Consider the following 44,847-nt stretch of genomic DNA (forward strand, 5'->3'; position numbering starts at 1 on the left):
ATATGCTGATTTGAATTTTCCTTTGCAAAAAACGGTTCCACAAGATTGCCAGCTTTTTCGTCTTAGGTAGGAAAACTAGCTGTATATGTAGAAGTACTTGGCAAGATAATAACCTTATATAAGGAGGGTTCACTATGGCTGTTCTTAATATTGTTGTGCTCAACCCACTGGCTGACCGGCATAAAGAAGTCATTAAGGCTGCTGAGCCTAATATAAATATAATTGTAAGTGATGAAAAAACAGTCCCCGAACATATGCCGGAGTGTCATATCCTAGTAACCTGGGGCTGGGCTGAAACCCAGCATCTGTATCAAGCTGCCCCTCACTTAGAATGGATTCATGCGTTAAGTGCCGGAGTTGAGAAACTGCTGTTTCCAGAAATTCAGGCCGCCGACACCATACTCACGAATTCCAAGGGCATCCATAGTATTCCTGTCTCTGAACATCTGTTAGCCATGATGCTGGCTTTTAGCCGGGGACTTACCTTAAGCATTCGTCAGCAAAATGCAAGAATATGGGAGAGAGTGCCAACAGACGAATTACACGAACATACTCTTGCCATCATCGGCCTTGGTGCTATTGGGCGAGAGATTGCCAAAAAGGCCAAGGCGTTAGGTATGACAGTCCTTGCCAGTAAACAGGAAATGACTACTGAATTGTTTGTAGACAAGCTGTATCTGCCAGATAGTGATAGTCTTCAGGAAATGCTGGCTCAGGCCGACTATGTCGTTGTTGCTTTACCGCTGACGGAAAACACCAAAAATCTGATTGGGCTGAAGCAGTTTACTATTATGAAGCCTTCAGCCTATTTCTTCAACATTGCCAGAGGTGGAATTGTGAATGAGGCCGATTTGGTCACAGCCTTAGAGCAAAAACTAATTCGCGGCGCCGGCCTGGACGTGTTTACTCATGAACCCTTGCCGGAATCCAGTCCGCTGTGGACTATGCCTAATGTTATTATCACACCCCATGTTGCCGCATTATCACCGGCTTACCTTGACCGGGCCATCAAGTTATTTGCTGATAATCTTACCCGGTTTATCCAGGGCCGGGATATGATAAACCTTGTTGATAAAGGTAAAGGCTATTAGTTTAGACTGTCGGCCTTTTTAAGCAGCGTAAGCTCCGGTGGTTCACCAACCGCCGGAGCCTCATGATGTCTTGCAACAAGCATGGTTAGCTCTGGGGACAAACCGGCTGCACTCAGCATAGCCGCCCCGCGTTCGGCATGATGATAATAGATATAGACAGCATGACGGAGATTGTCTATTTTGCTGCCCCGCCCCATTTTTCCCCAAGCTTTTGCCCACAGCGGCGCAAACCTGTCAAAAATAACAGTAATAATTTTATCGGCAGTACTAACATCACCTTTAACCTTGCCGACATCATGTAAAAGCGCACATTGTATAAGTAGTTCTTGATTAACAGCCGCTTGACCGGCAGCAAGCTCCAGCGCTGTATACGCTACATTCAAGGCATGCCGTTGGTCAGGCAGATTCATTTGCCAAAACAGGGCGGCCTGCGCCTTATTTAGGTATTTGTCGATAAAAACCTTATCAACTTCGTTAATCCGGGCGGTAAGCGCTGCAATGACCTGCTTAACGCGTTTATTCAATATATATCAGTTCTTCATAGCCTTGTTCATTAGCAGCCTTTTCAGCAACCGTCTTTGAACAACCAGCCAGCGCTAATTCTGTTCGGCGGCCTGCTTTACGGTATCCCTTGGCCGCTTCAATAGCCTCAGCCAGTTTACCTTCTGCCCAGGCAATATATACATCTTTACCGCGTACACTAACGTCAATCCCCTGGCGTTCCAGTGCCAGCAGCATCCGTTCGATACCAAGCGCAAAACCGGTGGCCGGATTAGGAACACCCAAAGAAGCCAGCATGGTATCATAACGGCCACCACCGCATAACGGAAAGCCCAGGCCAGGTGTATAGGCCTCAAAAACCATGCCTGTATAATAATCAAAATCGCGAATGATGCCCAGATCAAAATTGACATACCGTTCAACGCCATAACCTGCTAAGAGCTTATGGATATCGGCCAGATTATCCAGTGCGGCGCGGCTTTGTTCGTTAGTAACAAGCCGGTAAGCTGCCCTGAGCATATCCTCCCGTCCATGTAAGAGCGGAACTTGCTGAAATATCTCCCTGGCAGCCTGACTAAGGTCGCTTTGGGCCAAAACCTCACCCAAACCCACCAAATCGCGAGTAACCATAGCATATTTTACTTTTTGCTGATCCCGCTGAGTTAAGCCACTCTCTGCCATCAGACCGTTAATAAATGCAACTTGACCTAAACCGATCTGGAAATTAGTTAAGCCTGCCTCCAGCATGGCTTCGACCGCCAACGCGATAATCTCAGCATCAGCAGCTGGTCCCGGAGCCCCTAACAGTTCAATCCCAGCCTGGTAAAATTCACACTGTCTTCCAGCCTGCGCCTGCTCATGCCGAAATACATTAGTAAGATAAAACAATCTCAGCGGCAGCGGCCGTTCTTTAAATCTTGTCGCAGCTACCCGTGCAATCGGTGTTGTCATATCAGGGCGCAGTGCTAACGTACGATTATTCTTGTCAAAAAACTTAAACATATGCTCTTGGATCGCATTGCCTGTACCCAGCGTTATCGTTTCCATATATTCAAAAGTTGGCGTTACTACTTCATCATAACCCCAACGGGAAAACAACTCGGCCAGAGCTCCCTCTACAATGCGCTTTTGTTTTGCCTCTCGTGGCAGCAGATCACGTGTTCCATAGGGAATTTGCGGCACAAAATTATTTCTGTTCATTGTGTACACTCCATTCTAGTCAGCTGTTTTCTATTTTATCTAATACTGTCTTATAGCCATCGGCACCATAATACAGACAGCGTTTAACCCTGCTGATAGTCGCTGTACTGGCACCGGTAGCAGCAACAATATCGTCATAAATAACGCCTGCCTTTAACAATCGCGCCACTTCCAGGCGCTGAGCCATCGCTTTAAGTTCACCAATTGTGCATACGTCTTCAAAAAATTGATAACATTCCTCTTCACTGCTTAGCGATAAAATTCCTCTAAACAGCTGATCGGTAAGCCTATCTTTCAATTTAGGATTTGTAGGCATACTTCTAGCCTCCCTGTAAATACTTGCTATTGTATATTTATTCGCCATTTACCCAGATTTTCCTTCTTTAATACTTTTCATCTTTATTCAGGTAAAACCTCTTCTATAAAATCCCCGTTTTTTTACACAAAATACCACTTCTTTTTGTTGACAGCTCTCCTTATGCATGCTAATATAAAATTTATAAATTCAAATATTGTTCATCAAGAGCTGGTTGAGGGAATGGCCCGATGACGCCGCGGCAACCATCGCATCTGCGAACGGTGCCAATTCCACAGGATTACCTCCTGGCAGATGAAGAACTGGACAACAAGTCTCTTCGGACTGCCGAAGAGGCTTACTTTTTTTCGAAAGGAGGATTTTGGCTTCTAGTTATTTGAAATGAATAGTAGGAGGAATCATTTTATGAAGAAGTTTACCCTGTTAGTAATAATTGCAGTATTAGCCTTGTCTGCCTTTATCACTGGTTGCGGCAAAAGCACCCCTGCACCGTCAGCTGCTGATAAGAAAACAATTAAAGTTGGCGCGACCGCCGTGCCGCATGCTGAGATTCTCAATGTTGTCAAACCAATACTTGAAAAAGAAGGCATCAACCTGGTTATTGTCGAGATGAGCGATTATGTCCGTCCCAACATGGCTGTGGCGGAAAAAGAACTGGACGCCAATTTTTTTCAGCACATCCCTTATCTGACCAAGTTTAGCGCCGAACGCAACCTTGATCTGACTTACACTGCTGCTGTACATATCGAACCAATGGGTATTTACTCCAAAAAAGTCAAAAACCTGAATGATCTGGAAAACGGTGCATCAATCGGCATCCCCAATGACCCCACCAACGGCGGCCGCGCACTAGCCCTGCTAGCCAAAGCCGGCATTATTAAACTTAAAGATGGCGCCGGTGTTACTGCTACGATTAGCGACATCACTGATAACCCCAAAAGCGTAAAAATCCGCGAGCTTGAAGCTGCGCAACTACCGCGTTCGCTTGATGACCTTACTTTAGCCGTCATTAACACTAACTATGCACTGGAAGCCAAGCTTGTCCCCAGCAAAGATGCTCTGTTTACTGAACAAAAAGACTCACCCTATGTTAATATCCTCACTGTTCGCAAAGGCGATGAAAACCGTCCTGAAATTCAAAAATTGACCAAAGCCCTAACTTCCGAAGAAGTTAAGAAGTTTATTAATGAAAAATATCAAGGCGCCATTGTACCCGCATTTTAAGTTTAAAAAAGTGAGTCAGGGAAATCCCCTGACTCACTTTTTTAACGTAGCAACACCATAAAGGAAAATATCGGTGATACCGTTGGCTGCCGTATCAATGGATTCACTACTATCATCAACAAAACCCTGAAATACCATCATAACAATGACGCTGAACAAACCATGAGCAGCTTTATGTATATCACAATTACGGATAGTACCCTGTTCTATCCCCTCTTGCAAGATAGCTTGCAATATCCCGATGGTATGCACAAATCTTTCGCGATATTTTTCGCGCTGCGCCTCGGTGAAGTTTGATGGTTCTTCATGACCTAAGCCTCGCATCTCATGCATGAGCACCCGCCACAAATCAGCATTAGCAACATAAAATTCCAAAAATATCTTGATAGCCTTTTTCACTTTGTTCAAAGCTGGTTCAGTAAGAGCTGCAATTTCCTTAAGTTCTGCCTCAAAATTGGCACTTCGTTCTTTTATAAGGGTATAAAAGAGCTGTTCTTTATTGACAAAATACTTATATACTGTACCCTTACCGGTGTCAGCCAGCGCAATAATTTCATCCACTGTAGCACGATGATACCCTTTGCGGGAGAAAATAGTATAAGCGGCTTCCAGTATTTGCTGACGTTTCATCGTACTTCCTCCTGTCACCACGTTAGCTGGGAGATTAAAAACACCACCATCCCGATGGCTACAGCTAACTTAAAGATTAAACCCAATGCCTGACCAATGACAATACTTTTGGCTACCCTGGTTGCCCTTTCCTGGTTTCCAGTAGACGCATACTCCGCTAAATATCCGGCAGCAAAGGAGGCACCGATCGCCCCGGCAATGGAACCAAGTCCGGGCATAAATCCTGTACCGATTATACCGCCGGCAATACCGCCAATAAAAGCTGCTGCAATGGCTGCACGCGAGGCATTTTCCCTTTTAGCTCCCAGTGATCCGGCAACAAATTCGGCCAGTTCTCCTGTTAACAGCGCGCCAAAAAGCAGCAGCAGCACAGTAGTATTCATATGGGTAAAGCTTTCCAAATATCCATAGCCCAAAGCAGCAAAAAATATCAACCAATTGCCAGGCAGGCCGATAGCCGTCAGACCAATACCAACAACTGTAACCACAATAACCAGTAAATTGCTGGCTATTAAACCTGCATCCAAAGCGTACACCTCTTCAACGCTCTCATCTGTCGCTCCGATTAAACGCCCTATGAGCAATGTCTTTACGGTACTGCATACCATCAAATTTTATCACTGGTACAGCCTGATAAACCTTATCTACCGCTTCCCGGAGATTAGCGGCTACCGCCGTTACACCAAGTACCCGGCCACCGTGGGTCACGATCTGGCCGCTAACCGTGCCTGTTCCAGCATGAAATACCATTGCCCCTTGTGATTCAGCTTGATCAAGACCGGTGATTTTATCCCCTTTATTATAACTCCCAGGATACCCACCCGCTGCCAGCACAACACATACAGCGGCCTTGTCTTCCCATTCGATGGTTATATCAGCCAATCTTCCATCCGCACAGGCTTCCATGATATCCACCAAATCACTGGCTAAAAGCGGTAGCACGACCTGGGTCTCGGGATCTCCAAAACGAGCATTGAATTCAATAACCTTTGGCCCCTGAGCCGTAATCATCAACCCAGCATACAGACAACCCTGATAAACGATACCTTCCTGCCGCATAGCATCGACAACTGGCTGCAAGACCTCACGCCGTACTTGTTCCCGCACAGCCGGAGTAACAACCGGGGCCGGAGCATATGTTCCCATCCCACCGGTGTTGGGCCCCTGATCATTGTCAAATACCCGCTTATGATCCTGAGCTGCAACCATCGGTACAACCGTAATACCATCGGTAAAGGCCAGCAGGGAGGCTTCTTCTCCTGCCAGATATTCCTCAATAACCACCAAATTGCCAGCATTACCAAAAGCCTTATCTCTCATCATCATGGTAACGGCATCAACAGCTTCTTCAATTGTCATGGCAACAACGACACCTTTACCGGCAGCCAGTCCGTCAGCTTTAACCACAATCGGCGCACCTTGCTCCTTTATATAGGCCAGTGCATCGTCAATGTCAGTAAAGGCAGCCGAGGCGGCCGTGGGAATATGATATTTATGCATAATCTCTTTGGCAAAAACTTTAGAACCCTCTAGTTGCGCTGCCTTTTGGGATGGACCAAATACTTTCAGATTAAGCGCAGCAAAATGATCGGCAAGACCGTTGGTTAGCGGTAACTCCGGGCCAACAACAGTTAAGCCGATGTTGTGTTCAAGCGCAAATTTACCCAAAGCCTCATTATCTGTTATATCAATAGCCACACATTCAGCCACAGCCGCAATTCCGGGATTTCCCGGAACACAGTATATTTTTTCTACCCGGGGGCTTTGCGCCAATTTCCAAGCCAATGCATGCTCACGCCCACCGCCACCGATAAGTAAAATTTTCAAATTACCACTCCTTCATGTATACAGTTACATTAAAACCAACGTATAGCCAGCAGCCCAAGATATTCTTTAATAACTAGCTGACTGTTATAGAAAGCGTCAGCCCGAGGCCACAATTGATTCCATTCAAAGATAAAGCGAGTATTTGTTTGATAGTCGGTAGGATAGGGCAATACGGTCATATTATATTTGGTAAACTGCCCCACTGAGCGCTCCATGTGAAAAGCCGAAGTAACCAGAATGGGATTTGTAAAAGCCCGTTCCGCTAAAATCTGCCTGGTGAATTTAGCATTGTCAGTAGTATTAAGGCTCTGCCCTTCCACAATGATCTTCTCATTAGGAATACCTATTCCCAACAGGATATGGCGTGCGATTTCTGCCTCCTTGCCGGTATTGGCAAATACCTGTCCCCCGGAAATGATGATTGGTGCACCAGTACTATGGTATAGCTGCGCTGCTGTCAGTAAGCGGTTGGCAGCCGAGCCCATCAAATGCCCTTTGCCATGCACATTAGGTGTGTCTGCTGTTGCTCCGCCTCCCAGCACGACAATAACATCACCACTAACGGTTGACGGTGGCTGGTAACGGCTCTCTAAAGATCGCAGTAACCAATCCCCCACCAACGGAATGGAAATGAGATACAAGAGCGCCGTTATCACTGCCAGCGCTCCTACTCCCCGTTGTTTGTGCCTATGCAGCCATACACAACATACAGTTAACGCAGCAATAAATAAGCCTGGCGGCAACAAAAAGGTTATGTATAAAAATTTTATCAAAACCAACACTTACCAATACCCCGTCTCTCAAATGTTACAGAAAGACTTTTGTCAACATTCCTGCAGACAAAAGTCTTTTCCACTGCTATTTTTTCTCTTGCTTGGCCCAGGAATCCTTCAGCGACACAATGCGGTTAAATACCGGCATTTGCGATGTGGATTCACGATCAAGGGAAAAATAGCCGTTCCGCATGAACTGAAACCGATTACCCACTTGGGCTGTTTTGATACTGGGCTCAATTAAACAATTAGCCAGCACTTCCAGCGAGTTCGGGTTTAGTGAATCTACAAAATCCTTAGCCGTCCCTTCTGCTTCTTCGTGGTCTTGATTATCAAGTAACAGATAATCATAGAGACGCACCTCGGCTTTCACTGCCTGGGCAGCTGATACCCAGTGCAGCACACCCTTAACCTTACGATTGGCAGTACCGCTGCCGCTCTTGGTATCCGGATCATAGGAGCAGTGTAGTTCTACGATCTCGCCAGTTTGTTCGTCCTTGACTACTTGCTCACATTTGATTATGTAGGCCTGTTTCAATCGAACTTCCTTGCCTGGAGCCAAGCGGAAGAATTTTTTCGGCGGATCTTCCATAAAATCATCTTGCTCAATATATATTTCCCGGGAAAATGGCATTGTCCGTGAACCCATTGCGGGATTTTCCGGATTATTTTCTGCTACTAATTCTTCTACCTGGTCCGCAGGATAGTTGTCAATGATCACTTTTAAGGGTTTAAGCACTCCCATCACGCGCGGTGCTTTTGTGTTAAGGTCTTCTCTGATACAGTGTTCCAGCATGGCAACATCCACAAGGCTGTTACTTTTAGCCACACCAATGCGATCACAAAAATCGCGGATAGATTCAGGGGTAAACCCTCGCCTCCGCAGGCCAGAGATCGTCGGCATCCGGGGATCATCCCAGCCGCTGACATAGCCTTCTTCTACCAGTCGGCGCAGGTAACGCTTACTCATAATAGTATTCGTTATATTCAGCCTGGCAAACTCAATCTGCCGGCTTTGATAAATGCCTAATGTAGCCAGCGTCCAGTCATACAGCGGCCGATGGTCTTCGAATTCAAGCGTGCAAATGGAATGAGTTATATTCTCAATCGAATCAGAAATCGGATGAGCATAATCATACATGGGATAGATACACCAGGTATCGCCGGTGCGATGGTGCTTTGTGTATACAATACGATACAAAACAGGGTCCCGCATATTCAGATTAGGTGAAGCCATATCAATTTTTGCTCGCAGTACCCGACTACCTTCTGGAAATTCGCCAGCACGCATTTTTTCAAAAAGTGCCAGGTTTTCTTCCACTGTACGACTCCTATATGGGCTTTCTTTTCCCGGTTCTGTCAGTGTACCACGATATTGCCGGGTCTCTTCGGCAGTCAAATCACAGACATAGGCCTTGCCCTTTTTAATAAGCTCAATAGTCAACTCATATATTTTTCCAAAATAATCTGAGGCATAATATTTACGGTCATCCCAATCAAACCCCAGCCAGTTTACATCTTCCTGGATTGAGTCTACATACTCAACATCCTCTTTAGTAGGATTAGTGTCATCAAAACGCAGGTTGCATTTGCCGCCATATTTAATCGCCAAGCCAAAGTTTAGACAAATTGACTTAGCATGACCAATATGCAAATAGCCATTGGGCTCTGGTGGAAATCGTGTATGTACCCGGTCGCCATATTTCCCTGTCTTTATATCTTCATTAATGCTAACCTCGATAAAATTAGCAGGCATAGCAGGATTAGCGCCAGGCTCTTTTTCAATTGCTTCAATTTCGGTACTCATGCAAATCCTCCTTAAGATTGTCCACTTTATATCATTACATTATACAACATTCCTATCCTTTCCAGCAAGTAAGAGTATTTTAGGTATTTTTTTATCCTGATACGTTATGTGATTTATGTATATATTCACTCAAAGCCCTTTTCCTTTTCTTACTCTTTATATCATTTTTATCATCATTTTTATCTCTGGAGACTGTACTGAGTACTCGCAGCAGATCTGCGGGGAAATTACCCGCAGAGATTAAAAATAACAGCCCCCTACCAATGAGAGGGCTGCTGTGAAACACTGCTTATGATTGTGGTTTGATTTTATCTTAGTACGCGAGTCAAGGCTTCCGCCTCTACAGGCGGCGTTAATTCAGGTGGAGTAGACTCTCAACTGAATCCCCAATGTTTCAGCTATGCTGAAACGAGTTCACTCATGATGGCCACTATGGTCGCTGGAAGGATTACCTGGAGATTGCTCTACCTGCTGAGCGGTGCTGTGATCGCTGTCCATATCCACAGAATTAACTAAATCAGACATCATCTGATGAAAGCTCATATCCTGCTGGAGCATTTGTTTCATACTGGCTTGCATCTCCGGAGTTTTCATGACATCTTTCATCGCTTTTTGCATTTCGGGGCTTTTCATCATTTCAATGCACTGTTTGTACATTTCAGGACTTGTCATCATCTGGGCCATCGCCTTAGCATCCATTTTCTCCATCATAGCTCCCATCTGATCTGTTTGTGTTTCACATGTCTGAGAATTTTTTTCAGCCGCGCTAGTTATCGTTGGACTAACACCTAAACCAAATACAGACGCTGTTATGAGACCACCAACAACCCAAATTGCCATTTTTTTATTCATTACAATCCCTCCATAAATGTGTTATTTTTATTCACGATTCTTTGTTAACCTACAGCACTCGCTTTGCTCCATAATAACGCTGGACAAAATAATTATCCCTCATATCCCCAATGGCCACAATACCTTGGGAAAAAGAGGTGTGAATGAACTTATTGCCGCCAATATAAATACCCACATGGGATGCACCCGGCTCATAAGTGGTGAAATACACCAAATCACCCGGCTGCAGCGCTGCCGGCGAAACTGTCCGCCCGACTAGAAACTGCAGGTCGGCAGTACGGGGCAGATGTATACCAGCCTGCCGGTATACATACTGCACTAACCCAGAGCAGTCAAAGCCTTGGGCCGGAGAAGCCCCACCCCATACCACTGGCTGACCAAGCAAATTCCTGGCTATTGCTAGAATTTGCGCATTCTGCCCGCTGGATAAGTAGGAACTACGGACAACCATTTCCTGTTCATCTGCGATCGGCATAACGGCCCCGGCTAGAATGGAGTCAAGCGACTGGACAAACTGGTTATACCCGGAAGCGGGAGCGGCCTCAACTGCTCCCGCTCCGCTTAGCAACGTGCCAGTCAGTACGGCAATCAGTACCCATCTGTTCATCGGTCGCTCCTCCTTTCCGAACCACTTAATGACTCATGCTTTGCAGGTGGGTGGTCGTCTGCTTCATAAGGTCCTGCATAGCCTTTACTTTGCCCTCTAAGGCACTGGGGTCTGTTTTACCTGAATTTACACTGTCTTTAATCTCAACTGCTGCCTTGCGCAGGTTATCTTTTAAACCAGCATCCATCATATGCGGCATAACCTTATCAGTGGTGCTCACAAGTTGCGCGGCGCTCTTTTGCGCATCCATGGTTTGGCCAGCTTTCACTTGCTTGACCACGTCTTGCAACGATTTATCCAGCTCTTTCATCATGGGCATCGGGTCTTCCTTCGGCATTGCCGCACTATGCCCTTGATGACCCGTTGCAGCTTGCTCTTGACTGGCCGGTGCCTGGACCGCCGGTTTTTCGCTAGAGCCGCAACCGGCTAGTAGAGACATAACTGCAGTAATAGCTAAAATACCTAGTACTACTTTACTTTTTTTCATAATTGAACCTCCCATTGATTTTATTAAGATGTTGGCGTTCACGCCATTGGTTCCAGACCAGATAGATGCATGGCAGCACAATCAGAGTCAAAATTGTAGAGGTAACCAAACCACCTACAACCACCGTGGCCATTGGCCGCTGCACCTCAGCGCCGGTACCCGTAGCAAAGAGTAATGGAAACAAGCCCAAACTAGCGACCAAGGCAGTAATCATAACCGGCCGCAAGCGAGTGAACGCACCTTCAATAATGGCCTCTTCTAATGTTTTGTGGTCCCGCAGGTGTTTAATGTAGGTCACCATGATGACTCCGTTTTGCACCGCAATCCCAAAGAGAGCGATGAAGCCAACAGCAGCTGCTACTGTCATATAGGCGCCGGCAACATACATAGCCACAATGCCACCCACTAACGAAAATGGAATGTTCATCAGGATGAGGAAAGCATCGCTGGCAGACTTAAAGGTCATATAGAGTAAGAAAAAGGTGAGCACGATGGCTGCAGGCACTACCAGTGACAGCCTGTCTTTCGCCCGTTGCTGATTTTCATACTGACCGGTCCATTTTAGAGAATATCCAGGAGGTAAATCAACCTTTTCTTTGATAACCTTGTTGGCTTCATCAACAAAACTGACCACATCCCGCCCCCGGGTGTTCATCTGCACGATCATCCGGTAGACGCCGTTTTCGCTGCTGATCATCGACGGACCGTCCACAACCTGGAACTGAGCTACTTCGCCTAACGGCACATAGGCACCAGTAGCCGGCCCAGCCACTGCAGCAGTTGCAGCACCACCCATGCCGCCCATCCCGCCACCACCACTTTTCACCGCGGTTCCGCCACCGGTTACCGGAATGAGGATACTTTGCATAGCGTCTATGGTTTCTCGATTTTCTCGGTTATAGCGCACTAAGACGTTAAATCGTCTGCGGCCTTCGATGGTCGTAGTAGCGGTTTTTCCACCTACCGCTAATTCAACGGCATCTTCAACATCGGCAATGTTGAGCCCATACCGAGCTGCCTTTTCCCGATTGACTTGAATCTCCAAGTAGGAAGCGCCAAAGACCCGTTCAGCCAACAAATCGCTGACTCCCGGCACAGTTGCCAGTGCCTTTTCAATGTCAAAGGCTTTTTGCTGCAGCACCTTGAGGTCTTCCCCATAGAGTTTGATGCCGAGTTCGGTACGAACCCCAGTAGTCAGCATGGATAGTCGGCCGGCAATCGGCTGGGTAAAGGCCATGTTAAGGCCCGGGATATTGGCTAGTTTGACCATCATTTCCTGTTCAATCGTCTCTTTGGTCATTCCAGACCGCCATTGGTCTTTTGGTTTTAGTGTGACAATGGTTTCTATCATACTAATCGGCGCTGGGTCCATGGCCGACTCGGCACGTCCTACTTTCCCCACAGACATGTCGATTTCCGGAATATCCATAATGACTTTATCCATGGTTTTAGCAGCTTCTAGTGCTTCTGTAAGTGAAACACTGGGCAGCATGGTCGGCATGACTAAGAAGGTTCCTTCATCTAATGCCGGCATAAAGGTGGTGCCAATAAACGGTAACAGGGAGAACCCGGCGATCATCACGACAACAGCAATCACAATGGTGGTTTTATGGTACTTCAGCACGGTTTTTAGGAGCGGTACATACAATTGATGCATTTTAGCAACAATCCAGGTGTCCTTTTCCTGGATTTTACCTTTGAGCAACAAGGTGCACAGCACCGGTACCAAGGTGAACGCCAGCAGTAGTGACCCGCTCATGGCAAAGGATTTAGCCCAGGCCATCGGGGTATACATTTTACCTTCGGTGCCAGTCATGGTAAATACGGGCAAGAAAGTGACAATAATAATAGTAATAGAAAAGAAAATTGGTGCGGCTACTTCCTTAGCTGCTTCCAGCGTTACATCAACAATGTTGCGTCGCCCGCCGTCCTCCGCCAAATGCCTAAAAATGTTTTCTACCATAACAATGGCTGCGTCGGTCATGACGCCGATACCGATGGCAATACCGCCAAGCGACATTAAATTGGCCGAGAGGTGGATCTGTTTCATCGCAATCAGCGCTATCAGGATACCGATAGGAATAGCACTGGTCACAATCAAGCTGGACCGGACATTCCCTAAAAAGAGAATTACAATAAGCGAAACTAAGATGAATTCTTCAACCAATGCCCGTGTCAATGTATTGACCGCTTTTTTCACCAGGTCGGTCTGGTCGTAAAAAGGTACAATCCTCATGCCTTCCGGTAAGGTTGGTTGAATTTCAGCGATCTTCGCTTTTACTTGGTCAATGACATTTAGCGTGTTCTCGCCCATACGCTGAATGACAATACCACCGGCCGCTTCATAACCGGATTTGGTCAGTACGCCCCGGCGAAAGTCCGGACCGGCGGTCACATTGGCTACATCTTTGATATAAATAGGCACATTATTGTTTTGGGCAATTACTATATTTTTTATATCGTCAGGTGACTGGATTAGTCCCAGCCCGCGGATGATAAATTCCTGACCGTTTTGTTCAACTACTTTGGCACCAATGTTAGCGTTATTAGCACCGAGCGCCCCATATACCTGGTTGAAGGTAACCCGGTAGTTTTGCAGAAGGTGCGGATCAAGATTGATCTGGTACTGCATTACGTAACCGCCGATGCTGGCGACCTCAGCTACGCCCGGCACTGCACTCAATTGCTGCTTGATCGTGAAATCCTCAATAGTTCGCAAATCTGCCAGGTTGTGTCGGTCGCTTTCCACGGTATACATAAAGACTTGTCCCATGGGTGTGCTTACTGGGCCCAGGGCTGGCTGCACGCCACGTGGTAATTGGGGAATGGCTTGCTGTACTTTTTCGTTCACAACTTGGCGGGCAAAGTATGGTTCGACCCCATCTTCAAAAATTACGGTAATGAGCGACATCCCAAAGGAAGAAGCTGACCGTACTTCTTTAACGTTTGGCAGCCCTCGCAAGGCAGTCTCTAGTGGATAGGTGACTTGGTCCTGAATTTCCTGCGGACCCCGGCCCATCCAATCGGCCGAAACAAGTACCTGGTTTTCACTAAGGTCGGGAAAAGCGTCAATGGGGGTATCACGTACGATAAAGACTCCCCAGACAATAAGCAGCGCAGCTAATACCAGGATAATCACGCGGTTTTTCAAGGAAAACTCGATTAATTTATTGAGCATGCTGATCCTCCTTAATGACCGCTATGGCCGCTGTGTTCGTCCCCAGCAGCCGGTGGCGCATTCAAAGCTGGTGGTGCCTGTGCCGGAGCAACTGCTCCGCTGGTTTGAGCGCCTGTAGCAGCAGATGTACTAGCGGCTCCCCCGCCGCCATGACCGGCGTGGCTGCCAAAGCCGCCTAATTTAGTCTGGGAGTCAATAAGGAAGGTAGCAGCTGTCACCACAGTTTCACCTGGCTGCAGTCCGGACAAGATTTGGACATAACCATCGGCATATTGTCCTGTGACTACATCACGCTTGACGAAAGTATCTTCGCTTTGAGCGACAAAGACGATTTTACGGCTGCCGGTATCCAGGATACTGGACTCTGGGATGACCAGGCTGTCTCCCAGCGGTATTTGAACATTGGCATTGACAAACATATTGGGTTTTAATTTGCCGCTAGAATTTTCCATTGACACCCGTACTTTGACCGTCCGGGTGGCATCATCAAGCACCGGGTTGATAAAGGTCACTTGCCCAGTAAAGGTTTCCCCCGGGTAGGCTCCACTATTTACCAGGACCGGCTGACCTGGTTTAATACCGGCTATGTCTTTTTCGTAAATATCGGCATACAGCCAGACAGTCGATAAATCCGACAGACTGTACAGTTTGTCGCCAGGCATAATGAAGGCTCCTGGCAGTACTTGTTTTTCCAAGACGGTTCCTCCGAATTGGGCATAGATGGTCATATGATCATTGATCTGTCTGGTATGCTCCAGATGAGTGATATCGCTGTCAGGCACATTTAAGAGTTGCAATTTTCGCCGGGATGCCGTTAGCAGGCTTTTGTTGAGCTGGACTATGTCTTTGCCGGCGTTTTTCAGTTTCTGCACATTCTCCAGCGTTAACAGATATTCTTCCTGAGCGGCAATATAAGTTGGACTGTATACCGCGGCGATAGCTTGTCCGGGAGCAATCGTTTCCCCATCGGCGGTTACGTAGAGTTCATCCACCCGTCCCTCAACCCGGGAAGTGATATAGGTCCGGCCGCTTTCATTCATGGCAATCTTGCCGGTGGTCTTGATTTCTTTTGCCAGCGGCTTAACAATGGCTTGCGCGGTTTGCACCCCGGCCAATTGCCGGGCCTTAGCGTCCAGGGTAACAGTATCACCCATGGCCATCACCGGGGCATTGGCTTGATGCCCCGTATGGTCTACAGCCGCTGGTTTATTATGCTGAGCAGTATAATAGTAGCCCGCACCACCGATTACCAGAACACCGGCGGTCACACCAATAATAAGTTTCTTTTTGGCCTGTAATTTTTCGATCATGCTGTCCTCTCCTTCATCCGGCTACTCATTATGGCTGCACTCCATTGGTGAATAAGGGCTTACCTACTGCTTTTTCCAGATTGGCCGCCGCTTTTTCATAATCTGTCTTAGCTTTATATAAGCCTAATTTGGCATTGCGCAGGGTATTAACCCCTTCCAGGACTGTCATAAGGTCTACCTTACCGTTGGTATACCCTACAATGGCAGCCTGGTAGGTCTGCTCGGCCTGGGGAATGATGGTATTTTTATACAAGTCAATCTGCCGCCACGTAGCTTGCGCTTCAGTAAGCGCCATTTGGACATCAAGTTCGGTCATATTCTTCATATTCTGCAGAGCAGCTTGCGAAGCAGCAAAGCTAGCCTGTGCTGCGTTTATTTCCGCTTTGTTTTTACCTTGCCAGATGGGGAACATTGCCATGACTTCAATCTTCCAGGTCGGCTTTCTTTCACCTAGCATGAATGTTGTTTTCATGGGGTCCATAGGGTCTGCCTGTGATTCTACCATGGGTTCCTTATTCTTTTTGTAACCTATATTGACCTCAAAATCAGGCAATTGCTGTTTTTTTGCTAAATCGATTCCTTTTTGAGCCATGTCTACTTGATACTTCATCCCTGCTACAGATGGCTTATTTTCAGTGGCGTTTTTTATAAGGTCGGCCAAATCAAAATTAGGCGGAGGAGCTGTAAATTCTTCTTTAACTTCGAAGGCTTCATTGGTACTGCGTCCCATCAGATTGTTAATCTTTGCTTTGGCCACCGCCTCCATTGACGCCATATTTAACAGATCAATCGTCATCTGAGAAAACTCAGTCTGGGCTTTCAGCGTATCCTGAAGTGGTACCATACCCGTTGAGTAATTGACTTGAGCCAATTTTGCAAGCTGACCCATAAGCTCCTGGCTCTCCTTACCAATTATCAGTGCTTGTTTGGAATAAAGATAATCGTAATAGGCCTGTTTTGTTTGTGCATAGATCTCAACCTGTTTCTCAGCCCAGCCGGTTTTGGTCATGTTTGCTTCATTCTCCGCCATCTTACCCATCACTTTTAGCTTAGCTGGATTCATAATTTCCTGACTAATACTAAATTCTGTCATCATAGCGTTACCAGGATTCAAACTCGTGGTTGGGATATCATCCTTCATAAATCCGACCTTGAGATCAGGCTGGGCTGTGACTGCGGGAATGCGACTGGACTTTTCCTCCCATTTTTTTTCGGTTTCTACAACCGCTGGATTGTTTTTGATCGCATTATTTACGATTTCCTGCAGGGTCAGGGGCTGCTCCGCTGCAAGCACTGGCGATAAATTTGTTGTCAGTATAATACTGCATACTAGGATTGCTCTTAACGTGCCAGTTTGGGTGATACTGCTCATTGTTCAACCTCCTTAGACTCTAGTTTAGCTGCCTTAAAATCCAACGCTTTATGTAGCGTGAAACAAAAGCTCCTTAGTGAGCTAGTTTTGTATTTGTCATGATTATAGCAAGCCATTATGAAGAACTTATGAAGATGTCTTGAAGAAATTATGCGATTTTTATCGACCTTTCCAAGTGTCTATGTATCGTTATCATCAAAATAAATATGCCCCCGTCACCTAAGCAGCACAGCTTAAGTAATGAGGGCATAGCTTTATCTTAGCCGATAAGGCCATAGTTCCACAGCCAACTATCCTTAATCAATTTAGACATTTTTGGATAATACTGCTACAACCACTGGCCGCATCCGCTCATCGGTACGCGCCATTTGATCAAAGTATTTGACATACCATACCGCTAGTGTAAAAAATCCAACACCACCAGCTATCGATATCAGTAAGCTATCTATCCCAATATAGTGAGCTGCATAATTCCCAGCCAACGCCCCGGCGAAAGCTGCAAGTAATGGTGCCATATAGACAACAAATGCCGCTTTAAGCATATTCACCTCGCGAATCTCGATAGCTACTCGCTGACCTGGTTTGGCATCAGCCATATTTAGGGCTTCCACAACGATAGCTGTATTGCCTGGGCATGAACCGCAGTTTTCACAGTCACTATGCCTGCTAGCCTTAACCTTGGCCATCTTACCAATCACCTCTAAGATAATACCTTCTTGCTGTTTAATCATTTTCTCACTCTCCATTCCCTATTCAGTACTAACTACCTATATTATACAAATGAAATATGAATAACTTATGAATATAGCATGCGGATATTAGCATATAATCTGCAATGCCAGGCCATGCTACCAGTAATTATCCTACACACGAGGTGACTTATGCAAGCTCTACGTTTATTTGCTATTGTTTCCGTGATGCTGCTAGCATCACTAAACGTCAGCTATAGTGCAATCGCAGAAGCTAGCACCACCGAAATAAGCAACGGTTTTGTCACAATCATAGATACAGTTGGCAATATTGTCTTTCAAACAGGCCTTGCAGTCCATCCTGGTGATGAATTTATTGATGAGGATAACCGGGTCTATGTTGTTACTGCCGTTCAAGGGACATCTGCTACAGCAGAATGTGTTCGCGAAGAGTCTATTAGTGACCTATGGCCGGACACAATCCCCGTGCAGGCACCCGCCCAGTCAGCAAGTCAACTGGTGAGCATCTATCATACACACACAGATGAATCCTATATTCCTACCGACGGTAAATCTACCGTCACAGGCGATGGAAGCATCCTTCTTGTAGGGGAAGCCTTTAGCAAACGGTTATCCGAACTTGGTTACCAGACCAACCATGACAAAACCCTTCACGATCCCCATGATGCGAACGCCTATCAACGTTCCCGGCGTACTGCAATGAAACTGCTTCAACAACAACCGGCCGCACTGTTTGACATCCATCGCGACAGCGCGCCAGCGAAAATATACGACTTTCATGTGAACGGCCAGGATGCCACCAAAATTTTATTAGTCGTTGGCCGCCAAAATCAAAACATTAATACCACCATGAATTATGCCACAACCATTAAATCAGCCGCAGATGCGAAATACAAAGGCTTAATACGAGGTATCTTTATCGCTAATGGCGGCTATAACCAAGACTTAAACCCTCATAGTATTCTAGTGGAAATTGGCACCCAATACAATAACCGGGAAGCTGCCGACCGTAGCGCCGCTCTATTTGCAGATGTGATACCCTCTTTTCTTGCTCCCGGCACTGCGGCTCCAGCGGCTCAGGCTCCAGCAGCCGTACCATCACCAGCAATATCGATAACTCCCGATATTGCTGCCAATACCAATCCTGGCCCGCGCCAAGATACCCTACTCGTCATTGGCGCACTGGTTTTGGGTACAGGTGCTTTCCTTTTTCTCAGCACAGGCAGCCTGCATGAAGCCAAGGCCAAGCTCCTCCGTTTCGGTAAATATGAGTTTGGCGACATCTTCCGTTCACGAAAAAAACGCAAATAATGAGCAGAGTAACTATTACCTATATACATTGTTGTCCGTTAAAATTTCCCGCCACGCCGCCTTTTTGTGTTCTCCCTCCATGGCAAGCTTCAGATACTCGATGATTGACTCGAGGGGAACTCCGGCTTTTTTGAACTTCATCGCCAAATCAATCCAGTGCAATATCATTTCATCATAATCCCGGATGCCTGACTCGGTACGCGGCACCGGTGGAATTAAACGATTCCCACCCTGCGCAAATGGGGTGCTGCGCTGACAAATTTATCAGCACAGCACCCCATCGTACTGTCATCGACAAATACAAAGGATTATTTTAATTGATTGTATTCATCATCGGCAACAGGTTCCAACCATTCTGCCGGACCTGCCTGGCTGTTGGTTTCAACGGAAAGGTGTACGAACCAGCTGTCTTTCGCAGCCCCGTGCCAATGTTTCACGTTTGCCGGAATCTTTACAACATCACCTGCCCTGAGCTCACGCGCCGGTGTTCCGTCTTCCTGATACCAACCTCTGCCACCTGTGACTAAGAGAATCTGACCGCCCGGATGTTTATGCCAGTTATTGCGGCAGCCCGGCTCGAATGTTACGTTGCCAATGGGACAGTTGAATTCCTTGTCGCCCTGTACCAGCATCTGAAGATAGGCCTGACCGATAAAACTTTTATTAAATGGCTCCGGCATTTTATCGCCTTTCGGAAAAATTACGCTATTGCTTAAATCACTCATTTGAACCTCTCCCTCATTATAATTTGTAGATCTTTTCCGTTTTCACTCGAATCAGCTTATTTTACGCCAGTCTTTTTCAGCCAGGATTCTACCAGTGAATCCCTCGCCGTGTCATCGTATACCGAAAGCACTGACAGCACCGCCGAATCAGGGCAGGACTTTTTGACTATGGCTTCGATATGACCGGAGCCGCCTCCGCCGTGGGTGCAAAACGGAACAACGTTTTTTTCTGACAAATCATAGCTTTCCAGGAAAGTGGCAACCGGCGGTGCAATCGTACTCCACCAGTTCGGCGTGCCGATGAAGACCGTATCATAAGCTGAGATGTCTTTGACCTTAGTTTTAAGCTCAGGCTTGAAGCCTGCCTGGATTTCTTTTTTCGCCTGTTCCACGACTGTGTTGTAGTCGTCAGGATAGAACTTTTCCGGCACTAGTTCACAGAGCGTCCCGCCAGTCTCCTCAGCAATCAGCTTCGCCAATTTACGTGTGTTCCCAGAATGGGAATAATACACAATCAAACTATTTTTACTCATATAAAAAAACTCCCTTCATTGCTTTACAGCTTCAATCCTGACAGTGAAATCGCCGTCATCTTTGCCAGTTTTTCGAGTCCGGTCATAAGATGCCCTATTGGGACCAGTCCTTGGGAATAGTGAAAATCGTGGTACAATATCGTTAGCGAAACTGACTGCGAAGTTCCCTTGCCGTAAAATCACCATAGACCCTTTTCCTTGCAAATGAAAGCTAAGATACGAACAAACTTTGGATTTGTTGTACGCTCACAGGTTACCACTTTGAGCTAACTCAAAGTCAAGCTTTTTTTCGGTCTAAAAAAATTTTAACCATTAAAAAAATGCCATGCAGCTGCCCCTTTTCGAAAATCGATCAATTGCGGCAGTGGCATACAGAACAATCCCGTCACTGTTTTGAATGAATCTATCCAGCAAAAGGGCGTGCCGCAAAACGTTTTTTGAAAAAACGCAAAGCGATACGCCCTTTTCTTATGATCAATACGATTAAAGTAGCAAATGCGACTGCAAAAGCCAACGTCTCATATGTAGTCTAACTGTTTTCGGAAAAGAACAGCGCAAATACAGAAAAGCTCTATAGCGGGAAGAATATAGCTATAGAGCTTTTCGATTAGTAGCAGCTGCTCATAAAGACTATTTTTTATTCTCTATCTGATAATAACATTCCACCAACACCGACATTGTCATAGTCATTCTCTTTTATCAAAACTGTGAAAATTTCTACGGGAAGTTAGATAACATCACTGGCAGTTTTAGTAAGTTCCCGGACCAGTTGCCGCTTTTTCTCCTTACTCATTTGTGGACCTTCTATTGTGATAACAGGCATATGCTCAGCTCCTCTGTTTTGTTATACCAGGCTCATCAGCTATTTACCGGGAATACGTTCAGCGATTTGCTTCCATTCGTGCTTATCAAGAAAACTGCCTGGTACATTGTCTTCCATCTCTTTAAACATGACGTACGGCACACTGAAGGACAGCAGATCGGCGTCGATACGAGGACGTACCGAAATATCTGTCATCCCAATAACGCCCCGCGGTCGTTCCCCGGTTGCCTCACTCCATGGAAACAGACAGGTAGTCTGGCAGCCTGCCGCAAAGGGTGCAATAACACTGTCATGGCCGGGACGGCCATAATTGGCCAACACAATGAGCGCAGTCAATTGGTCCGGATTGGCGTAAAAAACAACCACTTTCGGTTCTTCTTGGGTAGTATCCACTTCTGCCAGCGGTTTAAATACAATGTATTGTTCGGATATATCGATGCTAGGAACTGACTCCATCCAGGCTTTTGCTAGTTCAGGTGTTTTTTTGAAACCCTCCGGCTCACGTGTTTTATATCCCTCAGGTAATTTATCTTCTCCTGTAGACAGAAAATATTCCATGCCTTCTGAATACTCATTTACTAATCCTAAGCCGATGCCGCCGCCCTCACAGCCAAATGTAGAACGGCTGAAAACGGCCCGGCGCCCTTTGGCAACTGCAGTTAACATAGCTGCAACACAACCCCAGTTTCCTTCCATAAACTCCAGAGCACCCTGCGGTTTCTCATTGGTAACGAGTATAGCGATCGGAGAATACCTGAGTTTTAACCTTTGTGCAATTTCACTTTGCATAATGAATTTCCTCCTTTTCTGATTGGCTGTTTCCCTTAACTCAACGGTTTATTTAGATGCACACTCCCCCCTACCATGTAAATATGCCCATAGATTGACCCAGGTCAATTAAAAAATATAAAGGGACATGGAATTCTTGCGTAATTCGATTATAGAATATTGACCATTTGAGTACACTGTCCCCAAGTGGAAAAGCCTCTCTTTTCGGAAACTCTTCAATAACACCGCCAGCAATGACCCAAGTCAATTCAATTGTAAAAAATTAATGGCTTTGCTGTCAAGCAAAACTCTTTTCTTGACAAAACAATTTCTGTTTTTATAAAATCATATTGACTAGGGTCAATTGCGGAGCGTGATACCGGTACTCACTATTGCGGGAATCAGAAAAATCCCGAAGTCAAGCGCACATGCGGCCTTGCAATTACATTGGAGGATAAAATAATGAATGCATATGTGTTATTAGCAATCGCTATCGTTTGCGAAATATTCGCAACCTCGATGCTGAAAGCTTCTGTAGGCTTTACAAAACTTGCCCCCAGCCTTGCATTTATCATAGTGATGAGTGCTTCCTTTTATGCAGTCTCACAAGCATTGAATCAAATCCCTCTAGGCATAGCCTATGCCATTTGGTCAGGACTAGGAACAGCACTGACAGCGTTAATCGCAGTATTCATCTGGAAGGAAACAATGAATGCCTATACTGTTACCGGTATAATCCTCGTCATTATTGGCGTTGTATTACTAAACTTAAAAGGCGCAGGACATTAAGCATGCCGTCACAGAATAACAACCGACAGGCGAAAAAAAGACAACTAATTTAGACGAGTTAACGGCCTTGAGGGAATGGATAAAAAAACCATCGTAACAACCTTAAGCAAGGATGGCATTTTTGCCAGTTCGGCAAGCGCTTGTAGTGCAGGCGCCATAAAGCCCTCGCGTATAATGCTGGCAACAGGAGCGTCCGAATAAACTACCCTAAGAACCGTCTGCCAAATACATGAAAAACTCCCTCTCTGCTCATTATTTTTTTCTTGACAATGCAAACACTATTTTTATAAAATTATATTGACCCAGGTCATTCATGATATTATTATTACTATTTTCGTATCGATTTATAACAGGATCGTAACTACTGGTTAGGAGGTACTTTTTATTACAAGAATCATAAAAGAAGCGGACGTCCGGCGGACCGAGCTGATGGATGCAGCGCTGGAGCTGTTTCGCTCCGGCGGCTATCAGAAAACAATGATCATTGATATTACCAAACAAGTCGGCGCCGCTAAAGGCACCTTCTATCACTATTATCCTTCCAAAGAAGCCATTGTGCAGGCAATTTGCAACCGCTGGGCCACTGAAATGGTCGCTTCTTTCAAGTTGGAAAGCCGCGATCTTGATGCCCTGCCCAAGCTGCAATTGTTTATTGAGCGCCTGTTTCTGCCTCATCAAATGAATATTCTTTTTAAAAGGCTATGGGATGAAGAACAACTCAACTTATATTATAAAACCTGGAGAAATTTGGTGGAGACTGTATTTAACCCGCTGCTTGCCGGCATACTTGAACAGGGAAACCGGGAAGAAAGCATGCATGTGTCCTGTCAGCAACAAGCGATTGCTTTTTTCTGGAGTACCTTAACTTGCGTGTGGGAAGCCATTTTTTTTCAAGAACCTGCTGATATGATTGCCAGCAAAGCCAAAATGGCCACCTCTCTATTAGAACGCATCCTTGGAATCAAGGAAGGTACATTCGAAATATCATTGACCAGCTATTGGATTGCGTAGGAATTACGCATCTTTTTTCGCCCATAATTGACCCAGGTCAATTAATGAAAAGGAGCAAAGGCTTTTATATTTGCTTCATGACGGATAAGCTGGACACAATACATGCGTTTGCGCAGGCCAAAGGACTAAATCCATCCGAAATCCGGATGCCAAAAGCCGCTATTTTTATGTATGTAGAATAGATAGGAATGTATTGCTTGGCCCCGCATTTTTCGGGGCTTTTTCTTTCGCAATCGTGCATGCATCGGCATAAAATACGCAGTCAGGCAGGCATTCTGTCCCCAGAATGTCCCCAGTATGGAAGGGTTGGTGTAAAGAAGGGATGAATGGGAAAAGTCGCCCATCCCTAAGGGCAGGCGACTTATGGCACAACCAATATCTAAGCGGGCCGCACTTTAGATTTAGTTGTGGATTTGGCTACGATCAAACTATGTTAGCAGGTTGAACTACGTTCATTATTGCAGCAGAAAAATAGTAAAAGTATTATAATGATGATTATAAAACAGCTACTACCACTACCTCCGAAATTACCAAATCCCATAAAGAATACCTCCTTCATTACATAGTAGGGACATTACATACTATGCTATACAGGATGGGTTTGCTCCGGGAACATTATAATAAAAAAGCCGCACCCCGGAGGATGCGGCCACAACCCCGCGAAAGGAGTGAACCTCATGAAAATAGGGCGATATTTTCTTCCCAAAACAAAAAAGACCGGCAGCCGAAGCTACCGGTCGATTATTTATTTGTTACACGTACTTTGATTGTACTCGCCTTGGAAAAATCTGTTTATACTGTTATCATCATTTTCTTCTTGATATACTGCTTGATGATGTTTTTCCTTGCATTCAGGCGTTACACCTTTAGCACACTCCTGCATGCAAACGGAATCTCCACAACACTCTTCTACTACTGGCGGTTCTTCGACTCTGGGAGATGCTGACGCTACAGCTGCAAATAAGCCAACCTGCATCAGTCCTAACATGGAATACACCATAAGTTTTTTCAAGGTACCTTTCATCTGAAAACCTCCTTTAAATATGTATATCGGATGCACAATTTACATAATACAGTCTTTTCTTTAAAATTTTTTTAAAATCACGTAGGTAAATTGCACCAATCAATAAAAAAAACCGCCCGGCAGGTGATCATGGCCCATTTAAAGGTTTCACATTCCGCAGCCACGATAAATTAAACTATCTCTTACTCTTTATCCGTACATGAAACTGTTACAATACCACTCGTAGAAATGCGAAACGGACCTCCGATCTCTGTCACGAACAATTAAGCCACTTAGTATCCAGAGGCTTTTCCCACTGTCTGGAGCATACCATAAGTAAAGTGATAAGGGGGCCTTACCATGCCTGCACTACCGTCAAAAATCTTTGATTTCTCGTTTTTTACCGTTTGTTTGAGCGCCATATTATTTTATTTCTCCACCGGCTTTTACGATTACTGGCTACTGACCTGGCTAGCGCCGCTGCCGGTATGCCTTTTCGCCCTACATTCCCGGACCGTAGAAACAGCTCTGGCCGCATTCACCGCTTTCATCCTCGGTGCCATGAACCAGTTCGGCTATCTACCACTGCTGTTGTTTGCCGGCACAACCCTGCTGAATGCAACTGCTTTTGCTTTGTCCGTTTTATTGTTTCGCACAACAGCCCGGTCCACTAGTCAACCTTTCGCGCCGTTCGCCTTTGCCGCCGCCTGGACAGCGTACGAGTTTGTCCGTTCCCACTTTTCCTCTTTCGGCACCTTTGAAAGCCTGGCCTATACGCAAGCGCTCAATCTGCCGGTCATTCAGCTAGCTTCTCTGACCGGCATCTGGGGCATCACTTTTTTCCTCATGCTAATTCCCGCCGGTTTGGCCGCCGTTTGGCACGCTTACCGCACCGGAAACCGCTGGCGTCTGACAGGCCTGCTCGTCGGCGGCCTATTAGCAGCCGTGTTCCTTTTTGGTGTCTGCCGTCTCTACCTGCCGGCGGACAATCCGGTTATTACCATCGGCCTGTCCTCTGTGCCGGCCACCCGCGAAGAAATGCGCAGCCAGGACATAGCGACCATAACTGCTTCCCTGCGCCGCTACAGCCGCAGCGTCGACACGCTGGCCGCCGCCGGAGCGCAGTTTGTGCTGCTGCCGGAAAAAATTGCGTTTTTAAATCCGGCCGTCCGCGAAACAGGCTTATCCATACTAAGTCAGGCGGCAGGCAAAAACCGGGTTACCCTGATTGCCGGCCTGAGCCTGCAGGAGGAACGGCTCCGCAATGTCGCTCTCGCCTTTGCCCCGGATGGCTCTTTGCTCAGGTCATATGATAAGCAGCATTTGCTTTCCCCCTATGAAAACAGCTACGTTCCCGGCAAGGACCTTGCACTGCTAGAAACCGGCGCAGCCACCAGCGCCGGAATTGCCATCTGCAAGGATATGGACTTTGTCCTGCCAGCCAGGGAATACAGCTGGCAGGGAACCGGTCTCCTGCTGGTACCGGCGCTGGATTTTCACGCTGACGGCTGGCTGCACGCCCGTGTCGCCGTCCTGCGCGGCGTGGAGGGAAATGCCGCTGTAGTCCGCGCCGCACAGTGGGGCTTACTCACGGTCAGCGACAGCCGCGGGCGTTTGCTGGGAACAGAGCCAGCCAGCGGTCAAGATGAAGCCAACCTTCTCGCTAAAGTGCCGCTAAGCAGTGGCTATTCCCTATACAGCCGCCTAGGGGACTGGCTCGGCTGGCTATGCCTGCTTGGAACGGCCCTGGCCCTCTTTCGGCCTAGGATGAAATAATAAGGAATGTATACGTGAGAAAAGCTGAAAGCTGGATGCCTCACAGGTGCGCCGCTTTCATCAAAACCATGAAACATCTCACGTACGACTTCATATTTTTCCATTAATACAGAAACAGCCTTCCCCACCACTTGCTGTATAGTCTGCTAACGCCCGTTTTAAAGAATCGGCAATTCCAAGGTAGTCTACAACCAAACCGCCGGGCTTATCACGAAAAACACGATTTACTCGAGCAATTGCTTGCATAAGATTATGTCCACTCATCGGCTTGTCAATATACATGGTGTGTAAGCTAGGGCAATCAAAGCCAGTTAACCACATATCTCGAACAAAGACCAACTTAAAATCATCTGTCGCATCCTTAAATCGTGTAGCTAATGCTTCTCTCCCCATCTTATTTCGTATATGCGCCTGCCATTTAGGATGATCAAAGGCAGAGCCGGACATTATGATTTTCATGAAACCTTGCCCATCATCATCGTGATGCCAATGCAGTCGGATTTTCCTTACCGCTTCGTATAAGTCAACACAAATTCGTCGACTCATACACACGACCATTGCCTTACCATCCATGGCACCCAAACGCTTTTCAAAATGTTCTACAAGGTCGGCAACAACCTGGCATATACGTTCCTCGGTTCCAACCATAGCTTCCAGCGCAGCCCACTTTGTTTTTAGATTTTGCTTTCCTGCCTCTTCTTTGAGTGCAATGCGCACCAAACGGCTTTCATAATATATTGGAACAGTAGATCCGTCTTCAACTGCCCGCAATATCATACTTGTCAATATAGTCTCCAAATACAGCTGGCGTGCTACGATCATTGTTTTCGATTGGAGTACCAGTAAACCCGATGAAAGAAGCATTTGGAAGTGCATCATGGAGATGCCGGGCGAATCCATCAATAAATTCATATTGGCTTCGATGAGCTTCATCGGCAATAACGACAATATTATCTCTTTCGCTAAGCAGTGGATGTGTATCGCCTTTTTGATCTGGCATAAACTTTTGAATAGTGATAAAAACGACACCACCGGAAGCAACCTTCAGAAGTGTTCTCAATTGCTCTCTATTCTCAGCCTCGTAAGCCGTCTTATTAGTCACTCAGTAATGTGGTGCCAGCTTCCCCTTCCGTTTGTTCGCTTGGAAAGGCCATGGATCATTCTGTCTCATCTCGACTTAACCCAGAAATACACTCCCATTCCTACAATTGTGAACATCCCTCCAATGATTTGAGATGAAGAGACTGTTTCTCCCAAGAATATATATGCAAGAATTATCGCAAGAACAGGTTCTCCGATAACACCGACAGAAACAGTAGTCGCTCCGATAAACTTTAGCAACAGATTAAATATAAAATGTCCAAAAATAGTTGGGAGCAAAGCTAGTAAAAAGAAATATGTCCAATCAGATGCGCGATAATCTGTTAGAGAGAAACTGTTAATCAAACTGTAAACTAGCATGACACTCCCACCAAGAAAAAAAACAATAACACTATATAAATTAGCCGATATTTTATGACTCACTTTTTGTCCGGCAAGCATATATGCTGAAAGCGAGATTGTCCCCAATAAGGACAGCCCATCTCCTATTAGCGCCCCTCTCGAAACTCCAATGTCTCCCCAAGCTATAACGATTGAGCCGAAAACTGCCGCAATCATACAAAGTATCATTAGTATATTAACCCGTTCTCTAAAAAGAAAGTAAGAGCCAATCATTACAAACAAAGGTTGTAATGTTAAGATGACCATGGAACTGGCGACAGAGGTATACGATAAAGATTCCATCCAAAATAAAAAGTGTAATCCGAGAAAAACACCAGATAAGAAAACAATGATCCATTCTTTCTTAGTCATTTGCAAAGACCAGAGGTTCTTCCAAGACACAAAAGGGCTCAACATCAAAACCGTCATATAGAGCCTGTACATCCCCGCAACAGAGGGCGGCGTATTCGAGGATTTTATCAGGATGGAAGATATGGCGACGGCTAAAATGCTGATGAAAAGCAAGATATACGGATGAACCGGCAAGTCCGGTTTATTTAATTTCATGGATTTAAAAACCTCCTAGTTAATTCTTGATCTAGTTTCAAAGTTTATATCTTTGAAACCACTGACAAGATATAATAATATCATCAAAATCAAGAAATTTGTGCAATAATATCGTTAAATTATATCGATATATTTTCATTTGAAGGGGAAAAAATCACAATGGAAAATACATTGCATGAGACAAATCATTATCCCGATGTTTCATTTCCATACGCTATGTACACTATTACTACCCGGAATTGCACCCCTAAAGGCAATATCATTCACAACGGATGCGTCCCACGCCTTTCAAACCATATTTGAACTTGAAAAAGCCCCAGAAGAATTTTTCTATGCATTATTTTTAAATATAAAGAACAGAATCATCGGTGCTGCGAAAATATAGCATGGCATACTCAATGCCTCGTTTGGTTCATCCCCGTGAACTTTTTAAAAAAGCATTATTTCACAATGCAGCGGCTGTAATTATCGGCCACAATCATCCAAGCAGCAATCCACTGCCAATGAAGACATACTAATATTAAAAAAGTTTGAAATGCTGGAGAAATGCTAGAAATCCAGGTTCTTGACCAAATTATTATCGGAGAGAATGGAGATTTTTATAGTTTTTCAACTACGCAGACTCCCAAAATAACTTAACAATAGTAATTGATCTGGATTCTGATGAAGTAAGCAAATCCGTAAAGTATGTTGACAGCAACTGCAATTCCTTTAATCCATATCCATCGGCTTTCAACACTTGCAACACAATTTAAATCGCCGCTACACCTGGACATTTCTTGTGTCAAGTGTAACGGCAATTTATTAACTATTGGTAGCAAAGACTCTGGCTTCGTCAGATAAGGCTTCAAGCTCCGTGACCCTCCCTATATCCATTCCCAGAGAAGTTGCCACTCTTGTGCCGTAATCCGGGTCCGCTTTGTAAAACAATGCAGTCTGGCAATACTGTATGCGTTGGAGCGCACCGCTGAGGTGGCCGGTAATATTGGAGATCAAGTGGTCAAAAGCTCAATGACCAAGGGAAAAGACGAAAGAAAAAAGAATGGATTAGCCTTAAAGCACTTTAATCTTTAACCTGATCATACAATTTATTCAAAAGAAACTTTAGCTGCTTAATCTCGGCTTCAGTTAATGTTTCCATCACCCATTGGTTTAATTCAGTAATAATCGGAAGGATCTCTTGCCTCAGCTCGCCCCCTTGTTTTGACAGAAAAATTAAGGAGAAGCGTTTATCGTCCTGACTTTCTTCCCGCCGGATAAGCCCTCTTTGCTCCAGTTTGTCAATAAGTCTGGTCGTATATGGCTTATCTCTTAAGGATGTATACGATAAATCGGTCAGTGAAATTCCTTCTTTTTCAGAAAGCCTGGCAAATAAAGCCCATTGCTCAGGAGTAACACCATACGGTTTTAATTTTTGGAGAAATCGTTTTTGCAATTTAGACTGGGTTCTACTAATAAAGAAACCAATGGTATCAAGCACATCATTTACCATCATTAACCCCTTGATTAATTGTCATTGACAATAATTTTGCTAGTTTTATACTATAACTCATTACGGAAATAGTCAATCATTTTTTCGTTGCCCATCGTCTTTTTAATTATTGCTTATGTTACAAGTTTGAACTTACGAACATAAAAACAAATTATAGGAAGGAACAATTGAAGCACTTAACACGGTATTCACTTTCTTCAGAACACCGGCTATTGTAGCATATTTATAAATGAAACAACTCAAAAAGCCAATTTCCCCTGACACTAATTGTTTAAACTACTTTCATGAGAAATTTTATCATTTATGGAATAATAGGCTGGTGCCTTGAAATCATCTGGACAGGGTTAAGAGCTATGCTGTCCGGAGATCCTCGTTTAACAGCCAAAACATGTAAGAAAGCTCCGATGTAATCTACTTTTTGCGTAACCAGGTTTTTAGTTTTTGTAGTTCCGAACTGACTATAATAGATAATTATAAAAGACAGAACACATAAAGGGATAACCATATAAAAGGCGGCTGATCAGCCTAAGACTGTAGTGACTAAACCGCCTATAAGCGGTCCCAAAACATTAGAAAACATTTGAACTGCAGCAAAAACACTCATTGCTTTGGCCCGCTCTTTCATAAGGGAAATAATTGACTAATTAGTGCCATTGTGACCGGCGCCAGCATTCCCCAGCAATGCCCTGCGTCAAACGGGCACCAACTAAAAAGGCAAATGAGGTCGCCAGTCCGCACAAGAGGGAGGCAAGAAGAAATACAGACAGGCCAATTAGAAAAAACAGCTTATCGCCATATAGATCGGCAAGCCGGGAAAACAAAGGAATGGTAATAGTGGACATCAACAAGTAGCCGCTGAACACCCAGCTATACAAGTGAGAGTTACCCAATTCGGCAGAAATACTGGGCAAGATAGTTGCCACAAGTGTCTGCATGATCATATGCGCAGTTACGCCCAGGAGGATGCCTGCAAAAACAAACCAGCGTCTATTCTCCCCACCAACACTAACAAGGTTATGCTCTTTCTCCATAAGCATCACACGTCTATCAATTTAGGCTCTAAAATTTCTACAACCCCTTGCACCCCGTCCACCCGTATCTTTTGCCCATCTTTAATAAGCGTTGTCGCATCATCGACTCCAGCCACTGCCGGAATGCCATATTCGCGGGCTACAACCGCCCCATGGGTCATTAACCCTCCTACTTCGGTGATTATGGCGATTGCCGATTGAAATAGGGGAGTCCAGCCGGGATCGGTATGCGGTGCAACAAGAATTTCGCCTTCATTTAAAACCGCATTCTCCGGTTTGAGGATAACACGGGCTATACCTTCGGCAACTCCTGCCGACACCGGGCTGCCGATAAGCGTCCCCTCAGGAATAGGGCCTTTGCGCGCAGGAACCACCACAATTTCTCCCTCGCTTGTCATGACACGCGGCGGTTTCAGGCTTTGGTGCCATCGATATTCTTCCTTGCGCCTAGCGATTAATTCAGACACATTCTCCCGCAAATCGCCTTCCAATAACTGGGCTAATTCTTCCAGACTCAAGAAATAGACGTCTTCCGCCTGCGCCAATACCCCTTTTTGCACAAGCCCGGTTGCTTCCGCCATAATTGCTTTTTTGCATTCGCCCATAACCATAATAAGTAAATATTTGTGTTGTTCCCGCAGCCCTCCCATATTGCGAAACACAGCAATCAGGCGAGTAATCAGTTTGGTTTTGAAATAATTACCGCTTACTGCATTCAAAATATGCCGGGAGGCTGTTTCCGCTTCTCTTTCACCCTCGACAAAGCGCTGCCGGTGTTCCCCCGGCTTTAGGCTTCGTATATGGCTGAAAAGCGCCGCTACCAATTGGGTAGGCGCTTCATGCCAGCGGGGATTGGTCAGGTCAATTTCACCGGGGCAGCGCATCCCGTATTTGCCGATAAAAGTTTCAAAAGCTTGCCTGAATTGTTTCCCACCGGGAACTGGGTAAAACCCGGCATAAAAGGTTTGGTCCCCGGCTGTTTTCAGATACTCCTGGACTGCCGGAAATTCCCGCAGCCTATCCGCCAGGTCACCAAGTTCCAATCCCATTTCACTAGTAACATTGCCGGGCAGCGACTTATTTAGCCTGTTAAACTCCACTGTGTCTTTAAACCTGCGGCCAATGATCTTTTTCAATAGGACACCGGCGATAATCCCTGGGGCCACATAGGGTATGATCCTGTCTAAAATCTCCGGCAGCAGGCTGTCCATTTGACGCTGAACAGCTTTTATCCGTTCGGCCCCCTGCACCCGGGCAAGAGCCTGCCTGGTCTGTTCAAATCTTTCCTGCGTGAAGTTTTTAACCTGAAATTTTCCAATTTTTGAATCGCCGGAACGGAGATTAGTCCACGCTTTTCCCATAACGGGCCTCATAACCTTGCGAACAGCAGAGAGAGGCTTGCTATTTATTGATTGATACTTTTTAAGAAACTCCGGACGTTTAACAATTGCCTTCACGGCGCGGCTCATAGCTTCATCGGCATTTGTCAGCAGTTTCGGGAAAATCATCCTCATCATTTTATTATGAAACAAATCGGTAATATCGATAAAGATTCTTCCTCCCGCCTCCTTGAAGAAATTAGCGGGGAATAAGGTTCGCAGCATCGATAAACCTAACGGCTTCATCGCATCGGTCGCCATCTGCACATGACCGAACGACAGCAGTACCCTCAGCGGATGCTGCGGAATGTCCGACAAAGGGTACAGTGTGGTAATAGGGCGGCTCTGTACGATGGAGAACTCGCCGTTGGCCATACAAAATTCGATATCCTGCGGGTTACCATAGTGCTGCTCGATTTTTTTCCCTAAAGCGGCCAAGGCGATAATTTGTTGATCAGTCAGGACCTGTTTCTCTTGTTGTTCCGGTGGTAATTCTTTGGTGATTGTTCCGCCTTCAGTCAAGGAATAAATGGCTACTTTCTTTTGGGATATCTTTTTGCTAATCACTGTGTCGTTTTTTACTTTATACAGGTCAGCGGATACCAAACCGGATACCAGGGCTTCTCCCAGGCCAAAGCTGGCGTCAATGGAAACGACAGTACGATTTCCGCTTACCGGTTCGGCTGTGAACAAGATTCCGGAAATTTCCGGAATGACCATTTGCTGAATGACAATCGACAGATATACTTCCTGATGATCGAAGCCATTTTTGGCCCGGTATGCGATGGCGCGGTCGGTAAATAACGATGCCCAGCATTTGCGGACATGCAGTAAAAGGTCTTCCCGGCCTTTAATGTTTAGATAGGTGTCCTGCTGACCGGCAAAAGAGGCACTGGGCAGATCTTCGGCCGTCGCGCTGGAGCGGATAGCATACGAATGGCCTGCTCCCCGTTTCATCCAGGCCTGAATAATGGCATCATGAATCTCAGCGGGCATCGGCAATTGCTGCAAGTGGGCACGGATGCGCTCACTTAATTCCCTCAGCCGGTCCAATTTAGTCGGATCGATGGTGGCAAGTGCAACAAAAAAGTTACCCATTTCCGGACTTGTGGCGATAAAGTCTTTATACGCATCGGTCGTAACACAAAACCCACCGGGTACAGGGAATCCGGCCTGCGTCATCTCGCCTAGATTTGCCCCCTTGCCGCCGACAAGAGGCAGGCTTACATGATTGATTTGCTCAAAAAAGAGTACGTATTGGTTCATATATCGATTTGACCTCACATTCAATGATCATCTGGAAGATAACATTTTCGCCTCGTGACTAACAAATATTTTTACCATTATTAACATTTCCTGCGTCAGCCTGCAAGTCAGAAATCCGGTTTCTAGGTTTATGCCTAATGTGAACAACAAATAGTCTCGGGTATTTTACCCCCTCAGGTACTTATTATCCATTTAACTGTCTGCTGTGTGGATTTATCCCTACAAGCAGTTCAAGTTACCGGCTAACTCTGGTCCGCTTTTGCGAATGGTCGGCGGATGCCTTGGTTATATTGCATGACAAACACTTCAAAGGCTCTGCTCCCGTATCCGGATCAAAAAACCGATCACCCGCAAGCAGGTTGACGCACGACTCTTTCCAGCGGTATTCAGGAGCTTTCGCCTCAGGATACCACCAGGCGTGGTCCGCATAAACAACATCCTCAGCAATCCCGTCAAAAATCTGCGCCTTGAGCTTTGCCCTGCCATAAGGGGATTCCAAAATAACCCATTCTTCATTTAAAATGTTGTAGGCAGCGGCAGTCTTGGGATGAATTTGAACCCGGGGCGCAGTATGCATCCGCCGCAGTGCTTCGACCTGATGCATCTCCGAATGAAAGAATTCCAATACCTTGGAACCTGCAACAAGGATGAGAGGATACCCGTCCGGCAAGGCTTGCGGTGATAACGGCGGTTCGACATAGACAGGCAGCGGCGGTCTCCCCCTGCTTTCCATTACGTTGGAGTACAGTTCAACCTTGCCGGACGGTGTATGGAAGCCCCCGTCTTTTTCAAATTTGCGGTAGACCATCGCACCGACCAGGATGTCCTTTTCCTTGAATTCGTCGAAACTCATTCCCAGGTCCTCCAACAACCAGTTCAAATACTCATAGCGGCTGGGCCAGGGAAAAGCTTCGTTCAGCCCCAGGCGATGGGCAATATCGAAAATGACGTCGCGGTCATCACGGCTTTCGCCGACCTGTGTGAACTTTTTGCGGGACAGCACGCACCAAATCTTATGCATATACACTACATCATCCTGTTCCAGCCAGTGTGCCGCCGGGAGCACAAGATCCGCCAACTGGGCAGTCGGCGTCATGAACAGGTCGGAAACAACGGTATATTCCAGATGGTTCCGCAAGGCCTCTTCGATAGTTAGTCCCTGAGTGGCGGTAACAAGCGGATTGGAGCCAATGATCCACATCCCTCTTACCCGATAGGGGACACCGCTAATCACTGATTTCCAGAATGTCGGCGGATGACAATTGGGGGCGAAGGGGAACTTGTTCTGACTGATCACCCTCTCTACTTGCCCGGCTGGCAGAAATTGTCCGCCGGCTACGTTCTGTTCGGTTAAGGGAGACTTCGACTTTATCCCTGCCGGTGACACCCAAAACACATTTCCTCCCGGTTGATCGATATTTCCAGTAATACTCATAAGAATAAGCATTGCCCGTCCGGTCTGAAACCCGTTAATGGTTGTGTCCACCCCATTGCCCCATTGCAAGCATGCCGGCTTAGTTTTGGCGTAAATCCTCGCCGCTGTACGTATTGTCTCCGCGGGGATTCGGGTGATGGGTGCGGCCCACTCTGGCGTAAAGATTCGGACATGCTCAGCCAGTCTTTCAAAGCCAAAACAATATTTCGATACGAACTCATGGTCATATAAATCCTCTTGGATGATGATATGAATCATCGCAAGAGCCAACGCACAATCGGTGCCCGGCCTGATTTGAAGCCAATAATCCGCCTTCGCCGCCGCACTGGTGCGCCGGGGATCGATTACGATAACCTGATCAGCGCTCTTCAAAGCTTTTTTCAACATACTGCCGCACATGCCGTCTGATGCCCCCGTCGCGGTATTATTGCAGCCCCAGATCAATATACAGGCAGGCATTTTTCCGCCAAAGCCGTATATATCCGACACCGGTAAATTTCCTAGAGTGATGGAGCTACCTATGATTCTCGGCAGATAACACATATGGCCGGGATTAATGAAATTAGGCGTGCCATATGCGTTAGCAAAACGCATCGTGAACTCGGTATACGGCCGGCCGGTTCCCTGCGCTACGGCTAAATACTCAGAACCTGAATCCCGTCGGATTTCATCGAAACGCGAAGTCATTTCGTCAAGAGCTTCCTCCCAGGTGACGCGCTGCCATCGGTTTTCACCCCGTTTTCCTGCCCGGCGAAGGGGATATTTGAGGCGATCAGGATGATACAGCAGTTCGGCTGCTGTTGCTCCTTTGGGACAAATAAAGCCCTTGCTTGTCAAACTTTCAGGATCGCCAGTTATACGGACGATTTTATCATCATTCATATGAACCAAAACCTGACAGACGCCGTGGCAACCACGGCAAGAAGACCTTACAATACGAACACCGGTTGACATTTTCACTTACCTCCCCCAATCGAATAGTAGTGAGAAGATCTACAATTCTCGCCTTATGATGTCTCCGTTTGACGTTATTTTTTTACCTTGTGAATAGGGTTCATTCACGCTGCTGTCAGCAAGGTTGACCGAGCCTGGTCCTGGCAGCGCTCCCGGGCCAGCAAAGCGGCGCCATAAGCGCCCATGATGCCGGCAATATCGGGCCGGACGACTTCCCGGCCGATTATCGTTTCCATGGCTCGCAGAATGGCGTCGTTATAGAAGGTTCCCCCTTGTACGACGATCTTTTCGCCCAATTGCTCCGTATTTTTCAGGCGGATCACCTTAAACAGGGCGTTTTGAACCACCGCTATCGCCAGCCCGGCCGAGATTTCACCTATGCTCGCCCCTTCCTTTTGGGCCTGCTTGACTTTCGAATTCATGAACACGGTGCAGCGGGTTCCGAGTTCCACCGGATGCGGAGCTTCCAGGGCCTGCAGCGAAAAATCGCGGACAGTCATACCCAGTGACTGCGCAAACGTCTCAATAAAGGAGCCGCAGCCCGCCGAGCAGGCTTCGTTAAGCATAATGGAGTCAATCACACCATCCCGGACAAAAAAGCTTTTCATATCCTGACCACCAATATCCAGGACAAAGGTTACGCCCGGCAGGAAATAATTAGCCGCCTTAAGATGAGCTACGGTTTCCACTTCCCCGGCATCAACCTGCAGAGCAGCCTGGATTAACCGTTCGCCATAACCCGTAACAACCGAACCGGCGATTTGGACTCCCGTCGGCAGGACTTTATATAACTCTTGCAAAGCCTCAATCACTGTTTCCAAGGGGTTGCCACGGTTGCTGCCATAATAGAAATACAACAGTTTGTCACCCGCATCGATCAGCGCCAGCTTGGTTGTGGTGGACCCGGCATCAATTCCCAAATAGGCCTTACCCGTATAACTGGACAGCTCCTGCTTCGGTACGGCATGTTGCGCATGGCGGGCTTGAAACCGCTTCACGTCTTCTTGGTCCGCAAACAACGGCAGCGTTCTCTCTCCGTCAGCAGCAGTACCGCGTAATACACAAATTCCGGGAATGTGCTCATATAAACATTCAGACAAGATCGGTTTCTCCCTGGATGACAACGCCGCCCCGATAGCAACAAAATACGGCGAGCTTTCCGGACTGATGACCTCATCTGCCTGTAAGCCCAGCGTCTCAATAAAGCGTCGCCGCAGTTCGGACAGAAAATATAAAGGCCCGCCCAGCAAAGCGACTTTGCCCCGTATTGGCCGTCCCTGCGCCAAACTGCCAATAGTTTGATTGACGACGGCCTGCAAAACGGATGCCGCAATATCTTCCTTACAAACTCCTTCGTTCATCAATGCCTGGACATCGGTTTTAGCAAATACGCCGCACCGGGAAGCAATCGGGTAGATGGTTTGATACTGTTTCGCTAAATCGTTCAACCCGGCTGCACCCGTACTCAGCAAAACAGCCATATGATCAATAAAAGCTCCCGTACCGCCGGCGCAAACACCGTTCATGCGTTGCTCCACAGTATCGCCAAAATAGGTGATCTTGGCATCTTCACCGCCAAGTTCAATAACAGTATCGGTATAGGGTATGATTTCTCTGACTGCCTGCGTGCAGGCGACGACTTCCTGAACAAAAGAAACATCCATGCACTTAGAGAGGCCGATACCGGCCGAGCCGGTAAACATCACGGATAACAACTTTTTCGGCATTGCCGCATGCGCCGTGTCAATCATGGTCTTAAGAGTTGAGGTAATATTGGAAAAGTGCCTGAGATATTGCTGAAAAACAATACTGTTGCGCTCATCAAGAATCACTATTTTTATGGTGGTTGAACCTACATCTACCCCTACCCGAAATGCGCTGTCCATTTTCTTTCCCCTCCCTTCATGAGACTAGCCCTTCTGACTTTCCTTCCACCGGATAAGCCCTTTTGCTCCTCCCATCATCAAGCTCTATTTAATTGTCATTGACAATTACTTTTTCTTTCATTATATGATTCATAACCTGATATAGTCAATCATTTTTTTACATTCTTCTCTACCATTTACCAAATTGGACTCCCATCCACACTGACTCCTTTCTATTGCTCCTGGCATACCAACACTATGATGAGCTTCTGCAAATAAAAAAACCCGCTAACGCGGGCCTTGGGCTTTATCTCACATCCGAAACCTTATACTCATATCCATGAATACCTTTATAATACTCTGGATACATGGCCCCACCACATTTCTCGCAATTAAACCGCGGCGGTACTGTTGGGTCTCCATCATCCATGGCATCAAAGTCTCTGACTACCTTATAGGGAATTGCTTCACAAACAAGCAGTCTAAACCCTTTTCGATGGTCGCCACAATACCGAAATTTCTCAATAATAAAAAAAGGCTTTACGAAAGTATCGTAAAACCTTTGAAATATCTATGGCGACCCCGGCAGGATTCGAACCTGCGACCTTTTGATTCGTAGTCAAACGCTCTATCCAGCTGAGCTACGGAGTCATATGCTACTTGATTATTATATTATGCAAATTGAAAAATGTCAACACTGGTAATCATATTTTTTGTATTTAGTAGGACTATATACCATGGCTGCTGCAATAGCCGCACCAATACCTGAGCCGTTTTTACTAAGGCGAATAGCAACCTGATTGTTGTTCCCTATGCCCAACACCTCCTTTATCGCCTGTGCCAAATACCCGGCATATCCTGGCATCTTTTCGTATAGTGACCCGTCAACCGCAATCGTATGCCGCCGTTTAAGCTCCGGATCAATCTTAAACACTACGCCAGCCCAGGTAGCAGCCACCAAACGAGCAGACCGGATCGTAACAAATCTGGCAATGGTTTGCAAAGCTACAAGCTCACTTGTCTTTAGCTCACTCAATCCTAAGCGGTCAGCAGCAACTTTAGCTACAGCATTCAAGCCTGATGTATGATCAGCAAGCATTGTGGAAAGATCTTCTGTAGATAGAAAATATGGTATATTCAATGGTTCTGCTGTCTCTCCGTTCATGTAACCATTAGCGACCAGACTGCTGACAATAATTCGAACAATTTCACCTAAATAATGGCCTGAAGCCATCTTCTCCAGGCGTTGCCCCCCTGGTTTTTCACTATTCTGATCCAGGTATATATCGTATTTAGTTTGTACTATTTGGTCAAAATTACCTGATTCCATATTGACGATCATCGGCTGCTTGGTCAGCGGATGATCAGGTTCAAGATAACAGCTGTTATGTCCGGTACCGCAAATAGTACCAATATCAGTAGTATTATCTTTATATGCCGCAGTTAGCAAAGTACCGGTAGTATCATTAATTATCGCCAGTGACTGAACATATCCAAGCCCATTGCGTTCTAATGCCGCTTGCAATAGCTGTCCGACATTTTCTCCTTCAACCCCCGCTGTCTTGATCTCCTTTGTCCAACTAATTAGTTCAGCTTCATTAACAGCATACTGGCGACAAGGAAAAGAAAAGGTATGTCCCAGTGGGTAGGTTTTGTCGGCTGTTGGCACGATTTCAGCAATTTTCCCAGCTATGAAGTCAAATAATTGCATCCCAGATACTGACGCAGTCGTAAAGTCATAATTGGCCTGCTTATTTTTGAGGGGAAATGATCGCCTGGCAATAATCTGAGCCTGACCTTGTCCTGTCAGTTCAATCAGCAATACCCTTACGTTTGTGCCGCCAAAGTCAACAGCAACTACAGTACCTTGCTCCTGCCCAGTGGGAACATTAACAAATGCCGGCAACATTTTTAGAGAACTTGGCTTACCGAGCAAACCAGCAGTCATTGCCGCTTGAAACCTGCTAGCGATATCTTGTAATAAATTAGCTGATACAGCCAACTGTTCTTCTAAGTCTGCTAAAACTCTGCTTAAATCAGCCAAACCATTCAACTCCCGGATGAGTACTTGCAACCTAATAATTAATGATTGCGCAGCTGATGGTAATATTTACTTATTTCGTGATCTAATAGCTGGCTGGCTTCCAAAACTTGAGGATGTGACAATCCATAGGACACAGCCAGTGAATGCATTCTTTCGCGCAAATTTTCTATGATATCGTTAATGGTAATTTTTTCGATATTATCTAACAACAAATGTGCCCTCCACTAAACAATTTCCTTATATTAGCAACAATTAACATTATAAATCACATTGCCTAATTTTGGAAGAGGGAATATTGTTCTTTATCATGATTTTTTTTACATTTTTTTTGCTAGGCTAAAAAAAAATGTCGCCCCTTGCCCTACTTCTCCCTGAGCCCATATTTCTCCGCCATGACGGTTAATTATACGTTGCACTGTAGCTAATCCTATCCCGTTTCCAGGAAATTCATGAACTGTATGAAGGCGCTGGAAAGCCCCAAATAATTTATCTGCATATACCATATTAAAACCTGCACCATTGTCACGCACATAAAAAATCGTTCGGTTAGATTCTTTCTCTACCGTTTTGCCAACCTCCACTCTTGCATCGGTACGGTTAACAGTAAATTTAAATGCATTACCCAGCAAATTTTCAAACAATATGCGGAGCATCCCATTGTCACCATAAGCCTTTAGACCAGGCTCAATAATAACACATACCTCCCGTTCAGGCTGCGCTTGGCGGAGTACTTCCGCTACATCCCTGACGATAGTACTCAACTCTACTTCCTGTCTAACAATCTCGCCACGAGTGAGCCGCGACAAATTGAGTAACCCATCAATCAACTCTGCCATACGCTGACTGGCAAGCCGGACTCGTTGCAAGTAACCCTGACCTTCTTCATCTAAAAGATGCCCATAATCTTCTAATACAGCCAAACTAAAGCCATCAATACAACGCAGAGGTGCCCGCAAATCATGGGATACTGAATAACAAAATGCCTCCAACTCTTTATTGGCAGCAGCCAGCTCAGCTGTCCGTTCAGCCACTCGCTGTTCCAGTTCGATGTTTAACTGCTCCAATTCATCCATACGGCGCTGTAACTCTGGATAATAATTTTTGCGAATAGACTTGTCTCCGAGACCAATCAACTTATCCATCAATTCATCAACATCAGCATCATAAGGCATGGCGAAAAATCTCCTCTAATTCCTTCAGCGTGGGTACACGTGGATTAGTGGCTAAACAAGGATCCACACTGGCATTTATCGCCAAACGCGAAATATCGGTCTCGGTAATACCAATATCACCTAGAGTCTTAGTAATCCCTAATTGTTCCCGGAAAGAATCAATAGTTGATAAGATAAGCATTTCTCGCTGAGAAGCAGGTAAATCTTTCAACGACAGCCCCATTGCTTCCCCGATTTTCTCATAGGCATCCCGACATGCTGAGAAGTTGTAGGCCATAACATGCTTTAACAAAATGGCATTACACTCACCATGCGGTAAATCAAACATGCCCCCCAGACTATGCGCCAAAGCATGAACAGCGCCTAGTATAGCATTGGAAAAAGCCATACCTGCTGACAAGCTTCCTAACATAGTATAGCTACGGTACTCGAGGTTTTCTGGATAACTGACTGATAAGGGCAAATATTTACTAAGCAACTCCACTGCTTTTAGTGCATGGAGGTCGGTTAGAGGAGAACAGGCTTGGGAAACAAACGCTTCAATAGCATGACACAGAGCATCCATTCCCGTACATGCTGTGAGATAAGCAGGCATGGTAATCAGAGTGCCAGGGTCAATCAGTGCAACATCAGGTACTAACGTCTTGCTAACAATGGCCATCTTCGTTTTTCGCATACTATCGGCAATAATGGTGAACTGAGAAACATCGGCCGAACTGCCAGCCGTAGTCGGGATACAAATGAGCGGAGGTATAGCTCTGGTCACTCGATCTACGCCTTCAAAGTCAGCTATCTGACAATTATTAGCGGCCACTATCCCAATACCTTTAGCACAGTCAATCGGACTGCCGCCACCAACTGCCACTAACACGTTACAACCATTGGCAAGATAGACACTGGCTCCGGCCATTACCTCATAATCGCGGGGATTACTATGTACATCTTGGAAAACTACATAAGGCAGGGAATGATTATCGAGACTTTTCACCACAGGCTCCAGCCACCCAGATTTAATAATACCAGGGTCGGTAACAATTAGTACTTTTTTGGCGCCAAAGTTTTCCGCATATTGACCAGCAAGGTCAATCGCTCCAACTCCAAAAATGAACTCGGGTACAACAAACTTTCGCAGTTCAAAAACCGATAAGGCCATACCCATCCCTCCCAAATACTTGATATTTCCAATGTAACAGAATTGTTATTTTTTGCTGATATGAGAAAAAATTCACCTGACAAACGTCAGGTGAATTTCGCATTATTTTCCCAAACCAGAAAAATCCAATGTAGCAAAGTAATCCTCAATGGTTTCCGCCCGCCGGATAAGTTCGACACTGCCATCCGGCTTCAGCATTAATTCCGCCGACCGTAACTTACCATTATAGTTAAATCCCATTGCATGACCATGAGCTCCCGCATCATGAATAACCAATATATCACCAATATCAACCATGGGTAATTTACGGTTAATAGCAAACTTATCATTATTTTCGCATAGAGAGCCAGCGACATCATACATATAGCCTAACGGCCACTCCTCCTTACCCAATACCGTAATGTGGTGATAAGCACCGTATAAGGCCGGACGCATCAGGTTAGCCATACAGGCATCCAAGCCTATATAATTTTTGTAGATCTCTTTCTTATGCAACACTGTCGATACCAGATAACCATAAGGCCCGGTAATCATCCGGCCACACTCCATAGCAATCTTTAGCGGTGCCAGACCATTGGCCGTAATCTTGGCCTCATATGCCTGCTTAATACCCTGGCTGACCACATCGAGATCAACGGGCTCCTGTTCAGGCCGGTAGGGGATACCAATGCCACCGCCAAAATTAACAAACTCGATTTTAATATCAAGTGTCCGGTAAATCTCACTAATAAGGTCAAACATCATATTGGCAGTTTCAATGAAGTAATTAGGGTCAAGTTCATTAGAAATAACCATAGTATGAATACCAAACCGCTTTACTCCTCTTGACTGCATAATCCGGTAGGCATCCAAAAGCTGTTTACGCGTTAAACCATATTTAGAATCTTCCGGATTACCGATAATTGAGTTGCCTCCATCCCTGAGCGGACCTGGATTATATCGGAAGCAAATCATCTCCGGAATTCCAGCATGCTTATCTAAATAGTCAATATGACTAATATCATCAAGATTAATGATCGCCCCTAATTCACGCGCCTTTTTGAATTCAATTGCCGGAGTATCATTCGATGTCAAGATAATCTCTTCACCGGACATACCTGCTTTTTCTGCTAAAATAAGTTCTGGCAGCGAGCTGCAGTCAGCCCCAAGACCTTCTTCCCTCAGCACTTTCAAAAGATGTGGATTGGGAGTAGCCTTTACAGCAAAATACTCTTTAAATTCTGGTGCCCAGGCAAAGGCTTTCGTTAGTTTACGGACATTTTGTCTAATGGCTGCCTCATCATAAATATGAAACGGTGTTGGATACTGTTTGATCACTTCTGTTACTTGCTCTTTTGTAAATGGTAATTTTTTTTCAGCCAATTGTTTCGCCTACCTTTGCTAATAACTATTTTTACTATATACAATGTGTTACATCTTTTTGCATAACAGGTGGTGTGTTGGCAATACACTACCTGCTTGCGCCTGCAAACTGCTATAAGGCCCAATATATAAAGCAGTTTGCGCTGGCTCCCGCAAACTGCTTAAAGACAAGAGAGTACTCTTATCAGCTGCAAGGATAGCGCTCCACCATAAAGTGAGACTTAGCTTCAGGTGGGTTTTAAACCTATCTGAAGTTTAGTCGAACCTATCCAGGGACTTAGTTGCGCTTAACTCTCGCTTGCAGAAGTGGAGTTTTAGAGCAACCTGGTCATCGGATAAACCACAGGTGACAGTCTTACATTTATTAAATGCAAAACCAGCAGAAAGTTCTTGGCAAAACCTTCACTTCGGCGGTCAGCCCCTTTCAGTATGGTCATCGCTGCCAACTCTTCATACTTACTCTTGCTCTGCCGCGCCTCTATCGGAAAAACATATATCGATTATGTCTATAATATCAGCCTACCCTAGGCAGTGTCAATCTAAAAGTGGAACACAACTATAACCCTCGCGTTATCCGCCATGTCATTAAGAAAAAATAAAGGTAGAAATCTATCAAGTGTGATAAATTTCTACCCTAAATATTTTAGTAAATATAAATAAAATTGGGGTGACTGGAGGGTCTCGAACCCTCGAATACCGGAGCCACAATCCGGCGTGTTAACCGCTTCACCACAGCCACCATATAATTGGTTGCGGGAGCAGGACTTGAACCTGCGACCTTCGGGTTATGAGCCCGACGAGCTACCAACTGCTCCATCCCGCGATATGTTCGTGAGTTCGTGTGTTCGAGGTATGCTTGTTCGCAAGCATACTGTTGCCAAGTAAATACCTCTATCACATTCCCTCAAAACTACCACAGAAGAAAGTTACGCATTTAGGACTAATCTATTAGTTCGTTATCTTCATTCGTTGCTCATTCGAACACTCGAACTTCGATCACCGAACCTCGAATATAAGTCAA

Annotated in this window: 43 protein-coding genes, 3 tRNA genes and 2 riboswitches; of the genes, 8 read left to right on the forward strand and 38 right to left on the reverse strand. The window is 45.8% G+C overall.

Features of this window, described 5'->3' with window-relative positions; genetic code table 11:
• Nucleotides 1-134: 134 nt before the first annotated feature.
• On the forward strand, nucleotides 135-1,091 hold the full coding sequence (locus SALPA_RS02945) for a D-2-hydroxyacid dehydrogenase (RefSeq protein ID WP_145089620.1): 957 nt from the start codon (nucleotides 135-137) through the stop codon (nucleotides 1,089-1,091).
• On the opposite strand, the gene SALPA_RS02950 is transcribed toward SALPA_RS02945, so the two are convergent.
• Genes SALPA_RS02950 through SALPA_RS02960 form a run of 3 tightly spaced genes read right to left on the reverse strand, consistent with a single transcriptional unit; the run spans nucleotide 1,088 to nucleotide 3,108 of the window.
• Nucleotides 1,088-1,615, reverse strand: coding sequence for an HDIG domain-containing metalloprotein (locus tag SALPA_RS02950; RefSeq protein WP_145089622.1), 528 nt, complete (start codon nucleotides 1,613-1,615; stop codon nucleotides 1,088-1,090). The genes SALPA_RS02945 and SALPA_RS02950 overlap by 4 nt on opposite strands.
• A complete protein-coding gene (gene hisZ / locus SALPA_RS02955; protein WP_145089625.1) occupies nucleotides 1,608-2,792 on the reverse strand; it encodes an ATP phosphoribosyltransferase regulatory subunit in 1,185 nt (394 codons plus the stop codon). Before hisZ ends, SALPA_RS02950 begins: the two co-directional genes overlap by 8 nt.
• 19 nt (nucleotides 2,793-2,811) lie before the next feature.
• Entirely contained in the window at nucleotides 2,812-3,108 is a 297-nt protein-coding gene (locus tag SALPA_RS02960; RefSeq protein ID WP_145089628.1) for a YerC/YecD family TrpR-related protein, read from the reverse strand.
• Nucleotides 3,109-3,305: 197 nt separating this feature from the next.
• Nucleotides 3,306-3,409: riboswitch (SAM riboswitch) on the forward strand.
• Nucleotides 3,410-3,513: 104 nt separating this feature from the next.
• Between SALPA_RS02960 and SALPA_RS02965 the strand changes: the two genes are divergently transcribed.
• On the forward strand, nucleotides 3,514-4,332 hold the full coding sequence (locus tag SALPA_RS02965; RefSeq protein ID WP_145089631.1) for a MetQ/NlpA family ABC transporter substrate-binding protein: 819 nt from the start codon (nucleotides 3,514-3,516) through the stop codon (nucleotides 4,330-4,332).
• 33 nt (nucleotides 4,333-4,365) lie between these two features.
• On the opposite strand, the gene SALPA_RS02970 is transcribed toward SALPA_RS02965, so the two are convergent.
• From SALPA_RS02970 to SALPA_RS03025, 12 genes are all read right to left on the reverse strand, one after another.
• Complete coding sequence (locus SALPA_RS02970; RefSeq protein WP_145089634.1) at nucleotides 4,366-4,962, reverse strand: TetR/AcrR family transcriptional regulator; 597 nt, start codon at nucleotides 4,960-4,962, stop codon at nucleotides 4,366-4,368.
• Between the two features lie 14 nt (nucleotides 4,963-4,976).
• Nucleotides 4,977-5,489 carry a DUF456 domain-containing protein gene (locus SALPA_RS02975; protein WP_186450885.1) on the reverse strand — a complete coding sequence of 171 codons (513 nt, stop codon included), beginning with the start codon at nucleotides 5,487-5,489 and terminating at the stop codon, nucleotides 4,977-4,979.
• A 22-nt stretch (nucleotides 5,490-5,511) separates the two neighbouring features.
• A complete protein-coding gene (gene purD, locus SALPA_RS02980) occupies nucleotides 5,512-6,789 on the reverse strand; it encodes a phosphoribosylamine--glycine ligase (protein ID WP_145089640.1) in 1,278 nt (425 codons plus the stop codon).
• Nucleotides 6,790-6,818: 29 nt separating this feature from the next.
• Entirely contained in the window at nucleotides 6,819-7,571 is a 753-nt protein-coding gene (locus tag SALPA_RS02985) for a YdcF family protein (RefSeq protein WP_145089643.1), read from the reverse strand.
• A gap of 76 nt (nucleotides 7,572-7,647) precedes the next feature.
• Nucleotides 7,648-9,369 carry a glutamine--tRNA ligase/YqeY domain fusion protein gene (locus SALPA_RS02990; RefSeq protein WP_255450739.1) on the reverse strand — a complete coding sequence of 574 codons (1,722 nt, stop codon included), beginning with the start codon at nucleotides 9,367-9,369 and terminating at the stop codon, nucleotides 7,648-7,650.
• Nucleotides 9,370-9,783: 414 nt separating this feature from the next.
• Nucleotides 9,784-10,221 (reverse strand): hypothetical protein, encoded by a 438-nt coding sequence (locus SALPA_RS02995; protein ID WP_145089646.1) that lies wholly within the window; start codon nucleotides 10,219-10,221, stop codon nucleotides 9,784-9,786.
• Between the two features lie 49 nt (nucleotides 10,222-10,270).
• Nucleotides 10,271-10,828 carry a C40 family peptidase gene (locus SALPA_RS03000; RefSeq protein WP_145089648.1) on the reverse strand — a complete coding sequence of 186 codons (558 nt, stop codon included), beginning with the start codon at nucleotides 10,826-10,828 and terminating at the stop codon, nucleotides 10,271-10,273.
• 25 nt (nucleotides 10,829-10,853) lie between these two features.
• A complete protein-coding gene (locus SALPA_RS03005) occupies nucleotides 10,854-11,315 on the reverse strand; it encodes a hypothetical protein (protein WP_145089651.1) in 462 nt (153 codons plus the stop codon).
• Nucleotides 11,302-14,493, reverse strand: a complete 3,192-nt coding sequence (locus SALPA_RS03010; RefSeq protein ID WP_145089654.1) for an efflux RND transporter permease subunit — start codon at nucleotides 14,491-14,493, stop codon at nucleotides 11,302-11,304. The genes SALPA_RS03005 and SALPA_RS03010 overlap by 14 nt, the downstream gene beginning before the upstream one ends.
• Before the next feature lie 11 nt (nucleotides 14,494-14,504).
• The gene (locus SALPA_RS03015) at nucleotides 14,505-15,803 is read right to left on the reverse strand and encodes an efflux RND transporter periplasmic adaptor subunit (RefSeq protein WP_145089657.1); all 1,299 of its coding nucleotides are present in this window, start codon (nucleotides 15,801-15,803) and stop codon (nucleotides 14,505-14,507) included.
• A gap of 28 nt (nucleotides 15,804-15,831) precedes the next feature.
• Entirely contained in the window at nucleotides 15,832-17,175 is a 1,344-nt protein-coding gene (locus SALPA_RS03020) for a TolC family protein (protein WP_145089660.1), read from the reverse strand.
• Between the two features lie 305 nt (nucleotides 17,176-17,480).
• Complete coding sequence (locus tag SALPA_RS03025) at nucleotides 17,481-17,906, reverse strand: SoxR reducing system RseC family protein (protein WP_145089663.1); 426 nt, start codon at nucleotides 17,904-17,906, stop codon at nucleotides 17,481-17,483.
• 150 nt (nucleotides 17,907-18,056) lie between these two features.
• Between SALPA_RS03025 and spoIIP the strand changes: the two genes are divergently transcribed.
• Nucleotides 18,057-19,196: a stage II sporulation protein P gene (gene spoIIP, locus SALPA_RS03030; protein WP_145089666.1), complete on the forward strand. Its 1,140-nt coding sequence runs from the start codon at nucleotides 18,057-18,059 to the stop codon at nucleotides 19,194-19,196.
• 15 nt (nucleotides 19,197-19,211) lie between these two features.
• Here the strand turns inward: spoIIP and SALPA_RS28160 are convergent, their stop codons facing one another.
• From SALPA_RS28160 to SALPA_RS03050, 5 genes are all read right to left on the reverse strand, one after another.
• Nucleotides 19,212-19,403 (reverse strand): hypothetical protein, encoded by a 192-nt coding sequence (locus tag SALPA_RS28160; RefSeq protein WP_222427845.1) that lies wholly within the window; start codon nucleotides 19,401-19,403, stop codon nucleotides 19,212-19,214.
• Nucleotides 19,404-19,504: 101 nt separating this feature from the next.
• Nucleotides 19,505-19,921, reverse strand: coding sequence for a cupin domain-containing protein (locus SALPA_RS03035; protein ID WP_145089669.1), 417 nt, complete (start codon nucleotides 19,919-19,921; stop codon nucleotides 19,505-19,507).
• A 56-nt stretch (nucleotides 19,922-19,977) separates the two neighbouring features.
• A complete protein-coding gene (locus SALPA_RS03040) occupies nucleotides 19,978-20,454 on the reverse strand; it encodes a flavodoxin (protein WP_145089672.1) in 477 nt (158 codons plus the stop codon).
• Between the two features lie 727 nt (nucleotides 20,455-21,181).
• Nucleotides 21,182-21,277 (reverse strand): tautomerase family protein, encoded by a 96-nt coding sequence (locus tag SALPA_RS29505; RefSeq protein ID WP_222427846.1) that lies wholly within the window; start codon nucleotides 21,275-21,277, stop codon nucleotides 21,182-21,184.
• A 39-nt stretch (nucleotides 21,278-21,316) separates the two neighbouring features.
• A complete protein-coding gene (locus tag SALPA_RS03050; protein WP_145089675.1) occupies nucleotides 21,317-22,066 on the reverse strand; it encodes a DUF169 domain-containing protein in 750 nt (249 codons plus the stop codon).
• Nucleotides 22,067-22,507: 441 nt separating this feature from the next.
• Between SALPA_RS03050 and SALPA_RS03055 the strand changes: the two genes are divergently transcribed.
• Together SALPA_RS03055 and SALPA_RS03065 are read left to right on the forward strand one after the other, a co-directional pair.
• A complete protein-coding gene (locus SALPA_RS03055) occupies nucleotides 22,508-22,834 on the forward strand; it encodes a multidrug efflux SMR transporter (protein WP_145089678.1) in 327 nt (108 codons plus the stop codon).
• A gap of 429 nt (nucleotides 22,835-23,263) precedes the next feature.
• Nucleotides 23,264-23,845 carry a TetR/AcrR family transcriptional regulator gene (locus SALPA_RS03065; RefSeq protein ID WP_145089681.1) on the forward strand — a complete coding sequence of 194 codons (582 nt, stop codon included), beginning with the start codon at nucleotides 23,264-23,266 and terminating at the stop codon, nucleotides 23,843-23,845.
• A 745-nt stretch (nucleotides 23,846-24,590) separates the two neighbouring features.
• Here the strand turns inward: SALPA_RS03065 and SALPA_RS03075 are convergent.
• Nucleotides 24,591-24,869 carry a hypothetical protein gene (locus tag SALPA_RS03075; protein ID WP_145089684.1) on the reverse strand — a complete coding sequence of 93 codons (279 nt, stop codon included), beginning with the start codon at nucleotides 24,867-24,869 and terminating at the stop codon, nucleotides 24,591-24,593.
• Between the two features lie 339 nt (nucleotides 24,870-25,208).
• Between SALPA_RS03075 and SALPA_RS03080 the strand changes: the two genes are divergently transcribed.
• The gene (locus tag SALPA_RS03080; protein ID WP_145089687.1) at nucleotides 25,209-26,624 is read left to right on the forward strand and encodes a nitrilase-related carbon-nitrogen hydrolase; all 1,416 of its coding nucleotides are present in this window, start codon (nucleotides 25,209-25,211) and stop codon (nucleotides 26,622-26,624) included.
• Between the two features lie 90 nt (nucleotides 26,625-26,714).
• Here the strand turns inward: SALPA_RS03080 and SALPA_RS29510 are convergent, their stop codons facing one another.
• The 3 genes from SALPA_RS29510 to SALPA_RS03090 all read right to left on the reverse strand — a co-directional run bounded on the left by SALPA_RS29510 (nucleotide 26,715) and on the right by SALPA_RS03090 (nucleotide 28,673).
• Entirely contained in the window at nucleotides 26,715-27,410 is a 696-nt protein-coding gene (locus tag SALPA_RS29510; protein WP_222427847.1) for a hypothetical protein, read from the reverse strand.
• Nucleotides 27,382-27,726: a DEAD/DEAH box helicase family protein gene (locus tag SALPA_RS29515; RefSeq protein WP_222427848.1), complete on the reverse strand. Its 345-nt coding sequence runs from the start codon at nucleotides 27,724-27,726 to the stop codon at nucleotides 27,382-27,384. Before SALPA_RS29515 ends, SALPA_RS29510 begins: the two co-directional genes overlap by 29 nt.
• A 65-nt stretch (nucleotides 27,727-27,791) precedes the next feature.
• Nucleotides 27,792-28,673 carry a DMT family transporter gene (locus SALPA_RS03090; protein WP_145089690.1) on the reverse strand — a complete coding sequence of 294 codons (882 nt, stop codon included), beginning with the start codon at nucleotides 28,671-28,673 and terminating at the stop codon, nucleotides 27,792-27,794.
• Between the two features lie 398 nt (nucleotides 28,674-29,071).
• Between SALPA_RS03090 and SALPA_RS32495 the strand changes: the two genes are divergently transcribed.
• Entirely contained in the window at nucleotides 29,072-29,191 is a 120-nt protein-coding gene (locus tag SALPA_RS32495; protein ID WP_186450887.1) for a JAB domain-containing protein, read from the forward strand.
• Nucleotides 29,192-29,219: 28 nt separating this feature from the next.
• A complete protein-coding gene (locus SALPA_RS32500; protein ID WP_145089696.1) occupies nucleotides 29,220-29,312 on the forward strand; it encodes a hypothetical protein in 93 nt (30 codons plus the stop codon).
• Between the two features lie 165 nt (nucleotides 29,313-29,477).
• On the opposite strand, the gene SALPA_RS32505 is transcribed toward SALPA_RS32500, so the two are convergent.
• The 14 genes from SALPA_RS32505 to SALPA_RS03170 all read right to left on the reverse strand — a co-directional run bounded on the left by SALPA_RS32505 (nucleotide 29,478) and on the right by SALPA_RS03170 (nucleotide 44,649).
• Nucleotides 29,478-29,669 (reverse strand): catalase-related domain-containing protein, encoded by a 192-nt coding sequence (locus tag SALPA_RS32505; RefSeq protein ID WP_145089699.1) that lies wholly within the window; start codon nucleotides 29,667-29,669, stop codon nucleotides 29,478-29,480.
• A 67-nt stretch (nucleotides 29,670-29,736) separates the two neighbouring features.
• A complete protein-coding gene (locus tag SALPA_RS03110; protein WP_255450741.1) occupies nucleotides 29,737-30,168 on the reverse strand; it encodes a MarR family winged helix-turn-helix transcriptional regulator in 432 nt (143 codons plus the stop codon).
• Between the two features lie 641 nt (nucleotides 30,169-30,809).
• Nucleotides 30,810-31,202 carry an MFS transporter gene (locus SALPA_RS03115; RefSeq protein ID WP_145089702.1) on the reverse strand — a complete coding sequence of 131 codons (393 nt, stop codon included), beginning with the start codon at nucleotides 31,200-31,202 and terminating at the stop codon, nucleotides 30,810-30,812.
• Nucleotides 31,202-33,841, reverse strand: coding sequence for a phosphoenolpyruvate synthase (locus SALPA_RS03120; RefSeq protein WP_145089704.1), 2,640 nt, complete (start codon nucleotides 33,839-33,841; stop codon nucleotides 31,202-31,204). The genes SALPA_RS03115 and SALPA_RS03120 overlap by 1 nt, the downstream gene beginning before the upstream one ends.
• A 235-nt stretch (nucleotides 33,842-34,076) precedes the next feature.
• Nucleotides 34,077-36,230 (reverse strand): molybdopterin-dependent oxidoreductase, encoded by a 2,154-nt coding sequence (locus SALPA_RS03125; protein ID WP_145089706.1) that lies wholly within the window; start codon nucleotides 36,228-36,230, stop codon nucleotides 34,077-34,079.
• A gap of 104 nt (nucleotides 36,231-36,334) precedes the next feature.
• The gene (locus SALPA_RS03130) at nucleotides 36,335-38,116 is read right to left on the reverse strand and encodes an acyl-CoA dehydratase activase (RefSeq protein ID WP_145089709.1); all 1,782 of its coding nucleotides are present in this window, start codon (nucleotides 38,114-38,116) and stop codon (nucleotides 36,335-36,337) included.
• 553 nt (nucleotides 38,117-38,669) lie between these two features.
• Nucleotides 38,670-38,746: transfer RNA gene (locus SALPA_RS03135), tRNA-Arg, on the reverse strand.
• Nucleotides 38,747-38,786: 40 nt separating this feature from the next.
• On the reverse strand, nucleotides 38,787-40,139 hold the full coding sequence (locus SALPA_RS03140) for a hexokinase family protein (protein WP_255450743.1): 1,353 nt from the start codon (nucleotides 40,137-40,139) through the stop codon (nucleotides 38,787-38,789).
• Nucleotides 40,140-40,177: 38 nt separating this feature from the next.
• Nucleotides 40,178-40,348, reverse strand: coding sequence for an aspartyl-phosphate phosphatase Spo0E family protein (locus SALPA_RS29520; protein WP_222427850.1), 171 nt, complete (start codon nucleotides 40,346-40,348; stop codon nucleotides 40,178-40,180).
• A 108-nt stretch (nucleotides 40,349-40,456) separates the two neighbouring features.
• Complete coding sequence (locus tag SALPA_RS03150; RefSeq protein ID WP_145089712.1) at nucleotides 40,457-41,311, reverse strand: ATP-binding protein; 855 nt, start codon at nucleotides 41,309-41,311, stop codon at nucleotides 40,457-40,459.
• Nucleotides 41,301-42,464: an alcohol dehydrogenase-like regulatory protein ErcA gene (ercA, locus tag SALPA_RS03155; RefSeq protein WP_145089715.1), complete on the reverse strand. Its 1,164-nt coding sequence runs from the start codon at nucleotides 42,462-42,464 to the stop codon at nucleotides 41,301-41,303. The genes SALPA_RS03150 and ercA overlap by 11 nt, the downstream gene beginning before the upstream one ends.
• Before the next feature lie 102 nt (nucleotides 42,465-42,566).
• Nucleotides 42,567-43,826 carry a diaminopimelate decarboxylase gene (gene lysA / locus SALPA_RS03160; RefSeq protein WP_145089718.1) on the reverse strand — a complete coding sequence of 420 codons (1,260 nt, stop codon included), beginning with the start codon at nucleotides 43,824-43,826 and terminating at the stop codon, nucleotides 42,567-42,569.
• A 189-nt stretch (nucleotides 43,827-44,015) separates the two neighbouring features.
• Nucleotides 44,016-44,315, reverse strand: a riboswitch (Lysine riboswitch).
• Between the two features lie 174 nt (nucleotides 44,316-44,489).
• Nucleotides 44,490-44,565, reverse strand: a tRNA-His gene (locus SALPA_RS03165).
• A gap of 8 nt (nucleotides 44,566-44,573) precedes the next feature.
• A tRNA-Met gene (locus SALPA_RS03170) sits at nucleotides 44,574-44,649 on the reverse strand.
• Nucleotides 44,650-44,847 lie beyond the last annotated feature (198 nt).

It is taken from the genome of Sporomusa sp. KB1, assembly GCF_007830295.1.
Classification (GTDB): Bacteria; Bacillota; Negativicutes; order Sporomusales; family Sporomusaceae; genus Sporomusa.

Coding starts and splice junctions, on each gene's coding strand:
- SALPA_RS29505 (WP_222427846.1), bottom strand. CDS start 21,277: ATGCCTGTTATCACAATAGAAGGTCCACAAATGAGTAAGGAGAAAAAG.
- SALPA_RS02990 (WP_255450739.1), bottom strand. CDS start 9,369: ATGAGTACCGAAATTGAAGCAATTGAAAAAGAGCCTGGCGCTAATCCT.
- SALPA_RS03015 (WP_145089657.1), bottom strand. CDS start 15,803: ATGATCGAAAAATTACAGGCCAAAAAGAAACTTATTATTGGTGTGACC.
- SALPA_RS02960 (WP_145089628.1), bottom strand. CDS start 3,108: ATGCCTACAAATCCTAAATTGAAAGATAGGCTTACCGATCAGCTGTTT.
- SALPA_RS03130 (WP_145089709.1), bottom strand. CDS start 38,116: ATGGACAGCGCATTTCGGGTAGGGGTAGATGTAGGTTCAACCACCATA.
- spoIIP (WP_145089666.1), top strand. CDS start 18,057: ATGCAAGCTCTACGTTTATTTGCTATTGTTTCCGTGATGCTGCTAGCA.
- SALPA_RS03115 (WP_145089702.1), bottom strand. CDS start 31,202: ATGCTTATGGAGAAAGAGCATAACCTTGTTAGTGTTGGTGGGGAGAAT.
- SALPA_RS32495 (WP_186450887.1), top strand. CDS start 29,072: ATGCCTCGTTTGGTTCATCCCCGTGAACTTTTTAAAAAAGCATTATTT.
- SALPA_RS03020 (WP_145089660.1), bottom strand. CDS start 17,175: ATGAGCAGTATCACCCAAACTGGCACGTTAAGAGCAATCCTAGTATGC.
- SALPA_RS02970 (WP_145089634.1), bottom strand. CDS start 4,962: ATGAAACGTCAGCAAATACTGGAAGCCGCTTATACTATTTTCTCCCGC.
- SALPA_RS02995 (WP_145089646.1), bottom strand. CDS start 10,221: ATGAATAAAAAAATGGCAATTTGGGTTGTTGGTGGTCTCATAACAGCG.
- SALPA_RS03040 (WP_145089672.1), bottom strand. CDS start 20,454: ATGAGTAAAAATAGTTTGATTGTGTATTATTCCCATTCTGGGAACACA.
- SALPA_RS03050 (WP_145089675.1), bottom strand. CDS start 22,066: ATGCAAAGTGAAATTGCACAAAGGTTAAAACTCAGGTATTCTCCGATC.
- SALPA_RS03125 (WP_145089706.1), bottom strand. CDS start 36,230: ATGTCAACCGGTGTTCGTATTGTAAGGTCTTCTTGCCGTGGTTGCCAC.
- hisZ (WP_145089625.1), bottom strand. CDS start 2,792: ATGAACAGAAATAATTTTGTGCCGCAAATTCCCTATGGAACACGTGAT.
- SALPA_RS03000 (WP_145089648.1), bottom strand. CDS start 10,828: ATGAACAGATGGGTACTGATTGCCGTACTGACTGGCACGTTGCTAAGC.
- SALPA_RS02945 (WP_145089620.1), top strand. CDS start 135: ATGGCTGTTCTTAATATTGTTGTGCTCAACCCACTGGCTGACCGGCAT.
- SALPA_RS03055 (WP_145089678.1), top strand. CDS start 22,508: ATGAATGCATATGTGTTATTAGCAATCGCTATCGTTTGCGAAATATTC.
- SALPA_RS03080 (WP_145089687.1), top strand. CDS start 25,209: ATGCCTGCACTACCGTCAAAAATCTTTGATTTCTCGTTTTTTACCGTT.
- SALPA_RS03120 (WP_145089704.1), bottom strand. CDS start 33,841: ATGAACCAATACGTACTCTTTTTTGAGCAAATCAATCATGTAAGCCTG.
- SALPA_RS03090 (WP_145089690.1), bottom strand. CDS start 28,673: ATGAAATTAAATAAACCGGACTTGCCGGTTCATCCGTATATCTTGCTT.
- ercA (WP_145089715.1), bottom strand. CDS start 42,464: ATGGCCTTATCGGTTTTTGAACTGCGAAAGTTTGTTGTACCCGAGTTC.
- SALPA_RS03075 (WP_145089684.1), bottom strand. CDS start 24,869: ATGAAAGGTACCTTGAAAAAACTTATGGTGTATTCCATGTTAGGACTG.
- SALPA_RS32500 (WP_145089696.1), top strand. CDS start 29,220: ATGCTAGAAATCCAGGTTCTTGACCAAATTATTATCGGAGAGAATGGA.
- SALPA_RS03035 (WP_145089669.1), bottom strand. CDS start 19,921: ATGAGTGATTTAAGCAATAGCGTAATTTTTCCGAAAGGCGATAAAATG.
- SALPA_RS03065 (WP_145089681.1), top strand. CDS start 23,264: ATGGATGCAGCGCTGGAGCTGTTTCGCTCCGGCGGCTATCAGAAAACA.
- SALPA_RS03005 (WP_145089651.1), bottom strand. CDS start 11,315: ATGAAAAAAAGTAAAGTAGTACTAGGTATTTTAGCTATTACTGCAGTT.
- SALPA_RS02965 (WP_145089631.1), top strand. CDS start 3,514: ATGAAGAAGTTTACCCTGTTAGTAATAATTGCAGTATTAGCCTTGTCT.
- SALPA_RS03025 (WP_145089663.1), bottom strand. CDS start 17,906: ATGATTAAACAGCAAGAAGGTATTATCTTAGAGGTGATTGGTAAGATG.
- SALPA_RS03110 (WP_255450741.1), bottom strand. CDS start 30,168: ATGATGGTAAATGATGTGCTTGATACCATTGGTTTCTTTATTAGTAGA.
- SALPA_RS03010 (WP_145089654.1), bottom strand. CDS start 14,493: ATGCTCAATAAATTAATCGAGTTTTCCTTGAAAAACCGCGTGATTATC.
- SALPA_RS03150 (WP_145089712.1), bottom strand. CDS start 41,311: ATGCCTTATGATGCTGATGTTGATGAATTGATGGATAAGTTGATTGGT.